The sequence below is a fragment of the Falsiporphyromonas endometrii genome (assembly GCF_042654485.1).
In the GTDB taxonomy this organism is placed as follows: Bacteria; Bacteroidota; Bacteroidia; order Bacteroidales; family Porphyromonadaceae; genus Porphyromonas; species Porphyromonas endometrii.
The window spans coordinates 1-57,671 of the sequence record NZ_JBHSGO010000005.1; the positions used below are offsets into that span (position 1 = coordinate 1).

The 57,671-nt window shown below is 39.4% G+C and carries 59 protein-coding genes and 1 pseudogene; 57 read left to right on the plus strand and 3 right to left on the minus strand.

Going from position 1 to position 57,671, the window contains the following annotated elements; all coding sequences use genetic code 11:
• From ACFO3G_RS00300 to ACFO3G_RS00355, 12 genes are all read left to right on the plus strand, one after another.
• Positions 1-775, plus strand: a 775-nt coding sequence (locus ACFO3G_RS00300; protein ID WP_380076883.1) for a sulfatase-like hydrolase/transferase, incomplete at its 5' end; no start/stop codon positions are given.
• A gap of 322 nt (positions 776-1,097) precedes the next feature.
• Complete coding sequence (locus ACFO3G_RS00305) at positions 1,098-2,441, plus strand: sulfatase-like hydrolase/transferase (RefSeq protein ID WP_380076885.1); 1,344 nt, start codon at positions 1,098-1,100, stop codon at positions 2,439-2,441.
• 401 nt (positions 2,442-2,842) lie between these two features.
• The gene (locus tag ACFO3G_RS00310) at positions 2,843-3,571 is read left to right on the plus strand and encodes a rhomboid family intramembrane serine protease (protein ID WP_380076887.1); all 729 of its coding nucleotides are present in this window, start codon (positions 2,843-2,845) and stop codon (positions 3,569-3,571) included.
• Positions 3,555-4,355: a rhomboid family intramembrane serine protease gene (locus tag ACFO3G_RS00315; protein ID WP_380076888.1), complete on the plus strand. Its 801-nt coding sequence runs from the start codon at positions 3,555-3,557 to the stop codon at positions 4,353-4,355. Before ACFO3G_RS00310 ends, ACFO3G_RS00315 begins: the two co-directional genes overlap by 17 nt.
• Positions 4,352-5,458 carry an endonuclease/exonuclease/phosphatase family protein gene (locus tag ACFO3G_RS00320; RefSeq protein ID WP_380076890.1) on the plus strand — a complete coding sequence of 369 codons (1,107 nt, stop codon included), beginning with the start codon at positions 4,352-4,354 and terminating at the stop codon, positions 5,456-5,458. The genes ACFO3G_RS00315 and ACFO3G_RS00320 overlap by 4 nt, the downstream gene beginning before the upstream one ends.
• A 144-nt stretch (positions 5,459-5,602) precedes the next feature.
• Entirely contained in the window at positions 5,603-7,420 is a 1,818-nt protein-coding gene (locus ACFO3G_RS00325) for a Na/Pi cotransporter family protein (RefSeq protein ID WP_380076892.1), read from the plus strand.
• Positions 7,421-7,446: 26 nt separating this feature from the next.
• Positions 7,447-8,577: a GNAT family N-acetyltransferase gene (locus ACFO3G_RS00330; protein WP_380076894.1), complete on the plus strand. Its 1,131-nt coding sequence runs from the start codon at positions 7,447-7,449 to the stop codon at positions 8,575-8,577.
• Between the two features lie 3 nt (positions 8,578-8,580).
• A complete protein-coding gene (locus ACFO3G_RS00335; protein ID WP_380076896.1) occupies positions 8,581-10,512 on the plus strand; it encodes a DNA topoisomerase IV subunit B in 1,932 nt (643 codons plus the stop codon).
• 62 nt (positions 10,513-10,574) lie between these two features.
• Positions 10,575-11,036, plus strand: a complete 462-nt coding sequence (gene coaD, locus ACFO3G_RS00340) for a pantetheine-phosphate adenylyltransferase (protein ID WP_380076898.1) — start codon at positions 10,575-10,577, stop codon at positions 11,034-11,036.
• Positions 11,037-11,140: 104 nt separating this feature from the next.
• Positions 11,141-12,739, plus strand: coding sequence for a S41 family peptidase (locus ACFO3G_RS00345; protein ID WP_380076900.1), 1,599 nt, complete (start codon positions 11,141-11,143; stop codon positions 12,737-12,739).
• 89 nt (positions 12,740-12,828) lie between these two features.
• Complete coding sequence (locus ACFO3G_RS00350; protein ID WP_380076902.1) at positions 12,829-13,098, plus strand: hypothetical protein; 270 nt, start codon at positions 12,829-12,831, stop codon at positions 13,096-13,098.
• Positions 13,099-14,111: 1,013 nt separating this feature from the next.
• Positions 14,112-16,358, plus strand: coding sequence for a TonB-dependent receptor (locus ACFO3G_RS00355; protein ID WP_380076904.1), 2,247 nt, complete (start codon positions 14,112-14,114; stop codon positions 16,356-16,358).
• A 403-nt stretch (positions 16,359-16,761) separates the two neighbouring features.
• On the opposite strand, the gene ACFO3G_RS00360 is transcribed toward ACFO3G_RS00355, so the two are convergent.
• Positions 16,762-18,912: a hybrid sensor histidine kinase/response regulator transcription factor gene (locus ACFO3G_RS00360; RefSeq protein WP_380076906.1), complete on the minus strand. Its 2,151-nt coding sequence runs from the start codon at positions 18,910-18,912 to the stop codon at positions 16,762-16,764.
• Positions 18,846-19,817, minus strand: a complete 972-nt coding sequence (locus ACFO3G_RS00365; RefSeq protein WP_380076908.1) for a tetratricopeptide repeat protein — start codon at positions 19,815-19,817, stop codon at positions 18,846-18,848. The genes ACFO3G_RS00360 and ACFO3G_RS00365 overlap by 67 nt, the downstream gene beginning before the upstream one ends.
• Positions 19,818-20,511: 694 nt before the next feature.
• On the opposite strand from ACFO3G_RS00365, the gene ACFO3G_RS00370 reads away from it, so the two are divergent.
• The 45 genes and pseudogenes from ACFO3G_RS00370 to ACFO3G_RS00590 all read left to right on the plus strand — a co-directional run bounded on the left by ACFO3G_RS00370 (position 20,512) and on the right by ACFO3G_RS00590 (position 56,746).
• Positions 20,512-21,183, plus strand: a complete 672-nt coding sequence (locus ACFO3G_RS00370; protein WP_380076910.1) for a C40 family peptidase — start codon at positions 20,512-20,514, stop codon at positions 21,181-21,183.
• 468 nt (positions 21,184-21,651) lie between these two features.
• Complete coding sequence (gene panD / locus ACFO3G_RS00375; protein WP_380076912.1) at positions 21,652-22,005, plus strand: aspartate 1-decarboxylase; 354 nt, start codon at positions 21,652-21,654, stop codon at positions 22,003-22,005.
• Positions 22,006-22,044: 39 nt separating this feature from the next.
• A complete protein-coding gene (gene ffh, locus ACFO3G_RS00380; protein ID WP_380076914.1) occupies positions 22,045-23,379 on the plus strand; it encodes a signal recognition particle protein in 1,335 nt (444 codons plus the stop codon).
• A 389-nt stretch (positions 23,380-23,768) separates the two neighbouring features.
• Positions 23,769-24,149: a 30S ribosomal protein S12 gene (rpsL, locus tag ACFO3G_RS00385; protein WP_380076916.1), complete on the plus strand. Its 381-nt coding sequence runs from the start codon at positions 23,769-23,771 to the stop codon at positions 24,147-24,149.
• Between the two features lie 231 nt (positions 24,150-24,380).
• A complete protein-coding gene (rpsG, locus tag ACFO3G_RS00390) occupies positions 24,381-24,857 on the plus strand; it encodes a 30S ribosomal protein S7 (RefSeq protein WP_380076918.1) in 477 nt (158 codons plus the stop codon).
• Between the two features lie 11 nt (positions 24,858-24,868).
• Entirely contained in the window at positions 24,869-26,992 is a 2,124-nt protein-coding gene (gene fusA, locus ACFO3G_RS00395; protein WP_380076920.1) for an elongation factor G, read from the plus strand.
• Between the two features lie 19 nt (positions 26,993-27,011).
• The gene (rpsJ, locus tag ACFO3G_RS00400) at positions 27,012-27,317 is read left to right on the plus strand and encodes a 30S ribosomal protein S10 (protein WP_380076922.1); all 306 of its coding nucleotides are present in this window, start codon (positions 27,012-27,014) and stop codon (positions 27,315-27,317) included.
• 27 nt (positions 27,318-27,344) lie between these two features.
• Positions 27,345-27,962, plus strand: coding sequence for a 50S ribosomal protein L3 (rplC, locus tag ACFO3G_RS00405; RefSeq protein ID WP_380076924.1), 618 nt, complete (start codon positions 27,345-27,347; stop codon positions 27,960-27,962).
• Positions 27,962-28,591 carry a 50S ribosomal protein L4 gene (gene rplD / locus ACFO3G_RS00410; RefSeq protein WP_380076926.1) on the plus strand — a complete coding sequence of 210 codons (630 nt, stop codon included), beginning with the start codon at positions 27,962-27,964 and terminating at the stop codon, positions 28,589-28,591. The genes rplC and rplD overlap by 1 nt, the downstream gene beginning before the upstream one ends.
• Positions 28,592-28,604: 13 nt before the next feature.
• Positions 28,605-28,898, plus strand: coding sequence for a 50S ribosomal protein L23 (gene rplW, locus ACFO3G_RS00415; protein ID WP_380076928.1), 294 nt, complete (start codon positions 28,605-28,607; stop codon positions 28,896-28,898).
• Positions 28,899-28,906: 8 nt separating this feature from the next.
• Positions 28,907-29,731 (plus strand): 50S ribosomal protein L2, encoded by an 825-nt coding sequence (rplB, locus tag ACFO3G_RS00420; RefSeq protein WP_380076930.1) that lies wholly within the window; start codon positions 28,907-28,909, stop codon positions 29,729-29,731.
• A gap of 19 nt (positions 29,732-29,750) precedes the next feature.
• On the plus strand, positions 29,751-30,020 hold the full coding sequence (gene rpsS, locus ACFO3G_RS00425; RefSeq protein ID WP_380076932.1) for a 30S ribosomal protein S19: 270 nt from the start codon (positions 29,751-29,753) through the stop codon (positions 30,018-30,020).
• 56 nt (positions 30,021-30,076) lie between these two features.
• Positions 30,077-30,487 (plus strand): 50S ribosomal protein L22, encoded by a 411-nt coding sequence (rplV, locus tag ACFO3G_RS00430; protein ID WP_380076934.1) that lies wholly within the window; start codon positions 30,077-30,079, stop codon positions 30,485-30,487.
• A 6-nt stretch (positions 30,488-30,493) separates the two neighbouring features.
• The gene (rpsC, locus tag ACFO3G_RS00435; RefSeq protein WP_380076936.1) at positions 30,494-31,231 is read left to right on the plus strand and encodes a 30S ribosomal protein S3; all 738 of its coding nucleotides are present in this window, start codon (positions 30,494-30,496) and stop codon (positions 31,229-31,231) included.
• Positions 31,232-31,252: 21 nt separating this feature from the next.
• Positions 31,253-31,678, plus strand: coding sequence for a 50S ribosomal protein L16 (gene rplP / locus ACFO3G_RS00440; protein ID WP_380076938.1), 426 nt, complete (start codon positions 31,253-31,255; stop codon positions 31,676-31,678).
• A gap of 14 nt (positions 31,679-31,692) precedes the next feature.
• The gene (gene rpmC, locus ACFO3G_RS00445; RefSeq protein WP_380076940.1) at positions 31,693-31,890 is read left to right on the plus strand and encodes a 50S ribosomal protein L29; all 198 of its coding nucleotides are present in this window, start codon (positions 31,693-31,695) and stop codon (positions 31,888-31,890) included.
• Positions 31,891-31,897: 7 nt separating this feature from the next.
• Positions 31,898-32,152 carry a 30S ribosomal protein S17 gene (gene rpsQ / locus ACFO3G_RS00450; protein ID WP_380076942.1) on the plus strand — a complete coding sequence of 85 codons (255 nt, stop codon included), beginning with the start codon at positions 31,898-31,900 and terminating at the stop codon, positions 32,150-32,152.
• The gene (gene rplN, locus ACFO3G_RS00455; RefSeq protein ID WP_380076944.1) at positions 32,152-32,517 is read left to right on the plus strand and encodes a 50S ribosomal protein L14; all 366 of its coding nucleotides are present in this window, start codon (positions 32,152-32,154) and stop codon (positions 32,515-32,517) included. The genes rpsQ and rplN overlap by 1 nt, the downstream gene beginning before the upstream one ends.
• Positions 32,518-32,538: 21 nt before the next feature.
• Complete coding sequence (gene rplX / locus ACFO3G_RS00460) at positions 32,539-32,859, plus strand: 50S ribosomal protein L24 (RefSeq protein ID WP_380076946.1); 321 nt, start codon at positions 32,539-32,541, stop codon at positions 32,857-32,859.
• The gene (gene rplE, locus ACFO3G_RS00465; RefSeq protein WP_380076948.1) at positions 32,859-33,425 is read left to right on the plus strand and encodes a 50S ribosomal protein L5; all 567 of its coding nucleotides are present in this window, start codon (positions 32,859-32,861) and stop codon (positions 33,423-33,425) included. The genes rplX and rplE overlap by 1 nt, the downstream gene beginning before the upstream one ends.
• 1 nt (position 33,426) lies before the next feature.
• Positions 33,427-33,696, plus strand: coding sequence for a 30S ribosomal protein S14 (rpsN, locus tag ACFO3G_RS00470; RefSeq protein ID WP_380076950.1), 270 nt, complete (start codon positions 33,427-33,429; stop codon positions 33,694-33,696).
• Between the two features lie 150 nt (positions 33,697-33,846).
• Positions 33,847-34,245 (plus strand): 30S ribosomal protein S8, encoded by a 399-nt coding sequence (gene rpsH / locus ACFO3G_RS00475; protein ID WP_380076952.1) that lies wholly within the window; start codon positions 33,847-33,849, stop codon positions 34,243-34,245.
• Between the two features lie 13 nt (positions 34,246-34,258).
• Positions 34,259-34,810 (plus strand): 50S ribosomal protein L6, encoded by a 552-nt coding sequence (gene rplF / locus ACFO3G_RS00480; protein WP_380076954.1) that lies wholly within the window; start codon positions 34,259-34,261, stop codon positions 34,808-34,810.
• Between the two features lie 20 nt (positions 34,811-34,830).
• Positions 34,831-35,175 carry a 50S ribosomal protein L18 gene (gene rplR / locus ACFO3G_RS00485; RefSeq protein ID WP_380076956.1) on the plus strand — a complete coding sequence of 115 codons (345 nt, stop codon included), beginning with the start codon at positions 34,831-34,833 and terminating at the stop codon, positions 35,173-35,175.
• Positions 35,176-35,189: 14 nt separating this feature from the next.
• A complete protein-coding gene (gene rpsE, locus ACFO3G_RS00490; protein ID WP_380076958.1) occupies positions 35,190-35,699 on the plus strand; it encodes a 30S ribosomal protein S5 in 510 nt (169 codons plus the stop codon).
• A 14-nt stretch (positions 35,700-35,713) separates the two neighbouring features.
• Positions 35,714-35,896: a 50S ribosomal protein L30 gene (rpmD, locus tag ACFO3G_RS00495; RefSeq protein ID WP_380076960.1), complete on the plus strand. Its 183-nt coding sequence runs from the start codon at positions 35,714-35,716 to the stop codon at positions 35,894-35,896.
• A 15-nt stretch (positions 35,897-35,911) separates the two neighbouring features.
• The gene (rplO, locus tag ACFO3G_RS00500) at positions 35,912-36,358 is read left to right on the plus strand and encodes a 50S ribosomal protein L15 (RefSeq protein ID WP_380076962.1); all 447 of its coding nucleotides are present in this window, start codon (positions 35,912-35,914) and stop codon (positions 36,356-36,358) included.
• A gap of 3 nt (positions 36,359-36,361) precedes the next feature.
• The gene (gene secY, locus ACFO3G_RS00505; protein ID WP_380076964.1) at positions 36,362-37,696 is read left to right on the plus strand and encodes a preprotein translocase subunit SecY; all 1,335 of its coding nucleotides are present in this window, start codon (positions 36,362-36,364) and stop codon (positions 37,694-37,696) included.
• Positions 37,697-37,710: 14 nt separating this feature from the next.
• Complete coding sequence (gene map, locus ACFO3G_RS00510; protein WP_380076966.1) at positions 37,711-38,496, plus strand: type I methionyl aminopeptidase; 786 nt, start codon at positions 37,711-37,713, stop codon at positions 38,494-38,496.
• Positions 38,497-38,499: 3 nt separating this feature from the next.
• Entirely contained in the window at positions 38,500-38,718 is a 219-nt protein-coding gene (infA, locus tag ACFO3G_RS00515; protein ID WP_380076968.1) for a translation initiation factor IF-1, read from the plus strand.
• 14 nt (positions 38,719-38,732) lie between these two features.
• Entirely contained in the window at positions 38,733-38,849 is a 117-nt protein-coding gene (ykgO, locus tag ACFO3G_RS00520) for a type B 50S ribosomal protein L36 (protein ID WP_163628788.1), read from the plus strand.
• A gap of 39 nt (positions 38,850-38,888) precedes the next feature.
• A complete protein-coding gene (gene rpsM, locus ACFO3G_RS00525; RefSeq protein ID WP_380076971.1) occupies positions 38,889-39,269 on the plus strand; it encodes a 30S ribosomal protein S13 in 381 nt (126 codons plus the stop codon).
• Between the two features lie 13 nt (positions 39,270-39,282).
• On the plus strand, positions 39,283-39,669 hold the full coding sequence (rpsK, locus tag ACFO3G_RS00530) for a 30S ribosomal protein S11 (protein WP_380076973.1): 387 nt from the start codon (positions 39,283-39,285) through the stop codon (positions 39,667-39,669).
• A gap of 194 nt (positions 39,670-39,863) precedes the next feature.
• Positions 39,864-40,469, plus strand: coding sequence for a 30S ribosomal protein S4 (gene rpsD, locus ACFO3G_RS00535; RefSeq protein WP_380076975.1), 606 nt, complete (start codon positions 39,864-39,866; stop codon positions 40,467-40,469).
• 12 nt (positions 40,470-40,481) lie between these two features.
• Positions 40,482-41,474: a DNA-directed RNA polymerase subunit alpha gene (locus ACFO3G_RS00540; RefSeq protein WP_380076977.1), complete on the plus strand. Its 993-nt coding sequence runs from the start codon at positions 40,482-40,484 to the stop codon at positions 41,472-41,474.
• A gap of 12 nt (positions 41,475-41,486) precedes the next feature.
• Positions 41,487-41,972 (plus strand): 50S ribosomal protein L17, encoded by a 486-nt coding sequence (rplQ, locus tag ACFO3G_RS00545; protein ID WP_380076979.1) that lies wholly within the window; start codon positions 41,487-41,489, stop codon positions 41,970-41,972.
• Between the two features lie 2,504 nt (positions 41,973-44,476).
• Entirely contained in the window at positions 44,477-46,204 is a 1,728-nt protein-coding gene (locus ACFO3G_RS00550) for a leucine-rich repeat domain-containing protein (protein WP_380076981.1), read from the plus strand.
• Positions 46,205-46,323: 119 nt separating this feature from the next.
• Positions 46,324-47,560: pseudogene (locus tag ACFO3G_RS00555) on the plus strand (IS4 family transposase).
• 531 nt (positions 47,561-48,091) lie between these two features.
• The gene (locus ACFO3G_RS00560) at positions 48,092-48,280 is read left to right on the plus strand and encodes a hypothetical protein (protein WP_380076983.1); all 189 of its coding nucleotides are present in this window, start codon (positions 48,092-48,094) and stop codon (positions 48,278-48,280) included.
• Positions 48,281-48,566: 286 nt separating this feature from the next.
• Positions 48,567-49,388: a DUF3667 domain-containing protein gene (locus ACFO3G_RS00565; RefSeq protein WP_380076985.1), complete on the plus strand. Its 822-nt coding sequence runs from the start codon at positions 48,567-48,569 to the stop codon at positions 49,386-49,388.
• A gap of 944 nt (positions 49,389-50,332) precedes the next feature.
• A complete protein-coding gene (gene nadB, locus ACFO3G_RS00570) occupies positions 50,333-51,892 on the plus strand; it encodes an L-aspartate oxidase (RefSeq protein ID WP_380076987.1) in 1,560 nt (519 codons plus the stop codon).
• A gap of 109 nt (positions 51,893-52,001) precedes the next feature.
• On the plus strand, positions 52,002-52,844 hold the full coding sequence (gene nadC, locus ACFO3G_RS00575; RefSeq protein WP_380076989.1) for a carboxylating nicotinate-nucleotide diphosphorylase: 843 nt from the start codon (positions 52,002-52,004) through the stop codon (positions 52,842-52,844).
• A 2-nt stretch (positions 52,845-52,846) separates the two neighbouring features.
• On the plus strand, positions 52,847-53,770 hold the full coding sequence (gene nadA / locus ACFO3G_RS00580; RefSeq protein WP_380076991.1) for a quinolinate synthase NadA: 924 nt from the start codon (positions 52,847-52,849) through the stop codon (positions 53,768-53,770).
• 308 nt (positions 53,771-54,078) lie between these two features.
• Complete coding sequence (locus ACFO3G_RS00585; RefSeq protein WP_380076993.1) at positions 54,079-55,821, plus strand: IdeS/Mac family cysteine endopeptidase; 1,743 nt, start codon at positions 54,079-54,081, stop codon at positions 55,819-55,821.
• A gap of 70 nt (positions 55,822-55,891) precedes the next feature.
• Positions 55,892-56,746, plus strand: a complete 855-nt coding sequence (locus tag ACFO3G_RS00590; protein WP_380076995.1) for a fimbrillin family protein — start codon at positions 55,892-55,894, stop codon at positions 56,744-56,746.
• Between the two features lie 608 nt (positions 56,747-57,354).
• Here the strand turns inward: ACFO3G_RS00590 and ACFO3G_RS00595 are convergent.
• Positions 57,355-57,579, minus strand: coding sequence for a hypothetical protein (locus tag ACFO3G_RS00595; protein ID WP_380076997.1), 225 nt, complete (start codon positions 57,577-57,579; stop codon positions 57,355-57,357).
• Between the last annotated feature and the right edge of the window lie 92 nt (positions 57,580-57,671).

Consider the following 57,671-nt stretch of genomic DNA (forward strand, 5'->3'; position numbering starts at 1 on the left):
CTCTTCTGCAGGTTATCACACTTATTGGTGTAGTAATCAGGAACAAAAGGGGCATTATGTACATAACCTTTCTGCAATAGCAAAAACATTTCAAGAAGTGTTTTATGTTAATCCTTCCACTGCTAGTGACTCGTATAGCTTATGGAATGGTAAGTCTTCTTATGATGATGAGCTTATTCCTAAATTAAAGGATTATAATGACTTTGGAAGAAGTTTATTCGAAGTAGTGCACCTTATGGGATCTCATCCAACTTTTAGTAATAGATATCCGAGTTCTTATGCTAGTTTTAGCTCTGAAGATATTAAGGAAGATAATTTAGATATTTATGAGAAAGAACTTACAGCTCAATATATGAATAGTGTATTATTTAATGATTATGTCATTAAAGAAATAATAGATAAATACTCTACTTCATCATCTATTATTGTGTATTTCTCCGATCATGGTTTGAGAAGATATGATGATCCGGACGATACAAATATGTTTTCACATGCATGTACAGAAGTTTCTACCCGTATTCCCTTTATGGTTTATATGTCAGAACAATTTGTTAGAGAGAATCCAGATATATATGAAGCTGTAAAAAGGACAATACATAATCCAATTATGACAGATGTTTTATGCAATTCGCTGGTATCCTTAATGGGTATTAAGTCTAATCTGACCGATTCGAAATTTGATATGTGGTCTAATCGTTATGATATAACTAGACCAAGGAAACTTAAAAAGTGGGATGGTGGTATATTGATTGTTTCTCCTAAAAGACGAAGTTAAAGTACTTGTATAATCTATGATTCAGAATTCGACACATTTTTATAACCGAATCAAAAATCTTTGGTGGGTTTTTGTTCTTTATGTTTTAGTACAGTTATTTAGTTATCATACATTGAAAGGCTATTATGAAGCTTGCCATATATCAACACGTATGCTTGCTGACATTTTTGCAACTTCTATGATAGCTTTTTTTATTCCCTCTCTTATTTCTAACAAATGGTTGAGAAGAATAGTTATTACAATTGAAGTGTTAATTCTGTTTTTTCTTTACATGCTCGATTATGTGTTGATTACTAAATATCAAGTTCCATTTAACGATGATATGGCACTACCTCTTTTGGCAACTAATGTGAATGAATCTATTGATTTTATTTCAGAACTTAGTTGCAATATAGGAGTTTATTTACTGCAATTGTCAAAGTTGTTTCTTCTCCTTCTTATCTCCTATTATATACCTTTTGGTTGCTCTTATATAAGGAGACAATATACTAATCATTCTTCTGTAGTTTGTTCTTTTGTAGCTTGTTGGAGGTCCAAATTGATAGCTGCTGGGTTGAGTGTCTTTGTCTTGCTTTTATTTGTTGGAACTTTTTATCAGGTTAGGTCTTTGATAAGGGGATTTAGAAATGATTGGGTCTCTTATGTTGATTTATCTCCATTTGGCAGAGTTGTTGATGCCGCTTTGATGTTGCACAAAGAGAAAGAAGCCTTTGAAGAGTCTTTGAACGGAGCTCCTAAATGTGACGGAACGGTTTCTGTTGATACAAATATGAGAGATGTTGATGTTGTTTTGATGTATTGTCCTCTGATTTATCCAAAGATGATGCATTGTTATGGGGGTGAATTATGTAATACTGATGCTATAGATTCGTTTGAATCAAAAGGTAATTTGGTCCGTTTTGACTCTGCTTATAATGTTGTAGATAATGATAGTCGAATACTTCCAACAATTATGAGAGTGGGGTATGTATCGAATGAAAATGGAAATGTTCCTCTTCTTAGCTCAGTAATGAGAGACGCTGGATATTTTACCTCTTGGATTGACAATTCTCCAAAGTATGATACTGGTTACGATTCACCTCGTTACTTAATGGCCGATTGTGATACATCTTTCTTCACTAATCTTAGAACATATGCAGAGTGTTGGTCTCAGAAAATCCCGGCTGATTCATCTGTTGTATCACAATTTCAGCCTTCTCTTGTAAGCAAACCTTCGTTTAATGTTTTGAGCCTTTATGGTCCTCACCCCTCGGTGTGGTTCAGGGTTCCTTCAGAATATATGTTATATAATAGCTTAGATCTTGTAACAACAGGAAAAGATCTTGATAATTCATCAAAAGAAGAGTTGGCGCAATACTATTGTTATGTAGCTTATCTTGATCATCTTTTGGATATGACAGTAGAGAAGATTAAAAACAAAAAGGTTATTCTCTTTCTGATAGGTTCTGAAGGGGCTTCTGGTGATACATATCCTTATTTGTTATCGTCGTACGATACAAGTGAAAAGAATAGAATCCCGTTTTTTGTTTATTGCACAGAAACGTTGAGGAAGGTACATCCTGAAATTTTATATACATTGCATGAACTCTCTCGCAAGCGTTTTGATAATACACAGATGGCAAACTTGATCTTAGATTTGCTTCATATAAAGTTTATGCCAAAATAATTCTGATTCAGGTAACTTTGTATGCTTTCCTAACTTTGTTTTACTGCAAATACAATATGTATATATACTTTTTGAGTAGATGGCCTTTAACATTCAAAATGTCTATTCTCTTCAGAAAAACTATTACATCATTTGATATTTAAGGGCGTTTTGATGATATTGTTATTTAGTTTGAAGTTGCATGTTAATCGCCAAAAATCAAGTGCTATAAATATTTTTATTAGAAACTGGATAAGCAGTATATTCAAATTCAAATTATATAATTCTATTGGTCCAAATGATTTTATCCTCTTAGCATAAAGATAACTTGAAAACTTTGTCTGAGATTTTCTTAATAATTCAAAACAGCTTCTTAAGCTAATCTGTTTTTGTACATTTGTCTCTACAAATTTGTATATGCTATGTTTGATAATTCGTCTTTGATAAATAGAAATTTTCCTCCGGCTACTAAGCACCTTATCATTATCAATGTAGTGATGTGGGTAGCTTCTATTATTATGCCACGCTTGGGAATTGATCTTATTGACTTGCTTGGACTGCATTATTTTGGAGCTTCTAAGTTTAATGCTGTACAGTTGGTTACCAATATGTTTCTACATGATACATCCGGGTTTGGACATATCTTTTTCAATATGTTTTCATTGTGGATGTTTGGTAGAGTGATTGAGCAGGCATGGGGATCAAAGAGGTATCTTCTTTTTTATATGACTTGTGGACTTACAGCCTCATTTTTGCAGGAGTTGGTTTGGTATTTTCAATGTGCAGATCTACCAAATATGATCAATATCCCGACACAATATGGGTTAGTTGCTTTCCCAAAGGCAGAAGTCTTGAATCAGATTTTGGCTGTAGGAGCTTCCGGAGCTGTCTTTGGTTTGCTCTTGGCTTTTGGTATGATTTTGCCCAATGCAGCTATTTATCTGTTTTTTGTTCCTATCCCCATTAAGGCAAAGTACTTCGTGATTGGCTATGGCTTAATCGAATTGTTTTATGGCGTTTCTTCTACCATGCCGGGGCATGCCGGAATGGATAATGTTGCTCACTTTGCACATTTAGGTGGCATGATAGGTGGGCTTATATTGATATTAATCTGGCGTAAAAAAGGTATTATCGGTGGCCCGTACAATTGATCGGATGATTACAATGACTACAGCTCGCTTTGCTGCCAATGTGGTTATTGTAGTTTCAGTCGTTTTATCTTTTGGTGTGTGGGGGTTGCAACGAGTTTTCCCCATGTCAGGTATTGTCGATTGGTTAGGCTTGTCTCCTGACTATTATAATTTTGTCCGACACATTTGGGCATTGGTGATATATGTGTTTGTTCATAATGATATCTTTCACTTGTCTATCAATATGCTGTTAGTCTATATATTTACAGACAAGTTTTTTCGGGTGGAGCCTTCCAAAATCTTTTTTATGATATTCTTTGTTGGTGGAGTGATGGGTGGTGTTTTTTATGTGCTGGGGTACCAGTTGTTACATGTTTTTGGTATTGTTTGTGCTCCATCCATTCTGTTGGGATCTTCTGCTGCTGCAATATCCTTGTATCTTTATGGAGTCTTTTCTTACAACCCAACCTTGTCTGCCAAGATGACCTTTTATCTTAGAGCATTAGCTGTTGTTTATATTTCCTTTACTGTTTTGTCTCTATTGTATTCTATATGGATTGGAAAACCATCTTTGTCTGACTGCGCCCATCTTGGTGGTGTGCAGGCCGGGCTGATGATAGCCTTTTATGCACGAAAAAATCGAATAAAAGCTTATCATGAGATGAGATTGATTCATTGTCTTGAAAGTAGAACACATATTCTAAATAAACTGACGAGATCCGGTTATGATAGCTTAACGAAAGAAGAGAAAGCCACTTTGTTAACCATGAAGGATTTTCCACACAAAAATGCTAATTTGGAATGAGACGATTGAAATCCAAACATGTTCATAAAGGTTTGAGTAAACTGCTGCAGACAATTCTTTTGATAGTAGCTCTTGTGGTCAATTTGATGTTTGTATTGTCCCTTTTGAGCTCTTATCTTTCGGGACGTATTCTCTTGCCGGCTGTTTTAGGTCTAATCTTTCCGCTTGTGTTTATTTTGGAGGTAATCGTTTTATTGTATTGGACTTTTAGGAAGAAATGGATCTGGGCCGGAATAAACCTTATCCTTCTAATCTTTTCTTTGGATTCTCTTTTTACATATATGCCTATGCATGGACCAAGGGAATCCATTCCGATTACTGATTCTCTGAAAGTGATAAGCTATAATGTCAATGCATTTGATTTTGTCTCACATAAAAAAACGGATCCCAATCCAATCTTGAAGTATTTAAAGAATTCTGATGCTGATATTATCTTTTTGCAAGAAGCACATCTTTTATCTGTAAGTCTGAAGCAGCTGAAAAGTTATCTAAATGAGTATGATTATATTTTTGATGATAATGCGCAACCGGATCGGGGGTCCAGGTTGATGGTAATCTCAAAATGGCCGATCATTAAGACCGAAAGGATTTCATACCCATCACAGTTTAATGGCTCTTATGCATACTGGATAGCTTACAAAGGTCGAGAGATATTGGCTGTGAATAATCATCTGGAGAGTTTTAGACTTACGAGAGAAGATCAGATACAGTACAAAGCTTTGGCGAAGAATGGTGAAGCCAATGAGCTTTGGGGGCAAGCTGCTAAAAAGTTGATACCCGCTTATGCCAAACGAGCTCTACAAGCAGATGAGGTGCATCGGTTTATCAGCAATTCTAATGCGAAATATGTTATTTGCGTGGGAGATTTTAATGACACGCCTATCTCTTATGCAAGGCATCGTATTGCGGATGGTCTGAAAGATGCATTCAAAGAGGCAGGGAAGGGACCGGGCTTTTCGTTCAACTTTCAGTCGAAGTTTGTAAAGGCGAGAATCGATCATATTATGCATTCCAAAAATATACTTGCAAGAAGATGTTATGTGGATAATTCGATCTCAACGAGTGACCATTATCCCATTGTCGCAATATTGGGCTTTCAATAGATATAAAATGTTTATTTTGAGTAATAATATTTAACTTAGCGCTGCTTGTCGCAACAGAATTAAGGATACATTGTCCGTAGGTTTGATAACTTAGATTATCTTTGTAGCGATGGCATAAAAGTCAGTAATATCTAAACAATAAGAATGGAATACAGTTTTCTTGACTTGTTAACCCTTGTAGGATCACTCGGAGTTTTCCTTTATGGAATGAAGATTATGAGTGAAGGGTTGCAGAAAATTGCTGGAGAACGGATGCGTACCATCCTTTCAGTGATGACTTCTAATCGCTTTTTGGGAGTTTTTACGGGAATATTGATTACGGCACTAATTCAGTCCTCAAGTGCAACAACGTTGATGGTTGTTAGTTTTGTCAACGCCGGTTTGCTGTCCCTTGCTCAGTCCATATCCGTTATTATGGGTGCTAATGTTGGTACGACGGTCACGGCATGGATAATCTCGTTGTTTGGATTTAAAGTTGATATTGGCACCTTTGCGTTGCCACTTGTTGCTTTTTGCATTCCACTGTTGTTTTCTAAAAAAAGTACTTGGAAGAATTGGGGTGAATTCATTATGGGTTTCTCCCTTTTGTTTTTAGGCTTGGGCTTTTTAAAAGATTCGATGCCCGATCTTCAAAGTAATCCTCAGATATTAGCTTTCCTTCAAGACTATACAAATATGGGCTACGGCTCCGTATTTTTATTTTTGATGATTGGTACAATTATGACAATAGTAGTCCAGTCTTCAAGTGCTACTGTTGCGATTACATTGATTATGTGTTCCAAAGGTTGGATACCATTTGAGATGGCAACAGCTATGGTTTTGGGTGAGAATATAGGTACTACCATTACAGCCAATCTGGCGGCTTTGGGTGCCAATACCAATGCAAAAAGGGCAGCTTTGGCGCATCTATTGTTTAATATATTTGGTGTAATATGGGTACTCATACTATTCTATCCGTTTAATAGTATGATTGTACATATCTCCGAGTATTTTGGGCAAGGAGACCCCAATGCTTTGTTTAAAGAAGTTGGAAGACTTTCTCAACATTACGATGCAGATACAATGAGTAAGATTGTATCGGGAGCACTTAACAGTCAGCCCCAATTTGCGGCCATCAACGCTCAGTTGACATCTCTTTCTGTAGTTGTCAGTATGGGATTGGCTCTTTTCCATACAATGTTTAATATCTGTAATGTTTTGGTGATGATATGGTTTGTCAAATTTTATGTGATGATTTGCAACAAACTTATCCCGGCCAAGAAAGGAAGTAAAGATGAAGATCCTCATTTGCAGTTTGTCTCTTTTGGTATGCTCTCCACTTCCGAGTTGAATCTTCTACAGGTAAGACAGGAGGTTAGAACTTATGGAGTGCGTGTTGCACGAATGCTCAGTATGGACGAACAACTCTTGGTAGAAAAGAATAAGGAGCAGTTTACTTCTGTTTTTAACAGGATAGAGAAGTATGAGAATATTTGTGACCGAATGGAAGTTGAGATAGCCAAATACCTCAATAAGCTTTCTGAGGGACGTCTAAGTTCGGAGGCAAAAGAGGAAGTTCGTGTCTACCTAAGAGTTATTTCAGAGATTGAAAGTATTGGAGATGCTTGTTTTAATATCGCAAGAGGTATCCGAAGAAGAAATGAAGGAAAATCAGTCTTCTCAAAAGAATTAAATGACCAGATCAAAGCCATGTTTGCACTCTGTTATCGTGCTATTGATCGAATGAATGAGGTCCTCGAGTTGAATGAGTTTTCAACAGAAGATGCCAGAATCTCCTATGATATAGAGAATGAAATCAATAATCTTCGAGATCGTTTAAAGCTGAAGAACATGGAGGATATGCAGAACAAGCTTTATGAATATCAGGATGCGGTCTATTATATGGATATTGTTGATGAATGCGAAAAGTTTGGTGACTATGTTTTGAATGTGGTGCAAGCTTTGGTGGAGAAAAAGATTTAAGTAAGAATATTTAAGTATATATAGATATGAGCGTGGAAATAAGACAAGTAACTACAAAGTCAGATTTGAAAAAGTTTGTGACTTTTAATCTTGAATTGTACAAAGGCAATCCTTATCATGTGCCAGGTCTCATTGATGATGAAATCATGACTTTGAGTGAAGATAAGAATCCTGCGTTCGAATTTTGTGAATCAGTTTATTTCCTTGCTTATAAAGATGATAAGATTGTAGGGCGAATTGCCGGTATAATCAATCACAAAGCCAATGATATCTGGAATCAGAAACATGCACGTTTTGGATTCTTAGACTTTATAAATGACAATGAGGTTGTAAATAAGCTTTTTGCTGCTGTAGAAAACTGGGCTAAAGAGAAGGGTATGGATATGTTACATGGACCTATGGGCTTCTCGGATATGGACCATGAGGGCCTTTTGATTGAAGGTTTTGATCAAGTCGGTACCATGGCTACTATTTACAACTATGCATATTATCCACGACAATTGGAGAGATTGGGCTTTGTGAAGGATCAGGATTGGAAAGAATATAAGATATATGTGCCGGAAGAGATCCCGGAAAAGCATCTTAGAATTTCGAAAATTGTGCGTGAGAAGTACGGGCTTAAGACGCTGAAGTTTAAGTCCAGAGAGGAGATTATGAAGTATAGGCATCAGATTTTTGATACGATCAATAAGGCTTATGCTCACCTCTATGGTTATTCAGAATTATCAGAAGCTCAAATAGAGTATTATTCTAAGATTTATCTTCCAATGTTGAGATTGGAATTTGTCACGGCTATAGTCAAAGAGCAAGACGACGAGGTTGTCGGTATTGCTATTACACTTCCTAATCTTAGTCGAGCACTTCAGAAGGCAAAAGGAAGTCTTTGGCCATTTGGATTTATTCATCTTCTAAGAGGTCTTAGATGCAAGTCCAAAATTATTGATCTTTATTTGGTCGGTGTCTTGCCGGAGTATCAGAATAAAGGAATCAATGCATTGTTATTTGATGACCTTATTCCAATCTTTAAGAAGAATGGTATTGTTTATGCAGAAAGTAATCCTGAGTTGGAAACCAATATGGCTGTCCAACTTCAGTGGAATTACTTTGAGCGTAAACATCATAAAACTCGCCGCGCATATATCAAACGAATTGATTGATATATGGAAGAAAATAAAAAGGTTGTCTCCTATAGTGAAGACGATTTTACCACTCTCAGTTGGGACGAGCATATTAGACGCCGCCCGGGTATGTATATTGGTAAATTGGGGGATGGTACATATCAAGATGATGGTATCTACGTCCTTTTGAAGGAGGTTATTGACAACTCTATTGATGAGTTTGTCATGGGTGCCGGAAAGAGAATAGAACTTACTATCGACGAAGGAGTTGTTACTGTAAGGGATTATGGTAGAGGTATTCCGATGGGTAAGTTGGTCGATGCTACCAGTAAGATGAATACAGGTGCCAAGATTGATTCAGATGCTTTCAAAAAGTCGGTAGGTCTCAATGGTGTTGGTATTAAAGCAGTAAATGCGTTATCTGTTGATTTTGAGGTGACTGTGTGGCGTGAGAAGTCTACCAAGAAGGTGACATACTCCAGAGCCAAGCTTTTGGAAGAGACAGACATTACACCTTCAGATGAGAAGTCAGGTACGAGAGTCAGGTTCAGACCGGACAGCGGTCTCTTTAAGCATTATAAATATAGGGATGAGTATGTGGTTGAGATGGTTAAGAACTATATCTATCTCAATACGGGTCTTACTATTGTTTACAATGGCACTTCTTATTCATCCAAGGAGGGGCTGGCCGATCTATTAAAGGATAATATGACCGGCGATCCTCTTTATCCAATTATTCATTTTAAGGACACCGACATTGAGGTCGTAATTACCCACACCAATCAATATGGAGAGGAGTTTTACAGTTTTGTAAATGGTCAGAATACTACACAAGGAGGTACTCACCTCAGTGCGTTTAGAGAGGCTGTAGCAAGGACTATAAAAGAGTTCTATTCTACAAGGAATTTCGATTATTCGGACATTAGATCGGGGATGAGTGCCGCGATCAGTATCAAGGTTATTGAGCCGGTATTCGAGAGTCAGACTAAGACCAAGCTTGGTTCACGGGATATGGGTCCCAACGGGCCTACTGTGCAAAAGTTTGTAGGTGATTTTCTGAAGAAAGAACTGGACGATTATCTTCATATACATGGAGAGATAAGTGAAGTCATGCTTCAGAAGATTCAATCCAGCGAACGAGAGCGTAAGGCCATGAGCGGTGTGACCAAGTTGGCCCGAGAGAGATCTAAGAAATCCAGTTTACATAATAAAAAACTTAGAGATTGCACTGTTCATTTCAACGATCCCAAGGCAAAGGATCCTGACAGGACCTCTATTTTCATTACTGAGGGTAGATCGGCAAGTGGTTCGATTACCTCTTCAAGAGACCCTGCCTATCAAGCTGTCTTTAGCTTGCTCGGTAAACCATTGAATAGTTTTGGTCTTACCAAGAAGGTGGTCTATGAGAATGAAGAGTTTAATCTTTTGCAAGCTGCTCTTAATATTGAAGATGGTATCGAAGGACTTAGGTACAATCGGGTCATAATTGCGACTGATGCCGATGACGATGGAATGCATATAAGATTGTTGTTGATTACTTTCTTCCTTCAGTTCTTCCCGGATCTTGTAAGAAAGGGACATGTCTTTGTGCTTGAGACACCATTGTTTAAGGTAGTTGCACCTAAAGAGTCCATTAAGAATAAAGGCTTTTCTTCTACTCGTAGGTCAAAGAAAAAGTCAAAGAATGAGGATGACCTTCCGACTACTATATATTGCTATTCTGAATCTGAGAAGCAGGAAGCTATTAAAGCACTTGGCAAGAAGTCTCATATAACTCGTTTCAAGGGTCTTGGTGAGATTTCAGCTCCCGAATTTAAGGAGTTAATAACTGAGGAAAACATAAAGTTGGAGCCGGTAAGGATGCGTCGCGAGGATAATGTGTCCGATTTATTAGAGTTTTATATGGGTAAGAATACCCCTTCAAGACAGGATTTCATCATTGATAACCTTACTGTTGACGAGGAGATGCTTTAATCTTTTCGTTAGTTACTTATTATGAATAGTTCATATTATGTGGACTTCAAAAAACAATTGAAATGGAGAAAGTTGCTCTGTATGCAGGGTCTTTTGACCCTTTTACTCGTGGTCATGACGATATTGTGAGACGTTCTTTAAATTTATTTGACCGAGTGATCGTAGCCATAGGCATCAACGCTACCAAGCATTGTCTTTATACGCCTGATCAAAGAGAGCGTCAAATATCATTGTATTATGAAGATGAGCCACGGGTCAAGGTGGTAAAGTATGATATTCTCACGGTTGACCTTGCCAAGCAGTACGGAGCTTCTGTGTTGGTACGGGGTGTACGTTCCGGTGCAGACATGGAGTTGGAGAGAAGTTTGGCAGACCTTAATCGAGTTATAGCAGGAATGGAAACTGTAATCTTGCCGGCTTCACAACAGCTTTCGCACATTTCATCTACTGTAGTCAGAGAGTTGATGAGCTATGGTAAGGATGTAGACTCTTTCTTACCTGACGGCTTCGACCTGATAGAATAATCGTTTGATATATACCTTTATTGTACAATCTTAATGTCATCTTTGGAATTTCCTATTCCAATCTTTGCTACCTTTATACTTAGTTGTTAGAAATTTTAGAAATTATGATGAAGAGAAAGTCATTTACTGTTATGTTTATGCTTACTATTCTGATGGTAAGCTCATCTTTGAAAGCCCAGTTTTTGCCACCTAATTATAAAGAAGCCATTGATAAAGTTGCTCATTCAATAGCTGCTATCAGTCAGTTGTATGTAGATACTGTCAATACAAATAAACTGGCCGAAGATGCTATTCGTGGCGTCTTATCTGAATTGGATCCTCATTCTGTCTATATCAATGCTGATGATAACAAAGAGGAGATGAACGAACTTGAAGGAAAGTTCAGTGGGGTAGGGATCCAGTTTAATATGTTGACGGATACCCTTTATGTAGTGCAAGTGATTCCGGGTGGACCATGCGAAAAAGCCGGGTTGCTTGCCGGTGATCGTATAATGAAGGTTAATGGCGAAAACATAGCGGGACTGAAGGTAAAAAATTCCAAGATAATGAAGCTTTTGCGAGGGCCCAAAGGCACCCAAGTAACATTATCTGTTTTACGGGGTAAGCGTCAATTTGATTACGTCGTTACAAGGGGTGAAATTCCTATTCACAGCAGAGATGCTTGTTATATCATACCTGATACGAAGATTGGTTATATGCGCTTCAACCGATTTAGTATGACTACGTACGATGAGTTCGAAAAGGGTGCTAAGAAGTTGCTCGAAGAGGGTATGGACAAACTTATTATAGATCTTCGTTTTAATGGTGGAGGAATATTGGATGCTGCTCAAAATATGGCAGGTGCATTCTTACCAAAGGGAGCCAAAGTCTTGACCGTAAAGAATAATAGACCACCTTATTTCTCTCAAGATTTGCTTGTTGAGTCAGCCTCTTTACCTGCGCTAAAGAAGATACCCCTTATCATACTTATCAATGAGTTTTCAGCTTCTGCCAGTGAAATCTTGACCGGTGCTATCCAAGATTGGGACCGTGGCCTTGTTATTGGGCGAAGAAGTTTTGGTAAGGGTCTTGTTCAAAGACCTATTCCCTTGCCTGATGGTTCGGTTATTAGACTTACGATAGCTCGTTATTATACCCCTTCCGGCAGATGTATTCAGAAGCCATATGTCAAAGGTGATTCACGCTCTTATGAAGAGGATATCCTAAATAGATTTAAGCATGGGGAGCTATTGCATTCCGATTCGATTGCATTCCCGGACTCTCTAAAGTATAAAACCCTATCAAAGGGGCGTACTGTGTATGGAGGTGGGGGCATTATGCCGGATATATTTATTCCTTTAGATACTACGAAGCAAAATGATTTGGAGAAAGCTTTGCTTATGACTGCATCACTTGTCAGGGTGCTCCCTCATTATATGGATAAAGAGCGCAAGCCTTTGCTTAAGAAATATCCTATTGCGTCAGAGTTCGAAGCTTCCTATCATGTGCCCAACTCTTTGTTTAATGAAGTCAAGAAGGTTGCTCTCGAGAATGATGTCAAATGGGATGATAAGCTTTTTGCGGAGGCTAAGAGTAAGTTGGCTTTCCTATTAAAGTGTTATATAGCAAGGGATTTGTATGGCGAAGATGTGTTTTATTCGATGATTAATACATTGGATAAGGAATATAATGAGGCTATAAAGATCTTCTCAGAAAAATCTTGAGAGACTTTTTTATTGATGACCGTAAAAGAATGCTTTTATAGGTCATCAATTTTTTTTAGTATCTTAGTCGTTGATAAAGAATAAGATCCATGGAGATAAACATATTATTAACCATACTTTTGATTATCATCTCACTTGGCGGATTACTCCTCCAAGGGTGTGGGGTATCTCTTATTAAGTTGGATCAAATGGGTGTCTCTCCATTCACCAAATGCAATCTTATAAGTGGTCTTCATGAGTGGGCTGTGAAGCTCGAAAGAAGAGGCTCTTATCTGTTAAATACTGTTATCTTTACTAATGCTCAAAAAGCGACTCAAACAACACTGATTCAACTTCAAAATCACAACTTCCGGGGTTAGGGTCACCTGACCTTCCTAACGACTTTGTCTGTTTTATAGTACGAAACAGGCTTTCTTTATGCGCTATTTTAACAAATAAGCTCGCGCAAGAAGCAATCTATTCTCGCGCGACTTTCGATCTGTTGTCGCGCGACCTTGACATGCGAAGTCGCGCTACTTCAGGTGCAACCTCGCGCGAGGTTAGGTTCAAGGTAGCGCGAGAGTGGATTGCAAGTCGCGCGACCCTCCTAAAAAAGCAGCCTGAAAGCTATTTTTAAGTCGCTGAAAGAGAAATTAGAAAACCTCTTTATGTATTTTAACACATTCCCATCACAATTATTTTCTTCTCCGCGACTCTTTTGTCTTAAAAATAGCATTTCTAAGTTTAAAGTATGGCCTTTTTTAGACATAAATCGAGACAATGATATTTACATATTTTATATAATAAGATGCGTTTTAATGAAGAAATAGTATTACATACAGTCTCAAATCACTTGTTAAATCAAAAGTGTATTCCGGCATTGCTTCTCAGAAATACGTTATTGTCAGTCTGTTTAAGACTGTTATAAAAGTGTACTGAAGATCTTTTGAGAGAATATCTTTTCTTTCTTTGATATGTGATATGACCTAAACTTGTTATTGTTTATTGGTTAGGTTGGGTGAAAATTGTTCCATAACTTTAATTATTGATACTCATAAAGTTGTAAATATTAAATCAACTAATCTACCGATATTCAATACATTAATACCTCATATAAGATAATTTTTCAATTAGATTTAAACAGCTTCTAAATGATGATGTGAGGGAATATAAGTGCACAACGATAGATAATTTAGGGGAACTCTTTAAGGGTGTCTTGATTATAAATCATAGAAGTAATATAGATGAGGATTTATTTATGATCTATTTTAATAAAAGATAGCTATTTTGTTAAATATCTGATTTATCTTTGTTGTAATATTTAATATTCCTAAATGAAATAAGGTTATTAGATAAAAATTATTTGCCGAGTAATTTATAATTCATAATGCATATGAGTAAGTTTATTGTTTTTCTTAGCATTATGCTACTCATCTCGCTAAGTGCTAATGCGCAGTTTACATTAAGAGGAAAGATAACTGATGAGAAGGGTGCTCCCATCAACGGAGCCTATGTTTATCTTTATCACAAAGGTGATATGGCAGCATTGACCAATTCCTCTTCCAAAGGCGAATACACCCTGACGAAAGTACCGAAGGGTACTTATGATATGGTCGTAAGCTTTGTCGGTTATAAGCAAAAGGACAAAACCATCACTGTGGATAGGGACCTTACCTTGAACTTCATTTTGGAAACGGACAATGTCATGCTTGAGAAGGTGGTCGTCGAAGGGAAGAGGATCCAGACTACTTCCAAGGGGCATGTATTCTATCTTTCGGAAAAGGCTAAGGAGAGCAAGAATCCCTATAAGGCCCTTCAAGAGATCCCACTTATATTCAGTGATCCTGTCAACGAGACCGTGCGTTCAGTCGACGGAGAGTCTATGGCCATCCTTATTGACGGCATGAGAGTCAATTCGGGCATCTCTCCCATTGATCCGGCGCGTATCAAGTCTGTGGAGATTGTCGATGTTGTGGGAGCCAGGTATATGAGACAAGGCATCAAGAAGGTGATGAACATCAAGCTTAAGAAGTCTATGGATCTCTATACTTATGCACAGCTGCAAGGCCAAGCATACTATCCTCGTCAGGATTATTACTTTGGGCCCAAATTTGAGATCGGCAATAGTCGCTTCTCCGTATATGGGAGTGCGAGTGGAGACTTTTCTAAGACGAAGACGTCTCATGGTTACGATCTTTCTTCTTCAGGATTAAGTAGGAATTATTCGGGGGAGAGCACTGGAAAGGACAAGGATTTCTACTTTTCTTTTATGAGCAAGTGGAGGATTACAGAAAAGGACTATCTGGCCGCCTATGTGCAGGGCGACTTTGACAAGGCAAAGGATGACAATAAGTCTTTCGGTAGTCAGGAAGGTAAGGACATGGTGAGAACGGCCCGAACCGACTACAAATCAGACATCTTTTCTGCCACGGCCTATTTCAAGCACCTCTTTTCAGAAGATCAGGAATTAGAGGCTTATGCTGTATATTCAGACAACAGGGCAGACAATACTAACAAACTTTCGGAAGAGATCGGCGGCAATGACGGACTCAATATTCAAAAATATATCAATGACATGAAGTCGGTAAAAGGTACTCTGAACTATTCTCAAGACTTCGAGAACGGAGGCAGCCTCGAATTGGGAGACGAGACCGAATACTTGTACGACAAGATTGATAATACGGGGATTAGCAGCTATCTCTACAGGCATCACCGCCTCAATGAATATTTCTATGCAGGATATAGCGGCCGCATTGGGCGCAAGCTGACCTATAACACAACGGCGGGGATGGAGTATGTATCCATGAGGTCGGATACGATCAGGCACAGCTATTTCAAACCCAGGGTGTCGCTGGGGTTATACTATAATATCTTGGAAGAACTGAGGACGAGTATCAATTACAGCTATAGGAATTCGGCTCCGTCTGTGGAAATGCTTAATCCTTACAATACGTCTGCCGACACCTTGCTGGTGAGACACGGAAATCCGCACCTTTTACCTTCCCAAACGCACGCTTTCACGTGGAATGCCGGCTATATGAAGAGCGGATTATATCTCGAACCCGGCGTATCGTACAGCATTTCCAGCGACATCGTCAAGCCGGTCAGCATAGCTCAGGACAACGGGGTGCTGCTTACAACTTACAGGAACGAGGGCCGTTTCCGCGCCCTGGCTTTGCAGCTGCAGGTCTTGTGGAGGAAGAAAGGGTATTTCTTCATTTTGAATACGTCTCACAACGTCAGCTATTATACTGAGTCGGGTGCAAAGAAATACTTCAATGGAATGATGTTCTTGAGCAAGGATTGGGGAAAGTTTAATGCGAGGATTTCTTTGACCTATCAGAATTACGAGTATACGGAATATTCCAGAACGAAGAACGACAGGCCTTCAAGTACGCTGGTCCTGACATACAGCTTCACACCGGACCTCGTACTCTCTTTGGGTTGCGACAACATTTTCGGCAACGTGAAGAAAGAGACCATGATTGCGACGGGGCGGTATAGGAGCGTTTCCTTTACGACTGAAAAGACATTCACTCCCTGGATACAGCTAAGATGGAGTATGAGGAAGAATGAAAGCAAGAAGATTGATCTCGACAATGACATCATCAAAGATCCTGAAGAAAGGATCAAGCTTTGAAGTCTGTTTCTTACTGGATTGATTTGTTGTAGCAGGACAAATTTCAAAAGTGTCTATTAAAAGTGATATGTAAGAAATAAAAAGATTTATGGCTTTTTGCCATTCAAATACAAAGCAAGCGGCACTTGATTTTCAGGTGTCGCTTGCTTTATGGACTGTCCCAAAGGGGTATTCCCGTACTTGAACCATGTAGATACACCGGAAGATAGGGTGATATTCCTCTGCTTAGCAATCTCTCTTATCCTTGAGGTAAAACAACCCTAAACTCTGTGACCATATATGGAAGAAAAACTATATTGTCCAAGCCTTAAGGAAAAGCTCATCTCTTTGACTTTCGACTAAAAGGATGCCGGCATGTCGATTGTTTTGAGTGAGCCAAGATATTACACAGATACATTCCTCTCTATTGTATATCTATTTGATTGTCATGTCCCTGTTTTTGCGATTGGCTTGGAAGATATCCCATCTCGGATTTGAATGCTCTCAAGAAAGATTGGTAATCTCTAAATCCAAGTTCATACGCTACATCCGTAATTGTTTTTGTAGTTCCTCTTAGTAGTTCTTCAGCACAAGAGATCCTAATTTTTCTAATGTATGCTGAAGGTGATTGTCCGGTCAAAGATTTTACTTTTCTACTAAGTTGAGACAAGCTAATATTGAGAGCTGATGCCATCTCGTTTCGGTCAAAGTCCGGATCAGATATATTGTCCGAGATGCATTTGGATAGATTTTCAAAAAATTCCTTGTCATATCCTTCTAATTTGTCCGGGTTGGTAATTTTTTCTGACTCTTCAAAAGTATTTTTTTCTTCTTCAATTTGATTGGTTAAATCCTCTTTATTAGGTTCTTCTTCTGAGTCCTTATTATTACCAAATTCCTTTTCTCCGGCAGCAATTACATTTTCTTTTGTTTTTAGTGTATATGACTTTTCTATACTGTTTCTTAGACCGTGACATAGCTTGAGAATGTTCCCTATACTGTTGATAAGATCCTCTTCAAGGAATGGTTTCATTAGATAAGCATCTGCTCCACCTCTTAAACTTTGATTTTGTTCATCAAACTTTCCTGTCGATGTTAGCATAATTACGGGTATGTAGCTTGTCTTTTTGTCTCCCTTGATTATCTTGCAAGTTTCTGTTCCACTCATACCTTTTAGCACACGATTGAGTACTATAAGATCCGGGTAGTATTCATTTGTCTTTTCAATGGCTTCTTCTCCGGAGTGGGCAATAATAACTTGGTACTGATCACTTAGAATCCTTCTAATATATTTTGCTATCTCTTTGTTATCTTCAACAACGAGTATTAGATCTCGAGTGTCCTCTTCATCCAGATCTATTTGATGCTCGTCAATCTCTTGCTCCTCTATTATATCGCTTTTCTTCTTGTTGGACTCAATAATAGTATTGACAACCTTCATGGCAGCATTTGCAATGTCCGTTTTATTCAAACCTTTAACCTTTGTTTCAATAGGATTACTGCTGTATTTGCGTGGAAGGATAATTTTGAAGGTGGTAATATTGCCGTTTTGGACAATCTCAATTTTCCCATTGATAATGTTAATCAATTGTCTTACATAAGAAAGGTCTATTCTAAAGCCCATGTCTGTTTCTTTAGAGTCAGAAGATATTCCTTTCGCTTCAAAGGTTGTAAGCAGTTTTTCGGCATTCATTTCGGAGCTTTTGGTGCTTATTGCTATCGAATATCTCTCTTTGGGCTCCTTATTGATGCTAATGTCTATGGTTGCATCTTTGTCGCTTCTTGCTATGGCATATATAAATAGGTGGTTCAGAATCTGATCTAAGAGGTAGGGTACGAAGCTTACCTCCATGTCCCAGTCAATGGTGTTAAATGAGAGTTTATTATTTTCATCTTCTGCAAGATCCGAGAAGTTTTCTGTTATCATCTGTACAAAAAGAGAAATGTTTCCTTCTATCCATTGATTGCAGTGACTATCACCTTTGACTTTGTCCACAGTAAGCATTTGGTTTGCCAAATTGATCAGTTCAAGGGTCTTATTCTCAACTATTTCAAGCATTCTAATAAGTTCGTCCGGATCAATATCTTTGCTTTTGTGCTTGATATATTCACTGTACCCCATAATTATTGTCAAAGGGCTTCTAAAGTCTTTTACCAAATTTCCGTAGAGATTAGCTTTAGATTGCATCAATTCTCTAATCTGCTTGCTGTGCTTATACTTAAGTTTTAGCAAGTAATATGTAACAATGGATGTGACAACAATGATTATGACAAGAAGGATAAGAAGGATATTGATAACGTCACGTTGGTTGACTTCTCGATCTTTCTCTTTAGTGATTTTCTGAATCTCTTCCTTGTTCTTATTTTGGATGTAGTTAAGTTCGACCTGGTTCAAAGTTTCTGTCTTTTTTTCTTTTTTCAGGATCTCATCGAGTTTGTCTGCTTCCGTATCCACTTTAATAGCATTGCGCAAATCTCCTTTTCTCACATAGTAGTCCCGCAGATGTCTCAACATAAATATTCGATCCTCTGTAAAATCATACTTTTTGGCCAATGCCAAGCCTTCCAGGCACACTTTTTATATGCTTGCTCATATTTGTTGATACTGTTTAAGCTAATAATCAAATTTTTAAGTGCAGCAAACTGTTCAAACTTACCATCCACTCCTTGTATAGCATTAAAACCGGCTTCATACAGTTCGATTGCTTGTTGTATGTCTCCTTTTTCTTTGAAGACATTACCAAGGTGTAAATAACAAAAGCTTACACCTAATGGATGGTTCTCAAACATATAATGCATAAGAGCAAGATTGAAGTAGTATCCGGCAGAATCAAGCAGATTCTCTTTCTCGTATGTTTCTCCTATAACAGCTTCATATCTTGATGCTTCGACAATATCGTTCATCAATCTGCTATGGGTCAATGCTATATGGAATTGTTTTCTTGCTTTGTTATATTGTCCCATTTCCATATATGCATGTCCAAGTCTGCGCAATGAGTAGATGCTTGCTCCAATGGCGTGTTTGTTTTTGGGATTGTTTTTGAGAATAGTATTGCTCAAGCCAATCGCTTTATCTGCATATTCTTTGGCTGCTTTGCTGAATTCTGCTCTGAGATAGTCGTATGAAAGTTCGTTTAGAGCATTTATTATTAGTATGGTATCGTTGGTAATTTTTGATTCGGCAATAGATTTTTCATGCCAACTTATGGCGTCGGATATTCTGTTGCTGTCGCAGTAACGCTTTCCGAGCTCATATGAATAAATGGCATCATAGTGAGGATCAGGGCTTTTCCCTTTCTTAAAAAAGAGCTCCAAATCCTTGGTAGACACTTTATCCAAGTTCTTTATCAGAGAATCCCTTAGCGGCTGATCCTTCCAATTCGTACCGCATCCTCCTTTTCGACAAGAGTAAAATAGGGATACCAGAAGAAATAGTAGAATCAGATATTTTGAGTATAAATTGCAGACTGAATGTTTCATCACAAACAAGATGATAATGTCTAAGTGTAGATTTTATTATCGTTATTAATGTCATAGAAACTGTAGTGAATGGATTTCAACATTGTATGAAAGAGAATTTAGTTGTTGTAAGCTGTATGTTGAAGCGAATAACGGGATATTTGTAATTTGTTTTGCTTAACTAATGTCCGGAAATGGCTTCAAATAAAACAAGGAGCTTGAATCCTAAGCTACTATATCATCTTTTCTGTAAATTCAAAACAGCCTCTTAGTCTGAGTATTCTATTGGTCAATAGAAATGCTTAAACATATGCATACATGGGGCCAAAACAACGAAAAGTGCAATGATCCAACTGCTTATGCTGTACAAATGTAGTGAATAGTTGTTGTTATTTCAAAGGGTGAATAGTTAGATCTTGTTATATAATTACAAAAGTTTTTCTTCATATTAATTATTCAGTTTGGAGAAAGACTATTGTACTCTTTTTAGGATATCGTTTTGATCTCAAATGATTCAAAATGAAGTGAAAAATATTAATCATAACCTTATGAGAAATGTTTTACAATAGTATATCTTACTGATACATTTTGTCTGCAATTTGCATATAGTCCCTGCGTTTTAAAATAAAAATTCTATATTTGCGGAGATTAGTGCAATAAATGAATTGCTTATTCGTTTATTGTATGTTTAATTAATAATACAAGTGTAAATCGAATGAGATCAAGAAAGATCGCCCTGCTGCTAATCTCGGTTTGCGGCTCAGCGACAGTGATGTTTGGTGTTCCCAAACATGCTAACATCTATCGCAGCGGCGAGAAGATGGCTTCTTCTTATTCAAGATCCCGCACATTCGTAGGAGAGAAGCCCGTCAAAGGACTTGTTTCTAAGATTATTGACGAAGGAAAAAAGTTTTTGGGAAGGCCCTATTTGTCAAAGTCTCCTGCAGGAGGTCGCTTTGATTGTTCAGGTTTTGTAAGTTACATTTTTTCGTGCTTTGACATTGATTTGCCACGTTCTTCACGCGCTATGTACTCACAATCTCAGAGAGTGAAGAATGCACAACCTGGCGATTTGCTTTTTTTCAAGGGAAGTAATCGAAGATCTTCTCGAGTTGGTCACGTTGCACTCGTTGTAGATGTTGATGGAAATCAAATTACGATGATGCATAGTTGCAATCGTGGTATTGTGGTGGAAAAATTGAATGGTAAGAAGTATTATGAGAGCCGATTATTAGGTATCGGTAGGGTAGGAGAACTTCAGAAAAGAATTAAGAAGTCAGACAATGAGCAGTTTAGAGGTGTTCCTATGAACGTGCAAGCTGTTTTAAGACATTTGGATGATTCTAAGATTTCCGATCCCGGAGACTATGACGAGGCCGGTGAGTAATCATGGTCTTGAGAGTTTTACTTCAATTGATTGTTAAAATCAAGTTCTGGCAGTACACAAAAAGAGACTTTCAATGTTAGGTTGAGAGTCTCTTTTTGTGTTTGTACAGATAAACTGACCTGATTTTAGAAGAATTGGAAAGTTGCTTTTTTTATAGAAGGATTATTATCACACTTATGAAATGAGGGAGATGGCTTTGGTCCCCTTTTGACTTTGTTATAACGATTAGTCGGGGAGATGTGTTTTGGAAGGATATTGTACGTAACCATTTTATCGTCAACATAATCAGTAACTTTATTGTTCCTTTGGCTTTTGTCTCTTTTCGGTCAAGATATTTCAAAGTTGTGACCACTATGTTTGGGGTAGGTTTTAGACTTTAATACTCAAACTCCTTAAAATCTCTTGTTCATATTTGTATTAATAGTCAAATGCTTACCTTTGCAAACCGAATCTATTAGTTGTACTAACATGTACTTGGAAATTTTAAAATCTAAAATACACAGGGCTGTCGTTACGGAAGCCAACTTGTCATACGTTGGTAGTATTACCATTGATGTAGCATTGATGGAGGCAGCTAATATACTTCCCGGCGAAAAGGTCCAGATTGTTGATAATAACAATGGAGCTCGTTTAGAAACATATGTTATTCCCGGAGAGAGGAATAGCGGTGTGATTTGCTTAAATGGAGCTGCAGCGAGATTGGTCCAACCCGGAGATGTTGTGATTATCATGGCTTATGCGTGGATGACTGCAGAGGAAGCTGCTGACTTTAAGCCATCTGTTGTTTTTCCATTGGAGGGAACAAATAAGCTGATAAGCTAACAGCCGGTGTAGTTTAACTGATAATATACTTAGCATAATATGTTTGAAAATCTTAGTGAAAGACTGGAGAGGTCCTTTAAGATATTGAAGGGACAAGGCTCTATTACAGAGCTTAATGTGGCAGAAACTCTTAAGGATGTTCGTCGTGCACTTTTGGATGCCGACGTCAATTATAATGTTGCGAAGCGCTTTACAGATGACGTAAAGAAAAAAGCCATTGGTCGTAATGTCCTTACTGCAGTCAAACCAAATGAATTGATGGTTAAGATTGTAAGAGACGAATTAGCCGAACTAATGGGAGGGACAGCTGCAGAATTTAAGATTGATGGTAATCCTGCTGTAATCTTAATGTCTGGTCTTCAAGGTTCCGGTAAAACAACTTTCTCGGCAAAACTTGCAAATCTTCTTAAGTCTAAGAATGGCAAAAAGCCCATGATGGTGGCTTGTGACGTTTATAGACCGGCAGCTATTGAGCAGCTCAAAGTCTTGGCCAATCAGCTCGGAGTACCTGTTTACAGTGAAGAGGGAAGTAAGGATCCCGTTTCTATTGCTAAGCATGCTATAAATGAAGCAAAGAATCAAGGCTGTGATGTAGTAATAGTCGATACAGCCGGTCGTCTCGCCATAGATGAAGAGATGATGACGGAGATTGCAGCGATCAAAAAGGCTATAAATCCTACCGAAACTCTTTTCGTCGTTGACTCCATGACGGGACAAGACGCAGTCAATACAGCTAAGGAATTTAATGAAAGGCTTGATTTTGACGGAGTCGTTTTGACTAAGTTGGATGGTGATACCCGCGGAGGTGCAGCATTGTCAATTCGTAAAGTTGTTGATAAGCCCATCAAGTTTGTAGGAACCGGTGAGAAGGTTGATGCTTTGGACCTTTTCCATCCGGATCGTATGGCTGATCGAATCCTTGGTATGGGTGATATTATTTCTCTTGTAGAGAGAGCCCAACAACAATATGATGAGGAGGAAGCGAAAAAACTGGAAGCTAAGATTGCGAAAAATCAATTTGATTTTAATGACTTCCTTTCTCAAATACAGCAAGTGAAGAGGATGGGTAACCTCAAAGATCTTGTTAGTATGATTCCCGGGGTGGGTAAAATGGTGAAGGATATGGATATCAGTGACGATGCTTTCAAAGGAATTGAGGCTATCATCTATTCTATGACACCTGAAGAACGGAAACACCCCTCGCTCTTGGATGGAAGAAGAAGAAAGAGACTCGCAATGGGTAGCGGAACATCTATTCAAGAGGTCAATCGCTTAATTACTCAGTTTGACCAAATACGAAAAGTGATGAAGCAACTGCAAGGTGGTAAAGCTGCAAAAATGGCGAAGATGGCAAGCAGACTTAGAAGACGGTGATTTTAAATTGTTTGGAAAATAGAGTTCACAATTCTGTTTTCAGTATTGAAGCAATAGAATAAGTATTGCAAAAATAGAAATACGAAGGAAGGGCTGTGTCTGCTTAGACATGGCCTTTCTTATTTACCTTAAAATCTTCAGATAAACTTTATAGGCGGAAAATGATTCGATTTTTATCCCCTATTGAATAGGAAAGGGATGAAAATAATTCATTGAGAACGACGGAGTTTTAGACAGAAAATCAATCATTTAGTTTGGCTGTTAAGAAAAAGTTCTTACCTTTGCACGGTTGATTGCAGTGTTATTAAGTCTGTGAAGCTTGAAAGAATGCTGTAATTGCTTATATAAGAATTTGTTATATAGTTAATTGAAATAAGAGTTAAGTAAAAATGCCTACAATTCAACAATTGGTTAGAAAAGGCCGTACAACGTTTGAGGAAAAGGGTAAGAGCCCGGCTCTTGATGCTTGTCCACAACGTCGCGGTGTTTGCGTTCGTGTTTATACGACTACGCCGAAAAAACCGAACTCTGCTATGCGTAAGGTAGCCCGTGTGCGTTTGACTAACGGTAAGGAAGTCAATGCTTATATCCCGGGTGAAGGTCATAATCTTCAAGAGCACAGCATCGTATTGGTTAGAGGTGGTCGTGTGAAAGACTTGCCTGGTGTGCGTTATCACATCGTTCGTGGTACATTAGATACAGCAGGTGTAAATGGTCGTACGCAAAGACGTTCTAAGTACGGAGCAAAAAAACCAAAAGCTGCGAAGTGATTAACTGACAGCTTTCAGAACGGCTGAGAGGTACCAATAGGTCGGCCGGCTTCTTTGTAAGTGAAAACTTCTGATAATAATACCGCATAGGCTTTTTAGCCAAGCGAAAGTAACGAACCAGTTTTGTGTTCAATTGGAAGGCTATTTAAGCGGTTGAGTAAATGTCCCGGCGGGGACGTTGAAGACGTAAACAAGGCAACCCAATCGACAGAAACGATTTTTTAAGTAACAATGAGAAAAGCTAAACCAAAAAGGCGTCAGATACTTCCTGATCCAGTGTTCGGTGACGTTAAGGTGACTAAGTTCGTTAATCACCTGATGTATGACGGCAAAAAAAACATCGCCTTTAGAATCTTTTACACTGCTTTGGACATTGTAAAAGGTAAAATGGCAAATGAAGAGAAGTCTCCTCTCGAAATCTGGAGAGCAGCTCTCGATAATGTAACTCCACAAGTGGAGGTTAAGTCCCGCCGTATAGGTGGTGCTACCTTCCAAGTCCCTACAGAGGTTAGATCAGACCGTAAGGAGTCAATCTCTATGAAGAATCTTATACTTTATGCTCGTAAACGTGGTGGCAAGACCATGGCTGATAAGTTGGCATCTGAAATTATGGATGCATTTAACAGTCAAGGTGGTGCCTTTAAGCGTAAAGAGGATATTCATCGTATGGCAGAAGCTAACCGTGCATTTGCACACTTTAGATTTTAAGGGGTAGGACAATGAGTGGAAAATCACAATTAAATTTGACAAGAAATATCGGTATCATGGCACACATTGATGCCGGTAAGACAACAACCAGTGAGCGTATCCTTTTCTACACCGGGTTGACTCATAAAATTGGTGAGGTACACGATGGTGCAGCTACAATGGACTGGATGGCGCAGGAGCAAGAAAGAGGTATTACTATTACTTCTGCAGCTACTACTACATTCTGGAATTACGCTGGACATAAATTCAAAATCAACTTGATTGACACTCCGGGACACGTTGACTTTACTGTAGAGGTAGAGCGTTCATTGCGTATCTTGGACGGTGCTGTAGCTGCTTTCTGTGCTGTAGGTGGAGTAGAGCCTCAGTCAGAAACTGTATGGCGTCAGGCTGATAAATACAAGGTGCCAAGAATTGCTTATGTAAATAAGATGGACCGTTCTGGTGCAAACTTCTTTGAAGTAGAGCGTCAGATTCGCGAAGTTCTTGGGGCTCACCCTTGTCCACTTCAAATTCCTATCGGTGCTGAAGAAAGCTTCAAAGGGGTCGTAGACCTTATCAATATGAAGGCTATCTTGTGGCATGACGAAACTATGGGTGCTGAATACGAAGTAGACGAAATACCTGCAGAACTCGTAGATGAAGCAAAGACATGGAGAGATAAGATGCTCGAAACGCTTGCTGAATGTGACGATGTTTTGATGGAGAAGTATTTCGATAATCCTGATTCAATTTCAGTTGATGAAATTAAGGCGGCTATTCGTAAGGGAACTCTTAATATGCAGATCAATCCGATGCTCTGCGGTTCTTCATTTAAGAACAAGGGTGTGCAAACTTTGCTTGATGCAATTTGTGCCTACCTTCCAAGCCCTCAGGATACTCCTACTATCGAAGGTCATGATATCAATGATCCGGATAAGGTTATTGTTCGTAAAACAGTTCCTGAAGAGCCATTGACAGCTCTTGCATTTAAGATTGCTACTGACCCGTATGTAGGTCGTTTGTGCTTCTTCCGTGTTTATTCCGGTGAGTTGCCGGCAGGATCATATGTTTACAATGCAAGAAGTGGAAAGAAAGAACGTATCTCTCGTCTTTTCCAGATGCACTCAAACAAGCAGAATCCTAAGGATGTAATCGAGTGTGGAGATATTGGTGCCGGTGTAGGTTTCAAGGATATCCGTACAGGTGATACTCTTTGTGCAGAAGATGCTCCTATCTCTCTTGAATCTATAGACTTCCCGGATCCTGTGATCGGTGTAGCTGTTGAGCCTAAGACTCAGAAAGACTTGGATAAACTTGGAGTAGGTCTTGCTAAACTTGCCGAGGAAGATCCAACTTTCCGTGTAGAAACAAATGAGGAGACAGGACAAACTGTAATTAGCGGTATGGGTGAACTTCACCTTGAAATTATTGTTGACCGTCTTAGACGCGAATTTAAGGTTGAATGTAACCAAGGTCGTCCTCAAGTTTCTTATAAAGAAGCTATTTCTAAGTCTGTTCAACTTAGAGAAACTTATAAAAAGCAGACAGGTGGACGTGGTAAGTTTGCCGATATTATCGTAAGACTTGAACCTGCTGATGAAGGATTCGAAGGTACATTGCAATTCGTGGACGAAGTAAAAGGTGGTAATGTTCCAAAGGAATTTATCCCATCTGTACAAAAAGGTTTCGAGAAAGCAATGCAAAATGGTGTCCTTGCAGGATATCCACTTGATCAAATGAAGGTTACCCTCGTGGATGGTTCATTCCACCCGGTTGACTCTGACCAGCTTTCATTCGAGATTTGTGCTATCCAAGCATTTAAGAATGCTGCAGCGCAAGCAGGACCACAACTTCTTGAACCTATCATGAAGCTTGAAGTGGTAACTCCGGAAGAAAGTATGGGTGACGTTATTGGTGACTTGAATAAGCGCCGTGGTAATGTTGAAGGTATGGAATCAAGCCGTACCGGTGCACGTATCGTCAAAGCTAAGGTGCCTTTGGCTGAAATGTTTGGTTATGTAACAGCGTTGCGTACAATCACTTCAGGTCGTGCTACTTCAACAATGTCATTCTCTCACTACGAACCGGTTTCTGCAAATATTGCACGTGAAGTGCTTGCCGAAGTGAATGGCCGTGTCGATTTGATTAAGTAAATACAATACATATCTTATAATGAGCCAAAAGATTAGAATTAAACTACAGTCTTATGATCATATGCTTGTAGACAAGTCTGCAGAAAAGATCGTAAAGACAGTGAAGACTTCTGGTGCGGTGGTAAGTGGTCCAATACCTCTTCCAACTCATAGAAGAATTTTCACAGTAAATCGCTCTACTTTCGTGAACAAAAAATCTCGCGAACAGTTTGAGCTCTCTTCTTACAAGAGATTGATTGATATCTACAACTCTACAGCCAAAACTGTGGATGCACTAATGAAGCTCGAGCTTCCAAGTGGTGTAGAAGTAGAAATCAAAGTGTGATAATTAAAACCTAAACCAATTAAAGAAATGCCAGGTTTATTAGGAAAGAAAATCGGAATGACATCCGTGTTCAGTGCCGATGGAAAAAATCTTCCATGCACTGTTATCGAAGTAGGTCCTTGTGTGGTGACCCAAGTAAAGACCCTGGAAAATGATGGTTACAAAGCTGTGCAGGTAGCTTTCGAAGAAAAGAAAGAAAAGCATACCAACAAGCCAATGGCCGGACTTTTCAAAAAGGTCAATACTACCCCCAAGAGACACTTGGCCGAGTTCAAGGATTTTAAGGAAATGCCGAATCTTGGTGATGAGCTGAGAGTGGAGCTGTTTGAAGGTACACAGTACGTTGATGTTGCTGGTATCTCAAAAGGTAAAGGTTTCCAGGGTGTTGTAAAAAGACATGGTTTTGGTGGTGTTGGTCAGACAACTCACGGCCAGCACAACAGACTTCGTGCACCAGGTGCAATCGGAGCTTGTTCTTATCCAGCCAAAGTCTTTAAGGGTATGAGAATGGCAGGTCAGACAGGAAACAGAAGAGTTACTGTCCAAAACCTAGAAGTGATCAAAATCATGCCGGAGCATAACTTACTTCTTCTTAAAGGAAGTGTGCCAGGCGCTAAAGGTGCAATCCTCAAAATTGAAAAGTAATGGAATTAAGTGTATTTAATATCAAGGGTGAGGATACCGGACGTAAAGTACAACTCGAGGACTCTGTTTTCGCAGTTCAACCAAATGATCATGCTATCTATCTTGATGTAAAGCAGTTTTTGGCAAACCAGCGTCAAGGTACCCACAAGACTAAGGAACGTTCTGAACTATCAGGTAGTACTCGTAAGCTAATCCGCCAAAAAGGTGGTGGAGGAGCACGCCGTGGTGATATCAATTCACCTGTACTTGTTGGTGGTGCTCGAGTGTTCGGTCCGAGACCAAGAAACTACGGTTTCAAACTAAACAAAAAGCTTAAGAGCCTAGCTCGTAAGTCAGCTCTTACTTATAAGGCTAATAAGAACGAGATTATCGTACTTGAAAATTTTGATATGGCTCAGCCAAAAACAAAAGATTTCAAGAATATTCTTGCAGCGTTGAAGTTGGATAATGTTAAGTCACTTATCGTAATGGATGACGTTAGCGAAAATACATATCTCTCTGCTCGCAATATACCAAACGTAAGCCTTATGCGTGCTGCTCAATTGAGTACTTATGCGGTTCTTAACAATGCTAAGTTGGTTCTTACTGAGCAATCAGTTGAACTTATCAATCAACAATTTAAAGGCTAAAGGAGAATAGAAAATGGGTATCATTGTAAAGCCAATTATAAGCGAAAAAATGACAGATATCACGGACAAAATGCCTAATAGATATGCATTCCGTGTCTCTCTTACAGCTAATAAGATTGAAATTGCTAATGCAATTGAGAAAATGTATAATGTTAAGGTCGTTAGTGTAAATACTATGAGATATGATGGCAAGAGATCCAGCCGTTATACTCGTGGTGGTCTGATCAAGGGTAGCAAGCCGGCTTTCAAAAAAGCAGTTGTGACTTTGAAAGAAGATCAAATCATCGACTTTTTCGGTAATATCTAACAAACGCAATGGGAATACGTAAATTAAAGCCCACTACACCGGGGCAAAGACATAAGATTATTGGAGCATTCGACAAAGTCACGAAGACAACTCCAGAAAAGTCCCTTGTTAGAGGACACAACAAAACTGGTGGCCGTAACAATACCGGTAAAATGACCATGCGTCATATCGGTGGAGGACACAAGAAACGTTATCGTTTTATTGACTTTAAAAGAACAAAAGACGGTATCCCTGCTACTGTTAAAGCTATCGAGTATGATCCAAATAGATCTGCGCGAATCGCTCTTCTATATTATGTAGATGGAGAAAAGGCTTACATCGTAGCTCCTGATGGACTTGAAGTAGGTATGACAGTTATGTCAGGCGAAAATGCAGCACCTGAAGTAGGTAATGCTCTTCCCTTGGCTAAAATACCAGTAGGTACAATTGTTCATAACATTGAACTTCGTCCGGGACAAGGTGGCAAAATGGTACGCTCAGCAGGTGTGTTTGCTCAATTGACTTCTCGTGAGGCTAAATACGTCGTTGTACGTATGCCGTCAGGTGAAACTAGAAGAATACTTGGAGCTTGTAAGGCTACAATCGGCAGCGTTGGTAATTCTGACCACGCACTCGAAAGATCTGGTAAGGCAGGTCGTACGAGATGGCTCGGCCGTAAGCCTAGAGTGAGAGGTGTTGCTATGAACCCGGTAGATCACCCAATGGGTGGTGGTGAAGGTAGAGCGTCCGGAGGACACCCACGTTCACGCAAGGGTCTATATTCTAAGGGTCTGAAGACAAGAGCTCCTAAGAAGCAGTCTTCTAAGTATATCATCGAAAGAAGAAAGAAGTAAAGTTTAAATCACACGAATTATGAGTCGTTCACTAAAGAAAGGCCCGTACATTAACCTAAAGCTCGAAAAGAAAGTTCTCGATATGAATGAGAGCGGTAAGAAGGCAGTGGTTAAAACTTGGGCAAGAGCATCGATGATATCTCCTGATTTTGTAGGACATACTATCGCGGTGCATAATGGAAATAAATTTATTCCTGTTTTTATAACCGAAAATATGGTAGGACATAAACTCGGAGAGTTCGCCCCAACGCGTACATTCCGTGGTCATGCCGGTAATAAGAAGAAGTAATTCTTCGGTTGAGATTAAACACTTCAGGAAACTGATATAAAAAATTATTTAGAACAATGGGTGCTAGAAAAAGAAAATCAGCCGAAGCTAGAAAGGAAGCCCTAAAAACAACATACTTCGCACAGCTTAAAAACGTGCCAACCTCACCTCGTAAGATGCGCTATGTAGCAGATATGATTAGAGGTATGGAATGTGATCGTGCACTCGGAGTATTGCGTTTTTCTCAGAAAGAGGCTGCTTCTCGACTAGAGAAGCTTCTACGTTCGGCAATAGCAAACTGGGAAGCAAAGAATGAGCGTAAAGCCGAAGAAGGCGAGCTATATATCTCTCGAATCATGGTTGATGGCGGAATGATGCTAAAACGTCTCCGTCCTGCTCCACAAGGTAGAGGATATCGTATCCGCAAAAGATCTAACCATGTTACTCTTTTTGTGGATTCAGTTAACAAGAATGAAACCAATATTTAATTCAGGATGGGACAAAAAACAAATCCGATAAGCAATCGTTTGGGGATTATTCGCGGATGGGACTCCAACTGGTTCGGTGGCCGTAACTACGGCGAAACGCTCCTTGAGGATAGCAAAATCCGCAGATATCTAAACGCTCGTCTCGCTAAAGCTAGCGTTTCTAGAGTCGTTATTGAAAGAGCCCTTAAGCTTGTTACAATTACTATTTGTACTGCTCGTCCGGGACTTATTATTGGTAAGGGCGGACAAGAAGTTGATAAGTTGAGAGAAGAGCTCAAGAGCCTTACAAAAAAGGATGTTCAAATTAACATCTTTGAAATTCGTAAGCCAGAACTTGATGCTGAAATCGTTGCAAGTAACATTGCACGTCAGCTTGAAGGTAAAATTAACTACCGCCGCGCAATCAAAATGGCTATCGCTTCATCTATGAGAATGGGTGCTGAAGGTATCAAGGTACAAGTTTCAGGACGTCTCAATGGTGCTGAAATGGCTCGATCTGAAATGTTTAAAGAAGGACGTACTCCTCTTCATACACTACGTGCTGATATTGATTACGCTCAAGCAGAAGCGCTCACAAAAGTGGGATTGTTAGGAGTGAAGGTATGGATATGCAAAGGTGAGGTTTATGAAAAACGTGACCTTGCACCTTCATTCAATGTGGGTAAGAATGCCGATCGTCGTGGAGGTCGCGATGATAGAGGCCGTGGTCGCAGACGCTCAAGAAGAGGCGGTAATAATCGATAACATTAGAAGTATCTTACAGAAATGTTACAACCTAAAAAAACAAAATTTAGAAGAGCTCAGAAAGGCCGTATGAAGGGTAATGCTCAACGTGGTAATCAGTTGGCATTTGGATCTTTCGGTATCAAGGCTCTCCAGAGTAAGTGGATTACAGGACGCCAAATAGAAGCTGCGCGTATCGCTGTAACCAGATATATGCAACGTCAAGGTCAGGTGTGGGTGCGTATCTTTCCGGATAAGCCGATCACAAAGAAACCTGCTGAGGTGCGTATGGGTAAAGGTAAGGGTTCACCCGAAGGCTTCGTTGCTCCTGTAACACCGGGAAGAATGCTCTTCGAAGTAGAAGGTGTTAGTTATGAAGTTGCCAAAGAAGCTCTTCGTTTGGCTGCTCAAAAGTTGCCGGTTACAACAAAATTTGTTGTCCGTCGTGACTATGATTTTACTAAATAAAAACGAAATTTAGTATGAAGATTGCAGAAATCAAGGAGTTGACTACAGGTGAGTTGCAAGAACGTCTTGTTGCCCTTATGGCAGAATATGATCAAAAGAGAATAGATCATTCAGTTTCATCTCTAGAAAACCCTTCGGAGTTGAAGAATTTGCGTCGTACAATTGCCAGAATCAATACGATTTTGGCTCAACGCTCCATAAACAACGATTGATCGTACAATGGATAGAAATCTTAGAAAAGAACGTGTGGGTGTTGTATCCAGCAATAAAATGGATAAGACTATCACTGTGTCAGTGAAGTGGAAAGAGAAGCACCCTATATATGGTAAGTTCGTAAATAAGACGAAGAAGTACCATGTACATGACGAGAAGAATGAGTGTAATATAGGCGATACCGTACGTATTATGGAAACTCGTCCTCTAAGCCGCTCTAAGCGCTGGAGACTAATTAATATTATCGAAAGGGCTAAGTAATGATACAACAAGAATCACGACTATCAGTTGCTGACAACAGTGGTGCAAGAGAAGTACTTTGCATTCGCGTGTTGGGTGGTACAAGGAGACGTTATGCCTCTGTAGGTGATACAATCGTTGTGTCAGTGAAGAGTGTCATTCCGTCAAGTGATGTTAAGAAAGGTGCCGTTTCAAAGGCAATCATTGTCCGTACCAAAAAAGAGGTACGCCGTCCGGATGGATCTTATATCCGTTTTGATGACAATGCATGTGTTCTTCTTACGGCATCAGGTGAAATGAGAGGTAGCCGTATCTTTGGTCCGGTTGCACGCGAGCTTCGTGCCAAAAACATGAAGATTGTTTCTCTTGCTCCTGAAGTACTTTAACACATTAAATTGAAAGCAAGAATGAGTAAGTTGCATATAAAGAAAGGCGACACTGTAATGGTACTTGCCGGCGAAGATAAAGGACGCAAAGGACGTGTGCTCCAAGTCCTCGTTGACAAAAACAAAGCCATTGTTGAAGGCCTTAACATGATCTCAAAACATGTAAAGCCCAATGCCGCTAATCCACAAGGGGGCGTAGAAAAGAAGGAAGCTCCTATTCATATATCAAATCTGAACGTTGTCGATCCCAAGAGTGGCAAAGCTACTCGTATCGGACGCAGATTGAACAGTGAAGGTAAACTCGTACGTTATTCAAAAAAGTCCGGGGAGGAGATTAAGTAATGAGCGAAGTATTGACTGCAAACCTCAAGAAGGTATATAATGAGAAGATTGTTCCTGCTTTGACAGAACAATTTGGCTACACATCAAAGATGCAGGTGCCCGTTCTCAAAAAGATTGTAATCAATCAGGGCCTTGGTATGGCTACAGCTGATAAGAAAATCATCGATATTGCTATCAATGAACTTACAGCTATTACAGGTCAGAAGGCCGTAGCTACTTTTTCTAAGAAAGACATCTCAAACTTCAAATTGAGAAAGCATATGCCAATCGGTGTAATGGTTACTCTAAGAAGAGAAAAGATGTATGAATTCTTGGAAAGACTGATTAGAATTGCTCTTCCTCGTATTAGAGACTTTAAGGGAATCCAATCTAAGCTGGACGGTAGAGGAAACTATACTTTAGGTGTAAATGAACAAATCATTTTCCCTGAAATTAACCTTGACTCAGTAAGTAAGATTATGGGTATGAACATCACTTTCGTAACCTCTGCTAACACAGACGAAGAAGGTTATGCTCTCCTTAAAGAGTTTGGTCTCCCATTTAAAAACATAAAAAAGGAGAATTGATATGGCTAAAGAATCAATGAAGGCACGTGAAGTAAAGCGTGCAAGACTCGTAGCGAAGTATGCTAAAAAGCGTGCTCAGCTAAAGGCTGAAGGTCGTTACGAGGAGCTTCAATTACTTCCGAAGAACGCATCTCCTGTACGTTTGCACAACAGATGCTCTATGACAGGAAGACCAAAAGGTTATATGCGCCAATTCGGTATTTCCAGAATCCAGTTCCGCGAAATGGCTTCTAAAGGCTTGATCCCGGGAGTTAAGAAAGCTAGCTGGTAAAGGAAATCTTATATTTTTTGAATTTTCGAGATGAACATTGCGCAAAAGTTTGTACTTTTGCAACGGCTTATGTTATTAAGCTAATGTTCGTCTCGAACATTCTATGTTAAATATTGTCTGGCATCGTACAGATCAATTTAAATTTTTAAAATGACAGATCCTATTGCAGATTATCTGACGCGGTTGCGTAACGCAATAAGAGCAGGCCACAGAGTGGTTGATGTTCCGGCGTCGAATCTTAAGAAAGAGATCACAAAGATTCTCTTTGACAAGGGCTACATTCTAAACTATAAGTTTATGGATGAGCAAGGTCCACAGGGTACTATTAAAGTTGCCCTTAAGTATGACCTCCGTAGTAAGGACAATGCCATCAAATGTCTAAAAAGGGTATCTCGCCCGGGTCTTAGACGTTATGTTGGTTACAGAGACCTTCCACGTGTGTTGAATGGTTTAGGTATAGCTATCCTTTCTACATCCAGAGGTGTGATGACAAATAAAGAAGCTGCTGACCTGAAGGTTGGTGGCGAAGTGCTGTGTTACATTTATTAATTAGGAGAAAATTATGTCACGTATAGGTAAGTTACCAATTCATGTACCTGCAGGAGTCTCCGTATCACAGCAAGGTGATTTAGTTACCGTTAAAGGTCCTAAAGGAGAACTCTCTCAGAAGATCGATTCTCGTATTAAAATGACCGTTGAAGAGGGAGAAATCGTATTCTCTCGTGCTTCAGAAGAACGTGAAGATCGTGCGCTTCATGGCTTATATCGTTCTCTGGTTAACAATATGGTTGTTGGTGTTAGTGAAGGATACTCTAAGACACTCGAACTTGTAGGTGTCGGCTATCGTGTATCTAACGATGGTCAAGTTCTTGAACTTTCACTAGGTTATACTCACGCGATCTATCTAAAACTTGCTAAGGAAATCCAAGTTGAAACTAAGAGCGAAAGAAACAAAAATCCACTTATTATCCTAAACAGCTGCGATAAACAGCTTCTTGGACAAGTATGTAGTAAGATTCGTTCTTTCCGTATGCCTGAGCCATACAAGGGTAAAGGTATTAAGTTTATTGGCGAAGAGATCCGTAGAAAGTCAGGTAAGGTTGCCGGTAAGTAATTTTAAAAGCATTAGTTAACATGGTAACGAAAAAAGCTAGAAGACTTAAAATAAAAACTCGCATTCGTTCGAGAATAAGTGGTACTGCTGAGCGTCCACGCCTTTCTGTTTTCAGAAGTAATAAACAAATTTATGCTCAGGTAATAGATGATCAAACCGGTAAAACATTGGCTAGTGCATCTTCTTTGAAACTTGATCTTAAGGGAACAAAGAAAGAAATTGCTGCCAAGGTTGGTGAGAATGTAGCCAAAGCTGCAAATGAAGCTGGTATCAAAACTGTTGTGTTTGACCGCTCTGGCTACCTATTTCATGGTAGAATTAAGGAATTGGCCGACGCTGCGCGTAAAGCCGGCCTAAACTTTTAATGTAATAGGCAGGTATGATAAATCGTGTAAAGTCAACCAATGACTTAGAACTTAAAGATAGACTCGTTGCTATCAATCGTGTGACCAAGGTAACAAAGGGTGGACGTACTTTTACATTCGCTGCCATTGTTGTCGTTGGTAATGAAGATGGTGTTATCGGTTACGGTCTTGGTAAAGCAGGTGAAGTTGCAACAGCGATCGCTAAGGGCGTTGAGGCAGCTAAAAAGAACCTAATAAGAGTACCGGTATATAATGGAACAATCCCCCACGAACAAGCTGCTCGTTTTGGTGGTGCAAGAATCATTCTTCGTCCGGCATCTGAAGGTACCGGTGTAAAAGCCGGTGGTGCTATGCGTGCCGTTTTAGAGAGTGTGGGTATCACAGACGTTTTGGCAAAGAGTAATGGTTCTTCCAATGCTCACAACCTCGTAAAAGCTACTATCTCTGCTTTGTCTGAGATGAGAAGCCCACTTCAGGTTGCTCAAAGCCGTGGTATCTCAGTAGAAAGAGTGTTTAAGGGATAATTGAGAATCAGAAAATGGACAAGAAGATTAAAATTCAACAAGTGAAGAGTCGTATTGGGGCTCCACTTCGTCAAAAGCGTACACTTGACGCTCTTGGATTACATAAGAATAATCAGATTGTAGAGCATGCTGCTTCTCCTTACATTCTTGGAATGGTTGATAAGGTTAAGCACCTAGTTCGTATTATTGAAGAATAAGAAAAATCAAATAGAATGGATTTATCTAGTTTGAAACCGGCAGAGGGTTCTGTTAAGACTCGTAAGCGTATCGGACGTGGTCCGGGCTCAGGTTTGGGAGGAACATCTACTCGTGGACACAAAGGTCAAAAGAGCCGTTCCGGATATAAGAAAAAACTTGGTTTTGAGGGTGGTCAGATGCCTATTCAAAGACGCCTTCCAAAATTTGGTTTTAATAATATCAATAGGGTTGAATATCAAGCTGTGAATCTGGATTCTCTTCAAGCTCTTGCTGAAAAGCAGAATCTGACAAAAATTACAGTTGAAGATATGGTTGCTGCAGGTCTTGCTAAAAAGAATGACCTGGTGAAAGTATTGGGTAACGGTGAACTCAAAACTAAGGTTGATGTCGTTGCCAACGCATTTAGTAAAACAGCTGAAGAGGCCATCACAAAGTTGGGTGGTACAGCAGAAAAGTGCTAAATCATGCGTGTAGTTGAGACAATAAAAAATATATGGCGTATAGAGGATTTGCGAAAGCGTATCCTCACGACCATATTTTTCGTATTGGTCTACCGCTTGGGTTCTTTTGTGGTGATTCCGGGTATTGACCCATCATCACTTGGAAAGCTCCAAAGTCAGACCTCTGAAGGGCTGTTGGCCCTCCTTGATATGTTCTCCGGAGGAGCATTCTCCCATGCCTCAATTTTTGCATTGGGGATCATGCCTTATATTTCTGCGTCAATTGTGATGCAACTTGCTGCTATAGCAATTCCATCAATGCAGAAATTGCAGCGTGAAGGTGAGAGTGGTCGTCGTAAGATTAATCAGTGGACTCGTTATTTGACAGTCCTCATTCTACTCCTCCAGGCTCCTACATACCTCATTAATCTTAGTGTACAGTTGACTGCTGCCAATGCGGCTATGCCTTCCGGCTTTTGGTTCCAGCTTTATGCAACCATCATTTTGGCGGCTGGCAGTATGTTCGTACTCTGGTTAGGTGAGCGTATTACAGACAAGGGTATCGGTAATGGTGTGTCTTTCATTATCTTGATTGGTATCATCGCCCGCTTGCCTCATGCTTTGTTTGCTGAATTTACTTCTCGACTTAGCAATCAGGCCGGTGGTTTGGTCGGTTTCCTATTTGAAATTGTTTTCCTTCTCTTTGTGATTGCAGGTGCAATCTTGCTTGTGCAAGGTACTCGCAAGGTTCCTGTTCAATATGCAAAGCGTGTTGTTGGTAATAAACAATATGGTGGAGCGCGTCAATACATTCCACTAAAGGTAAATGCTGCCAATGTGATGCCTATCATCTTCGCTCAAGCTATCATGTTTATCCCAATCTCAATTATGGGATTTGCGAAGAAAGATGCAGGATTTATGCATGCATTCACAGACAATACCGGTTTCTGGTATAATTTTGTGTTTGCTCTTCTGATTATTCTTTTCACATACTTCTATACAGCTATCACGATCAATCCGACACAGATGGCTGATGATCTGAAGCGTAACAATGGTTTTGTCCCGGGTATCAAGCCCGGTAAGGCAACTAAAGATTATCTTGATAACATCATGGATAGAATTACGTTGCCGGGAGCTTTGTTCCTTGCTATTGTTGCAATACTTCCTGCATTTGCCCAAATCTTTGGTGTAAGCAGCCAGTTTGCTCAGTTTTTTGGAGGTACGTCTCTTTTGATTCTCGTTGGTGTTGTACTTGATACGCTCCAGCAAATTGAAAGTCATTTGTTGATGAGACATTATGATGGTCTCCTCAAGAGTGGCCGTATCAAAGGTCGTACCGGTTCAGTATCTGCATATTGATGTAGAATGTTAATATGATTACACTCAAAACACAGGAAGAGATAGAGCTGATGTATGCAGCTAATCAGTTGGTTGGTATGACGCTGGCTGAAGTTGCTAAATTCATTAAGCCAGGTGTCTCTACCAAAGAGTTGGATAAAGTAGCGCATGATTTCATTTTCGATCATGGAGCTACCCCGGCTTTCTTGGGTTATGAAGGATTTCCGGCAAGCATATGTGCTTCAGTCAATGAGCATGTCGTGCATGGTATTCCTTCGTCAAAGCAAATCCTTAAAGAGGGTGATATTATTTCGGTAGACTGTGGAACCAAGTTGAATGGTTTTACGGGTGATTCGGCCTATACATTTGCTGTAGGTGAGATCTCTCCCGAAGTAAGAAGGCTGTTGGAAACAACAAAGCAATCTCTCTATATAGGAATAGAAAATGCTATCGCAGGTAATCGTACAGGCGATATAGGTAATGCTGTACAAACTTACTGCCAGTCTAAAGGATATGGCGTGGTTCGTGAGCTTGTCGGCCATGGTATTGGTACTCATATGCATGAAGCACCCGAAGTTCCCAACTATGGTGCAAAGCATTCCGGAGCTCTTCTCAGACCCGGTATGTGTATATGCATCGAACCAATGATTACCATGGGTAAAAAGAATATTACTTTCTCTACAGACGGATGGACTGTCAAAACAAGAGATCGTAAGCCTGCTGCTCATTTTGAACATTGTATGGCAATTACGGAAGGAGCACCAAGGATCCTTTCCTCGTTTGAGTTTATCAAAGAAGTTTTAGGTGATAAAGAATTTTGAAATATGTCTAAACAACCCGCAATAGAACAAGATGGAGTAATTCTCGAAGCGCTTTCAAATGCTATGTTCAGAGTTCAACTCGAAAATGGACACGAGATCACAGCGCATATCTCCGGTAAGATGCGTATGCACTTCATCAAAATTTTGCCCGGAGATAGAGTAAAAGTAGAGATGAGCCCATATGATCTATCTAAGGGTCGTATCTCATTCAGATACAAATAATATAGAAACTCGATATGAAAGTAAGAGCATCAATTAAGAAGCGCTCAGAAGACTGCAAGATCGTGCGTCGCAAGGGCCGCTTGTATGTCATCAATAAGAAGAATCCTAAGTTCAAGCAACGTCAGGGATAATTCTTACTTCCAAGTCAATTATAAATATCTAGAAATAGTATGGCTATAAGAATTGTTGGCGTTGACTTGCCACAAAACAAACAGGGCGCGATTGCCCTAACTTACATCTACGGTATTGGACGTAGTCGTGCCGCAAAGATCCTGAAAGAAGTAGATGTAGATCCAACCATTAAGGTTCAAGATTGGACCGATGAGCAAGCTGCGGCAGTGCGTGAATATATCGGTCGTGAATTTAAGGTAGAAGGTGATCTTCGTTCTGAAGTGCAGCTTAATATCAAGCGTTTGATGGATATTGGTTGCTACAGAGGTATCAGACACCGTATCGGTCTCCCACTTCGTGGACAAAAAACTAAGAATAACTCTCGTACTCGTAAGGGTAAGAAGAAGACAGTTGCGAACAAGAAGAAGGCTACCAAATAATCTATAGGTTGATATGGCAAAAAAAACAGTAGCAAAAAAGAGGTCAGTAAAAGTAGAAGCAATGGGCCAAGCTCATATCTCATCCTCTTTTAACAACATTATCATCTCTTTGGCAAACTCTGATGGTCAAGTTATTAGCTGGTCATCTGCCGGAAAGATGGGATTCCGTTCTTCAAAAAAGAATACTCCTTATGCAGCACAAATGGCTGCTCAAGACTGTGGTAAGGTTGCTTACGACCTCGGAATGCGTAAAGTAAAAGTTTATGTGAAAGGTCCGGGTAACGGTCGTGAATCAGCTATTCGTACACTCCATGGTTTGGGTATCGAAGTAGTTGAAATCGTTGACGTGACTCCTATGCCTCACAATGGTTGTAGACCTCCTAAGAAGAGAAGAGTTTGATCTAATCTGGAGTGATCTCTGATATTGAGTAACTTTTAGAGCAGATGTAAGTAAAGCCTTTGTCAGGATAGCTTGTGGTGAAATAGACTGTCTAAGCCAACAAATACTATCTCTCGATATAGACAGACGCGGCTGCACCGAGAGCAATCCCGACAAAGAAACTTATTTGCAGATGTTCATAAATCAAGAAAATAATGGCAAGATATATAGGACCTAAGAGTAAAATAGCTCGTAGATTCGGTGCTCCAATCTTTGGACCCGATCGTGTTCTTTCTAAAAAGAATTATCCACCGGGACAGCACGGTAATAATCGCCGTCGCAAGACATCTGAGTATGGACTTCAGCTTCGTGAAAAGCAAAAGGCAAAATATACTTATGGTGTACTTGAACGTCAGTTCCGTAACCTTTTCTTTAAAGCTCAACGCTCTAAAGGTGTTACCGGTGAAGTGTTGCTCCAACTTCTTGAGCAACGCCTTGACAATGTTGTGTACCGTTTGGGTATCGCACCTACTCGTGCAGCAGCTCGTCAGCTTGTAACTCACAAGCACATCGTTTTGGATGGCCGTGTGATGAATGTACCGTCTTATCAAGTTAAGCCCGGTCAAATTGTTGGCGTAAGAGAACGTTCAAAGAATATGGAAGTAGTCCTTGATTCTTTGGCAGGTGTGAATCATAGTAAATATCCTTGGTTGGAATGGGACGAAAACTCTAAGAGTGGCAAGTTCCTCCACATACCGGAAAGACAAGATATTCCGGAAGATATTCGTGAACAGCTCATTGTAGAATTGTATTCTAAATAATCCCTAACTCCCATGGCAATATTAGCATTTCAGAAACCCGAGAACGTATTGATGATGGAGTCTACTGATTCATACGCTGAGTTTGAATTTAGACCCCTAGAACCCGGCTACGGTATTACAATTGGTAATGCCTTGCGTCGTATCCTGCTCTCTTCATTAGAAGGCTTTGCAATTACATCGATCAAGATCGAGGGCGTTGATCATGAATTTGCTACTATTCCGGGTGTGTTGGAAGACGTTACCAATATTATCCTCAATCTTAAGCAAGTTCGCTTTAAGCAACTGCAACCGGATGTAAATGAGGAAACTATCCGCTTGGTAATTGAGAAAAAGCAGGTGTTTACAGCAGAAGAGATGAATGCTCAACTTACAGCATTCGAAGTACTAAATCCTGAACTTGAGATTTGCCATCTCGATCCGTCTGCAACTATGACGATTGAGTTGCGTATCAACAAAGGACGTGGATATGTGCCTGCTGATGAAAATAGAAGACCGGATGACGATGTACATACTATCGCTATCGACTCTATTTATACACCTATTCGTAATGTGAAGTTTGCTGTTGAAAACTTTCGTGTTGAGCAGAAAACTGACTACGAAAAGCTTTTGCTTGATATTACTACTGACGGAAGTATCCACCCAAAGGAAGCTCTTCGTGAAGCTGCCAATATCCTGATTGAGCATTTCTGCTTATTCTCTACTGATTATTTCTCTGTTGATGATCTTATCAAGAGAGATAAGAATGAGTTTGGCAAAGAGGCCCAAGAAATGCGCGAATTGTTGCGCACTCCATTGGACGAATTGGACCTATCTGTAAGAGCACTTAATTGCCTCCGTGCAGGTAATGTGGAAATATTGGGAGATTTGGTAAAATTGCATAAGGAAGATCTTCTAAGCTTTAGAAACTTTGGTAAGAAGTCTCTCGAAGAATTGGAGGAACTCTTTGCAAGTCTAAATCTTACATTTGGGATGGATGTTAGCAAATATAAATTAGACAAAGAATAAAACTCACAGACAATGAGACATAATAAGAAGGTACGCCACCTAGGCAGAACTAAGAGCCATAGAGAAGCCCTCTTGAGCAATATGGCTAATTCTCTGCTGCTTCATAAGCGCATTTTCACTACAGTTGCAAAAGCTAAGGCTTTGCGTATGTATGTTGAACCAATTATTACGAAGGCAAAAACAGATACAACACACTCTCGTCGTAACGTTTTTGCTCTATTGAGAAACAAATATGCTGTGCAAGAACTATTCGGCCCGGTAGCTGATAAAACAGCTAACCGCCCCGGTGGTTATACAAGAATCATCAAGACTGGTTTCCGTCAAGGTGATGCTGCAGCTGTTTGCTTTATTGAATTGGTTGACTTCAATGAAAATATGATGAGTACTCCGGCTGACAAACAGCCTGTTAAGAAGACTCGTCGTTCAAGAGGCAAGAAATCTGCTGCTAAAGCTCAAGAGTCTACAGCAGAAGAAGCTAAGACAGAAGCTGCAGAATGAGAAAGTAGATAAAACTTTCAAGTTAAATACAAAAGCTGCATCAAGACATGTTCTTGAATGCAGCTTTTTTTATCTCCATCATGTACTTAATCTTAGTGGTTGGATGTCCACTATGCCTGCTTGTATGTGCTAAAGATGCCATCCGTAGGGTAGTATGGTAGTATCCCAAAAAGTGTGTAAAGGAGGTTTATCTTTGAGTCAAAATTAATCATTTCAATTCATTGTTTTGTTCATCCGTCAGGCGGGCATGAAAAACACCGGGGGGATTGGCGTCCGCCCGGGGGCTNTCCGAAGAGGTAGGTACGAAAGTTGAGAATTTTGTTGTTGGTAGAGGGATTAACCATCGTCATTTTTTTGTACACTATCGCTTTATTTATGAGATTGAGTTCTTCTTTTTGATAGGTAATCCCTATTTGAAAGTGAAACTGATTTCTGTTAAAATGTTAACATTTGATACTATCAGGAGTATCTGCTAAGAGTAGAAAATTTCTGTGAGAAAGCGTTTATTGATTTTCATCTTGAAGGTCTTTTTGACCTAATCTGTTTTAATCAGAATCTGTTTTATTCAGAATATGTTGCATTGTAGTAGATATCTAATGATATACATAATAAATATTATCTCGCTTAATCCTTTATATGTCTCTTTATTCTCTTAGACACAGTTGTTAACCCAAAAATGTCGATAGAACATGGGAGTGTCACATACATTCAAATATTCAAAGCTCTTTTCCCTTTATCACATCGCACCTAAATGAGAAATTTAGCTGACAAGAATCATTTATAAGATTGTAAAACGATGATTTATAATGTGTTAAGAGTAATGATTTCTAATGATTGTCATTAGAATTTGCCTTGTAATGACAAATCTACTTTAAATCCTAAATCATATACCACTATTTTGTATGTAGTTATAATAGTTCAAATTGGTTGGAATATTTAAATCTACATGGTGTACAACAAACATTATCAACAAATTTGACATAATAATCCTTGCTGATGTTTAATGTTGTTGTCTTAAGCGAAGTGTTTAATTGCTAATCAACGGAGGTGAATACTATTTTGATTTCTTGCTGTTTGACAACGGTAGATAAGGACATATTGAACTCAAAAATGTCGATAGAACATGGGAGTGTCACATACATTCAAATATTCAGGGCCCTTTTTCCCTTTATCACATCGCACCTAAATGGTGGATAAATTTAGTAGTAAAGAATCATTTTGTACGATTATAAAACGATGATATATAATGTATTAAGAATAATAATTTCTGATGACGGTATTAGAATCTGCTGTCTAACTACAAATCAGGGTTGAAGTCTCCCAAACACCTTACTTATATGGATGAGTATTTCAATTTTGAAAGATAAGTCTCCTTTGATTTCTAAAGTCAGCTGTCCGATAAAAATACCTGCAAAATTGAGTCGTTAATCAGCATTTGATCCAAGCGAATGCTTTGTTGGGCAAATGTTTTGCCTATATGGACGGTTTATCTTTTTTTTGAATGTATTGAAAGTCAGACTGTCCGGCAAAACTAAGCATGATTTACACGCTAATGCCTCGAATAAGTAATATCGTTTGGTTAAATAGCAAATGAGAGAGCAGTTTATATGAAATCTATGTTTGCCGGGTTGCCAAAACTTTTATCAGCAATAGTAACTTTTAGCAGACGCTGATAATTTGGAATTATAAAATATAATTCTGAACTTTGAAGTACCAAAGGTATTTAAATGGGATTGAACATTTTTATCTTGGTCTTAGCGTTTGTATGGTTGACATACTTGTTCAGTAATAAGCTTAACGCAGTAGTATTTTTCTTATATACGTGTATCTGTGTTGACATGATAGATCATCTTCTGATTTATTTCTTTTTATTTAAATTGTATAGTTGAACATTAATAATTCAAGATTAGGGATCTTTAAATATAAAACTGATTATTTGCAAGTTTTATTCAATATAATTACAAAACACCCACTGAAATAGGTTGCGCTTTTAATAAGATATTCAGCTAATCAGTTGTATGTACTATTTAAGGATTGACTATTTAATAAGATTTTATTGATAATCAATATAAAGTAGAGTTTCTCGTCTCCTGATCCGCTGAAAGAACGGCTATCCGACAATAACTAAGCATATGGACAAGCTAAGTGGCCGAAACAGATGACAGCAAATGTTTAGAGAAGAATTTAGAAGGTGGTTTTTATGAAATTCATGATTGGTATTGCTCTGGTAGTTTTATCGGACACCAATAATTAAGACAAAATTACATATTAGTATTTTTGTAGATTATGAAAAAGAATTTAATTTGTATTTAGAACTATATCAGTTTAATGGTATCCTAAACTTTTTTTGTGCAAATAAAAAGAAAAGGGAAGGTTTATAAAGGTTTATAAAAGAAAAAACTGCAGTTCTCTGAGCTGAAACAAACAACTTTTTTATATGCCAAATATGCACTATTAGCACAAATTATTCGCTTACTGAAGTTTAACTAATAAATAGTATGAAAATGAAAACTACTTCAAATTTTAAACAACTTTTTAGAAATGTCAGAGGACTGTTCACGGTCTTGTCTGTAGTTCTTTTTTTCTCATTTGGATATGATTTAAGAGCAGAAAACGTTCCGGTCGGTGTTGTAAAAATGAAAACGAAAGCTGCCATTGGATCAAAGGTTGATGTAAATATTGCAACAATTGACGAAAGTATTCCCACTCTTGAAGGTCTAAAAGGGGAATACAAAAAGGGATATGTAACTTATGAGGTTACGAACCAAGATATAACCATTACTGGGAAGATTTCTGAACTGACAGTCTCTTTTATGCAGCTAGAATCGTTGGACCTCTCTGAAATTACTACCCTCAACTCATTGGACTGTTCTGTTAATGAGTTAAAGGACCTAGATGTGTCTGCAAATAAAGATCTCGAGTTTTTCGATTGTTTCTATAACAAATTGACAAATCTTGATTTGAGACAAAATAAAAATCTTAAGTACTTATCATGTTCCCTTAATCAACTGACTCAAATCAATCTCGATGAATGTAAGAACCTTTCCGAGGTTTCATGTTTTTTGAACAAGTTAAGTAAGGATGAGGTTTCAAAGCTTATCTCATCTCTTCCTGATTTGTCTGATCTTGAAGAGGCATCTATGGATGACGAAACTATCGAACCAGGAAGACTAACGATTATCAATTCGTCTAATCCAAATATAGAGGAGGAAAATGTCTGTTTGAATACGGATGTTGCGAAAGCACATAGCAAGTTCTGGCAGGTTTATGATTACAATAGCAATAACGTAATAGAATATGATGGTGAAGGTGGTCCGATAGCTGATGAAAACTTTGTTTTGAAATTAAAGACAAATTTAAAACCTGGAGAAAAGCTCATATTAGAAATGACTCCCTATTTCAATGCGAGGATAGAAGGGGTAGAAGGAGATTTCGTAGATGGATATCATGAATACAAGGTTGCAAAAAATGAGGTGACAGTCTATGGTAAACTTAAAGAATTCATCTCTTACAGTGGCGAACAGATTTCTGAGATTGACTTTTCAAAATCAAATGCGTTGAAGTCTGTTTGGCTTGCCGGATCTACAAAAAAGGAAAATGTGCTTAAATCTTTGTCATTCACTGATATGCCGAGACTTAAGACACTAGTCTTGAATAATAATAACAAACTGGATTTGCTAAAAGTCGAAAATTGTAAGAGACTAAACAATCTCCATTTTTCCAATTGCAAATTGAGCAATGTGAAATTTAGCAACGTTCCTGTTTTATCATTCATAGAGTGTTTCCAGAATCAGATGAAAGGTGCTATTATGTCGGACTATCTAAATGCTCTTCCAGATCTTTCAGATATGACAAAGGGTAAGATATTCATCATCAATACGAAGAGCAATTCTGAAGGAAACGAATGCAATGCCGAGGATTTAAAATCTTTGAGATCTAAGAATTGGAGCGTGCTTGACTTCAAAGGAGGAGCCAATAATAAAGAAGGTGTTGACTATTACCCAACTTCAACTGAAGAAGTGCTGTCTTCAAATATAAAGGTTGGAAGAGACGGATCGTTTGCCATAATATCAGGGCTTACTGAAGATCTTGTTTCCATTTATGATATGAATGGCGCTATATTATTCCAGGGTATCGCTAATCTCGGAGAAATAAGAGTTCCTATTCATCTTCTTACAAACGGAATGTTCGTTATTAAGGCTGGTAAGAAAACTTTCAAACTGTCTTTATGAAAATAATTATTGCTGTCCAATAAAAATATCACGAAACAAAAAAATAAGGGGCTGAACTTTCTTCACAGAAATCAGCCCCTATTGTCTTTTCTTTATCACAGCAACTAACAAGAAAGACAATGCATGAAGGTCTTCATTTTCTCGGACAGCCACTCTTTAGTAAGGTCATCAATCTACTAAAGAAAGAAAAGATTCTTCAAATAAGCCGTAGGCAGAACGGCGAATGTTACATCAAACGTTTTGATGCATGGATACAACTCGTGGTGATGCTCTATGACGTCATGATGCGATTTGACTCCTTACGGGAAATAACTGCGGCCTTATAGGTAGAAGCCAGAAAATTACAGCATCTCGGCATCTTTATGATGACTTCCCGAAGTACACTTTCCAACGCCAATAGACGACGTCAGGGGGATTTTCGAGACGATATACCATGATTTGTATGCTGCTTATCACGATCAATTATTATCGGACAGACGACCGAATGGCGGTAAAGAGCCGGTCCGGATGAGAAGATTGAGAATTATAGACTCCACCACAATCTCTTTGTTTTCCAACCTGATTTTCAAGGGAGTAGGACGTCATCCGAAGAATGGTAAGAAGAAGGGTGGAATAAAGTTACATGCGGTAATACAGGCTAATGAGAGGGTCCCCTCCGATATCGGATTTACATCTGCTGCCACGAATGACTCCTTTATGCTCAAGCCCTCCTCCTTGAGAAAAGGAGACATTATCGCCATGAATAGAACCTATATAAATTATGAAAAGTTTGAGCAGATGACTCAAAAAGAGATCATGTATGTGACTAAGATGAAGAAGAATCTGAAGTATCATATACTGAAAGACACCATGATACAGACAGAAGATGGTGTAGCAGAACTGCGCATCCAAACAGTCTCATTTACAAAAGATTTAAAAGGCGAACAAGGGGCTATTATCCATCATGCACGCATCATCACCTACGTGGATGTTAAAAAGCGTCGGCTTATCCCTCTATTGACCAATGATATGGATATGGATCCGAGAGAAATCATAGAGATTTATCGCAAGAGATGGGAAATAGAGCTTCTTTTCAAGCAGCTCAAACAGAACTTTCCGCTTAAATATTTCTATGGGGAGAATGCCAATGCCATCAAAATACAAATTTGGGTAACGCTCATTGCCAATCTTCTCTTGACAATCATGAAGAAAAGACTTACCCGCTCTTGGAGCTTTTCAGGATTGGCAACCATGGTAAGAATAACCCTGATGTATTACGTAGACTTCTATAGTTTGTTCAATCATCCCGAAAAAGACCGGGAAATACTCCTAAAAGCTCGGGCAGATGCTCCTCCAATACCCTCACTTTTTGATTAGGGGGGGCTTATCTTTAAAAAATGAAATGCTCAACCGCATGTATTCGGCGATTGAGCATCCTTAATATGTCATTTCCAACTTTTATCGGACAGCACTGATTAAGAGTAATGATTTCTAATGATGGTCATCAGAATCTGCCATCAATGACAAATCCGGGACAAACAGCTCTCTCGATTGCTCTCTAAACAAACGGTATTACCTATTTTGTGGCATTAGCCTGTAAGTCATGCTTAGTTTTATTGGACAGCTTACTTTTCAATACATTCAAAAAAGAAAAACCGTCCATTTAGGTAAAGCCTTTGTCCCATAAGGCATTCGCTTGGATCGAATGCTGATTTATGACTCAATCTTGCAGGTGTTTTTGTCGGACATCCGACTTTAGAGTCCAAAAGGGTGAGGCTTATATTTCAAAATTGAAATGCTCATCCGCATAAATAAGGTGTCGTGAGACTCCAATATGCCCTTATTTACTTTAATCGGTCAGCAATAATCCTCTTTTAGTATCCTTGGTCGCTGATAAATAAAATAACTATGGAGATAAGCATACTTCTTACCATATTTTTGATTGTCGTTTGGTTTGACGGACCATTCTTACTCGGCGGTAAGGGATGTCTTATGATTAAGGTGCAGATCAATGACTTTGTAACAATCAAATATAATCCTAAGAATGGCTTTTATATAGGGGCTGTGAAGCTCACTACAGAAGACTTTATTCGTTAAATATGTTGCTTTGCTTTGATATTCAAAAGCTACTCAAACAACCTTGAGTCAATCCCAAGATCTCAAACTTGGAGGTTAGGGTCATCTGACCTTCCTATTGACTTTGCTCGTTTTTATAGTACGAACCCGGTTTGTGGCTCTTCAAAATATTGTAATGTTATTTTTGAGCTTATCTTTGTCGTCTATTGTCTATTTAATATTATAGTTGATGAACTTTTTTGAGAGGGTCTTTAGGTGTTTCGTTCGTGCTTGTCGTTTGTTCCGTTGTTGGCAAATTCGTGGGTCTTTGAGAAGTTATCCGTCTTCTGATACCTATTCCGTATGTCTTAATTGTGGCAATCGTTTTGTTGGTAATTATTGCAATCGTTGTGGTCAAGAATCTTTTGTTGATGATCCTAAAGGCCGTGATTTGGTTACACGAGATTTGGTAAGTGCAAGTACCAATTTTGATCCGAAGTTTTTTTCTACGGTCGTTAATTTGCTTTTTCGTCCCGGATATATGATTGGTGATTATTTGAATGGCAAGCGGGTTCGTTATACCAATCCCTTTCTTTTCCTGTTTATTCTTTCTGCCATCTACGTTTTTATGGAGACGCTTAGTGGTCATCATTTGTCAGTTGGAAGTCTATTATTGCCTTTTGTTGATATCAGCATTCCAAGAACTCCCGACAATAACTGGATATATTCTATTTCGGAAGCTCCCATCTTGAAGTTTATTCTTCAGAACAAGGCCTTTTTTGTTTTACTCTCTCTTCCGGTCTGGATCCCTTCTTTGTTGATCTCTTTTCGCTCTAAGCGGTTGAAACCTCACCTTGTGGCATTTGAATGGGCCGTTGTTCAAACCTATATCTCCGGATTGGTTCTAATGATTTTGATTTTACTTCAGATCAGCTCTATGGTTCCTTATTTTCGTGAATTATTTAGTTCTATACCTTATATTGTCGTATTCCTGCTGCACTTTTACGCTATCAATCAGCTTCTTGATGGTCCTTTTGTCACAAAGTTGTTTAGGCTTCTTTTGGCTTATATCATCTATGTTATATCTTTCGTAGGAGTGTTGGTGGCCCTTTATTTTATTTCGATTGTGTTTTATGCTTTGCTTGGGTGAGATACTTTTTGTTTGAGGCAGCTTTTAGCAAGGGTGTTATTTTGCTCCATAGGCTGTAGTCATATAGCTTGCCGTGTGACTGCGACTGAATGTTAAATTGAATTTGGTTGTGGATAATGCAATCTGCTTAACCGAAGACCTGAAATCTCTTGAACTCGGATTTATCGTTAGATGGCAGGTGCTAATGACTGTCATTAGAAATCATTTTTCTTAATACATTATATATCATTGCTTTATAATCTTATAAAATGATTGTCGTCTTCTTAATTTTCCCCCACCATTTTAGAGTGATGTTATAAAGATACCAATGGATTTGTGTGTTTGAATGTATATGATACTCCGATGTTATATCGACATTTTGGGGGTTGTAATGTGTTGAATTATAGCATTATAAAGTGAAGGTCTTTGGTGTGAAATAAAAGAAATTGTATTGCCAATAAAAAGCCCCATTGTTTAGTTTTGTCTTGGTCTTGTATTTTGCATACATTTGTTGTTGAATGAACTCAAAAATGTCATTAGACCATGTAGAGAACAATCTTAAAACGTCTTTATGGATTGTTCGGATTCCATGATTTATATTTTGGTTTGTCTGTGCTCTTTTTAGTTAATGTCCTTGTTTATGCAAGCAGGCCAACCTCTTTGGATATTATTAAGATCTGCCCAATCTAACTTTATTTATCTGAGGCTTATTCTAATGATATGGTAGTCATAAATGTTGTTTTGTATTTTGAAGATTAAACCGGAGGAGTTTGGTATTTTATGCCCTAAACTTCTTCGCGTTGTTGCGAATCAGCATTTGGTATTACGAGTTTGATTGGATGGTATAAGGCTTGGTTGTTTATACAAAAGACAGCTCATTCAGAGGAAGTTAATTTTGTCTGTGTAACTATAATTGTTCCGTTATGTTGTTTGTGTATTTTTCACAAGCTTACTAATCTATAACAATGGAAGATAATCATTTTGATTGTGTGGTAGTAGGGAGTGGCCTTGCCGGTCTTTATACTGCCTATCTTGCTTCAAAACACTTTCGTCGTATTGCCCTTGTGACTAAGCAAGATTTGGATGTTAGCAATTCTTATCATGCTCAAGGGGGTATCGCAGCCGTAACCGAGTCTTCTGATTCGTCGGATCTGCATTTTCTTGATACGATTGAAGCCGGTAGGGGGCTATGTGAGGAGGAGTCTGTGCGGGTTTTGACTCGTGAAGCTCCAAAGCGTATTCGTGATATTGTGTCATTGGGTATGAAGTTTGATTTGGATGATGATGGCCATTTCAGCTTGGGTATTGAGGGTGGTCATCATCATAAGCGCATTCTGCATGCCGGTGGTGATTCTACGGGTAGAGGTGTTACTCGTTTTATGATTTCTAAGGTCTCTTCCTCTTCCCGAATTACTATTTGCACAATGTGTCAGGCCCTGAAGCTGCTATGTGATGAAGATGGATGCTATGGAGTCGTTGCTTGGAATTGGTCTAAGAATCGAGAGGAACATTTCTTGGGAAAGCATATCATTATGGCAAGCGGTGGTTCGGCAGCTATCTATCATCCCACAACCAACCCCCGTGAAACGGTAGGCGACGGTATCTCTATCTGCTATCGGGCAGGATGTAAGATTAGGGATATGGAGTTTGTGCAGTTTCATCCAACCTCTTTATATACACCTGATGGAGAGGCTTTTCTTATTAGTGAGGCTGTAAGGGGTGAAGGTGCATATCTCTTTAATGACAAAGGAGAGCGATTTATGCTTGGCCGCCATGAGCTGGCCGAATTGGCTCCTCGCGATATTGTTGCCCGTGAGATCTTTATGCAGATCAAATCTTCTGATCAACCTTATGTGAAGCTTTCTTTGGCACATCTCAAAGATAAAGCTGCTTTGTTGGATCGGTTTCCTACGATTGCCAGACATTGTGCAGCCAAGGGATACAACTTTACTGATTGGATCCCGGTAGCTCCGGCAGCGCATTATACTGTGGGAGGGGTCTCTACCAATCTGTATGGACAAACTTCTATAGCCAATCTTTATGCCGTAGGCGAATTGGCAAGCACCGGTCTAATGGGAGCCAATCGCTTGGCATCCAACTCTTTGATCGAGTGTCTGGTCTTTGGCCATCGGGTAGTGCAGAGGGCATGCTCTTCGATGGGGCATTGCTTGATGGATAGTCGGGAGCCATATCGTTTGAGTTGTTCGGACAAATCGACAGAAGATTTGTATTTGCAGATTAGAAAGGAGGTTGCTTCTTTGATGATCAGCCATGTCGGAATTGTTCGCAACCACATTGAACTTCATGAGGCTTTGACCTCTTTGGAATCTCTTGCCAAGTCTCATCCATTGAGAGATGATGATGTCTATAGTATTCTGACTCATCAGTTGCTTGATGTTTCTCGTCTTATCGTCAAGGGTGCAATAGATAGGTGCGAGAGTCGGGGAGGGCATTATCGTGAAGATTATCCGACAACATCGGACGCTTTTCGTCGTCATATTGAGCGAGATATTTTTTCAAGTTGATTGTATTCAAGGCAGCTTGGACTATCATTTAATAGAATGAATTTGCTAAATAAATAAACATCTAAACTTGGTATCGATTTGTTCGCGACCAATTAATCCATAATAATTTATGAACATTGATTCACTTTTGATCGATCGTATCATCGCCTTGGCTTTCGAGGAAGATATTCAGACCGGTGATATTACCACCAATTCGATTATTCCCGAGGAGCAGCAATATATGGCCTCTTTGACGATGAAGGCAGATGGCGTGATATCCGGTCTTTCTGTAGCCAAGAAAGTTTTTGAATATCTTGGCAAGCCTGTTGAGTGGCAGGCCTATTTCAAAGATGGTGATAAGGTAAAAAGGGGAGACCTTATTGCGGAGGTAAAGGCTGACTATAGGGTCTTGCTCCAGATGGAGAGAACGGCACTAAACTTTTTGCAGCGCATGAGTGGTATTGCTACGGCAACATCGAAGTTTGTAGAGGCTGTGAAGGGGACGAAGACTCGGATATTGGATACTCGCAAGACAGCTCCGGGTTTGCGAGTGTTGGACAAGATGGCTGTTCACCATGGTGGTGGCCTCAACCATCGTATGGGTCTTTTTGATATGGTTATGCTCAAGGATAATCATATTAAGGCGGCCGGTGGCATTACTGAAGCCGTTGCATCTGTCAGAGAAAATCTTCCTCTCTCTATTCGTATCGAGGTCGAGACGTCCAATTTGGATCAGGTCAGAGAGGCTTTGGCATCCAATGTCGATATTATTATGCTCGACAATATGGACAATCAGACTATGTCGGAGGCTGTCCGCTTGATAGGCCATCGTGCCAAAACAGAGGCTTCGGGTAACATGACTATTGACCGGGTTGCAGAGGTGGCCGCTGTCGGGGTCGATTACATCAGTGTTGGAGCTTTGACCCATAGTGTCAAGGCTCTTGATATCAGTATGAACTTTAAGAATATATAGAGATGACTAACCAACAATTAATATCAAAGATAGAACAACTCAAAAGGGATAAGAATGTGGTAATCCTTGCTCATTATTATGCACGTCCCGAAGTGCAGGACATAGCAGACTTTATTGGAGACTCTCTTCAATTGGCAAGGCAGGCAGCTACAACTCAAGCAGATATTATACTTTTTTGTGGAGTGCATTTTATGGCAGAGACTGCGGCTATCTTGAGTCCGACGAAAAAGGTGCTGAGTCCTACTCCTTATGCAGGTTGTTCTTTGGCTGAAGGGGTGACTGCAGAAGATTTGCGCAAGTGGAAGTCTGACCATCCGGGAGGGCTTGTCGTGAGCTATGTCAATACAACTGCTGAGGTGAAGAGCGAGACTGACTATTGTGTCACTTCATCCAATGCGCTTGAAGTGGTGGAGCGCCTTCCTAAGGATAAACCAATCCTATTTGGTCCGGACAAAAATCTCGGTACTTATATTGCTCGCAAACTTCATAGAGATATGGATATTTGGAAGGCATGTTGTTTTGTCCACGATAGAATAGACGCAGACAGTCTGCTTGATATGGCAGAGCAATATCCTGATGCTGATATTTTGATTCATCCGGAAAGTTTGGGAGCTACGAGTGATAAGGTCCTCAATCATCCAAGATGCTTTATGTACAGCACATCCGGTATCTTGTCTCATGCAGCCAAGTCGAATAAGAAACGCTTTGTGATCGCTACGGAGCCGGGTGTGATGCACTTGCTAAGGAAGAATAGTCCGGAGAAAGAGTTTATCCCTGTGCAACCGAGCAACCTCTGCTATCACATGAAAGAGGCGGGCCTTTTTGAGGTGTATGAGGCTCTTAACAAAGAACAATATGTGGTAACAGTGCCGGAGGATATTCGAAAGAAAGCAGAGCTTCCGCTTAATCGTATGCTCAAAGGCTGATCGGAATTTGTCTATATGTGACATTTACTTACGCCCACTACTCTGATATCAAATGATTTATGGAGGAGTGGGCTTTTTGTTGGCTTTCCCTGTGTATGGATATAAGATACAAGGCATCTATCATCTTATAGGATATGTCAATGGGTTGAGGGGCATTTGCATATTTGTATTTCATGGCTTTTAGGATACCTTTGGAACGCTATCCCCGTTTGTCGAGTTTTATCAAAATTAGTGATGGGGAATATGAGCAATAATTGTACTATTGAAATATGAACTTATATCGGATTTATACAGCCATTTGCCTCTTCATGATGGGAATCCTTCTTGCATTGTCTTCTTGTACCAAAGACCTTGGCTTGGAGCATCAGGAAGTGTCGGTGTCATTTGAATTGAGCAGTCTGAGAGGAGAAGCATCCATATCCAATGTTTCTAAGCAATCTTTTGTTGAAGGGGATCGTGTTGCCTTGTTTGTAGGCTCTACCGCTTCACATCCTATTGTACTCACATGCCAGCGAGATGGCAGTTGGCTTCCTAAACTCAAACAAGAGCAACTTGTGAATGTCGATAAGCTGACAGCTTGCTATCCGGCTGTCGACAATTTTGAGGCAAGCCAAGGATCACTTACCCTCTCTCTGCCTACCAATCAGAGTGAGCGAGGATTGTTTGACAATGGCGATATTCTTCTATCTCAGATAGCCGTCAGTCGCATAGACAAAGATCTTCGGATGACATTTGCCCATGCGATGCATTGTCTCCGGATACATCTCGAATCTTCCGATCAAGAAGCTCTACCCGAGGATCTAAAGGTCAAAGTGAGAAGCTCTATTCAAGGCAATTTGTCTTTGTCTTCGGGGGAAGTGCAAAATGTCGATGATATGAGTTGGATAGAAACTTATTCGATAGGGAATAGTACATATCTTGCATTTGTTTATCCTCAGGCTCTGAGCAAATTAAAGGGGGCTGAAGGGTGGATCAAACTCTACTCAAAAGGTAAAGAATCCGTATTTGAAGCGCCTTCCACCATCCATGACAATGGGTATCTTTTGGCAGGGCACAGCAGTGTGGTTAATCTTAAGGTAAGACAAGGCAATCCTGCTACCCCTTCTTCACCGGAAGAAAAAGATTGGCGCAATGTCAAACAATGGATATATGGTATCAATTCTCCGGTCTTTGACGAAAAGACTGCCCAAGAGTTACCTATGGCGAGCACTCGATATCAGCCCGGTCAGTGGATCAATTATTACTTCGGAGAACCTAAAGAATATATGGCAAGATTGCCTTGGTATGAAGGATGTGGCTGGTACGATTGCAATAAGACATATTGGCGTGACCATGATAAAGATGGACGAATGTGTTGGGCCGCATCTTCCTCCAATATCTTACATTGGTGGCTTCGTATGAATGCTCCTTACGTCAAAGCCTATGATCAGAAATACCGCAATACGAGCTATTTCAATAAGTTTGCAAGACCCGATGCTTCTTTTTCGACCAAGTTTAAGAGTCATATCTTCCAAATGTTTGTCGACAACTTTACCGATCGTGGTGCATGGGAAGGGGTCAGCTGGTTTATTGCCGGACAGTGGGGCGGTACTTCGGGTTGTACCAACAAAGAGTTTCGAGAGCAGTTTAGAGGCTATTTCAAAGAGGTATTTGATCCGGATAATATTGGCGGCATGGTAACTAACTATAAGACTCTTAATCGTGAAAACTTCAATCGTGCCATCAAAGATGCTTTGCTTCATAAGAAAGCTGTCAGCATAACTATCAACAACAACCATGCAATGACTTTGTGGGGAGCTGAGTTTGATCAGAATGGAGAAGTGTCATACATATATTATGTCGACAACAACTATGGCGATCAGGATGAAGATTTTCAAGGGGGAGGTTCATGTATTCGTACACAAATTGTCTATAAAAACAATCCCGGCACAGGGCTAAGAGAGCAAGCCTATATGAGTGGTGGTAAGATACCTATCACTGCAGCCACTGTGTTTGACCTTCGGCGTAAGGTATGGGAAAAGGCTTTTCCAAATGTTGTGTTGTCTGAATGAAACACGTGCGAGGATAGATTTATTAACTCTGAGGAACCTTACGGCTACCCTCACATAAAACAATATTAAAATGAAGAAATTATTTTTGGTCTCAGCAGCCTTAATACTATTGACCGCATGCTCAAAAGATGAGAAAAGTATTTGGTCTAAAGATGATGGCCGCCTCAACATTGTGACAAACATCAATCCCATGAGGGTATCTTCTGATGAATCCGGCAATGAAAGATTTACCAATGGAGATAAAATCCTTATTACGATGAGAGATGAAGCTTCGAATGTTTTGTATGCAGATTACGTAAAAGGTGAAAGTAACTACTATTGGTCTGACTTTGCTTTTGGAGAATCGGTGCGCAAAGTAAGTTTTGCAGGGTGCTATCCCAAGCCCGAGAATCATGTTACATCTTTTGTCTTTGATGTTACTTCTGCGTCCACCAAAGACCTTCTATTGGCTCCGGAAACTTCTTATGACAAAGGCAACAGCTTTGTTCAACTCATCTTTAGACATGCCATGTCTAAATTGGTTGTCAACTATTCAGTAGGAAGTGGTGTAAATGAAGAAGACTTGCCAAGCGTAAAGACAGAACTGACGGCTAAGCCATCTTGTAATGTTGATATTATCGCATCGACAGTCGTTGCAGATAATAAACCGGCTGTCAAATTTGAAGAGATTGGTAAGAATGTGTCTTTTATGATTCCTCCTCAAAAAGTACAGGGAATGAACTTGAGGATTATGTTTAAGGGGAAAGAAAAGATATTCAACTTGAAGGAGCTGTTTACAGAAAATAATATGCAAGATGATAGTCTGATCGGGGGAAAGAAGATGGTTGTCAACTTGGCTGTTACAAAAGATGATGTGCTGTTTGTAAGCACTAATATTCTTCCTTGGGAGGAACAAGGGAGGGTGAATGGTACAGTCTCCCTCTAAAAAACAAAGGCTAATGGGAAATCTTGTCGTTGGCTTCAGGTAAGAAAATCTTATCATGTACACGGGTACACTCAAAGTTTTCTTCCTTTGCTGCCTAAATCTTTCCTCATTAGCCTTTGTTTTTCTCTGAGTAAGTTGGAAAACTTTTCGTTGGCATCGGGTAAGAAAATCTTATCATGTACACGGGTACACTCAAAGTTTTCTTCCTTTCTCAATTGATTTGGTAGACTTTGCAGAATGGATGAGATACAAGGCGCTGAGGTTGAGTTTGAAGGGATCGTACTTTTGTACGTGACCGATAGCGAATATCGAAAGCAACGCAGTAGTTCGCCATTATGCAACAGTCTGTGTTAGCCTTTGTTTTTCTCTTCATGAGTTGGAAATCTTGTCGTTGGCTTCAGGTAAGAAAAGCTTATCATGTACACGGGTACACTCAAAGTTTTCTTCCTTTCTCAATTGATTTGGTAGACTTTGCAAAATGGATGAGATACAAGGCGCTGAGGTTGAGTTTGAAGGGATTGCACTTTTGTACGTGACGGATAGCGAATACCGAAAGCAACGCTGTAGTTCGCCATTATGCAACAGTCTGTTAGCCTTTGTTTTTCTTTTCATAAGTTGGAAATCTTGTCGTTGGCATCGGGTAAGAAAATCTTATCATGTACACGGGTACACTCAAAGTTTTCTTCCTTTCTCAATTGATTTGGTAGACTATTGATGTTCGATAAAGCTATTGGAATAGTATCAATCCTGGATTTTATAAAAATAATATTAGCAATTGCATTCTGAGCATTTACTGTCATCTGTTCTGTCCGGTTAGCTTGTTCTTTGCGCATGGTTTTTATCAGACAGTGAATTTGGTATTCCAAAGGGAGAGACCAGCTTTTAAAAAGGAAGTAATAGCAAAATAATGCGATTGAGTACGCTA

What these genes read in the sequence shown, in the direction of transcription:
- ACFO3G_RS00305 (WP_380076885.1), top strand. Translation starts at nt 1,098, where the DNA reads ATGGCACTACCTCTTTTGGCAACTAATGTGAATGAATCTATTGATTTT.
- ACFO3G_RS00310 (WP_380076887.1), top strand. Translation starts at nt 2,843, where the DNA reads ATGTTTGATAATTCGTCTTTGATAAATAGAAATTTTCCTCCGGCTACT.
- ACFO3G_RS00320 (WP_380076890.1), top strand. Translation starts at nt 4,352, where the DNA reads ATGAGACGATTGAAATCCAAACATGTTCATAAAGGTTTGAGTAAACTG.
- ACFO3G_RS00325 (WP_380076892.1), top strand. Translation starts at nt 5,603, where the DNA reads ATGGAATACAGTTTTCTTGACTTGTTAACCCTTGTAGGATCACTCGGA.
- ACFO3G_RS00330 (WP_380076894.1), top strand. Translation starts at nt 7,447, where the DNA reads ATGAGCGTGGAAATAAGACAAGTAACTACAAAGTCAGATTTGAAAAAG.
- ACFO3G_RS00335 (WP_380076896.1), top strand. Translation starts at nt 8,581, where the DNA reads ATGGAAGAAAATAAAAAGGTTGTCTCCTATAGTGAAGACGATTTTACC.
- coaD (WP_380076898.1), top strand. Translation starts at nt 10,575, where the DNA reads ATGGAGAAAGTTGCTCTGTATGCAGGGTCTTTTGACCCTTTTACTCGT.
- ACFO3G_RS00345 (WP_380076900.1), top strand. Translation starts at nt 11,141, where the DNA reads ATGATGAAGAGAAAGTCATTTACTGTTATGTTTATGCTTACTATTCTG.
- ACFO3G_RS00350 (WP_380076902.1), top strand. Translation starts at nt 12,829, where the DNA reads ATGGAGATAAACATATTATTAACCATACTTTTGATTATCATCTCACTT.
- ACFO3G_RS00355 (WP_380076904.1), top strand. Translation starts at nt 14,112, where the DNA reads ATGAGTAAGTTTATTGTTTTTCTTAGCATTATGCTACTCATCTCGCTA.
- ACFO3G_RS00365 (WP_380076908.1), bottom strand. Translation starts at nt 19,817, where the DNA reads ATGAAACATTCAGTCTGCAATTTATACTCAAAATATCTGATTCTACTA.
- ACFO3G_RS00370 (WP_380076910.1), top strand. Translation starts at nt 20,512, where the DNA reads ATGAGATCAAGAAAGATCGCCCTGCTGCTAATCTCGGTTTGCGGCTCA.
- panD (WP_380076912.1), top strand. Translation starts at nt 21,652, where the DNA reads ATGTACTTGGAAATTTTAAAATCTAAAATACACAGGGCTGTCGTTACG.
- ffh (WP_380076914.1), top strand. Translation starts at nt 22,045, where the DNA reads ATGTTTGAAAATCTTAGTGAAAGACTGGAGAGGTCCTTTAAGATATTG.
- rpsL (WP_380076916.1), top strand. Translation starts at nt 23,769, where the DNA reads ATGCCTACAATTCAACAATTGGTTAGAAAAGGCCGTACAACGTTTGAG.
- rpsG (WP_380076918.1), top strand. Translation starts at nt 24,381, where the DNA reads ATGAGAAAAGCTAAACCAAAAAGGCGTCAGATACTTCCTGATCCAGTG.
- fusA (WP_380076920.1), top strand. Translation starts at nt 24,869, where the DNA reads ATGAGTGGAAAATCACAATTAAATTTGACAAGAAATATCGGTATCATG.
- rpsJ (WP_380076922.1), top strand. Translation starts at nt 27,012, where the DNA reads ATGAGCCAAAAGATTAGAATTAAACTACAGTCTTATGATCATATGCTT.
- rplC (WP_380076924.1), top strand. Translation starts at nt 27,345, where the DNA reads ATGCCAGGTTTATTAGGAAAGAAAATCGGAATGACATCCGTGTTCAGT.
- rplD (WP_380076926.1), top strand. Translation starts at nt 27,962, where the DNA reads ATGGAATTAAGTGTATTTAATATCAAGGGTGAGGATACCGGACGTAAA.
- rplW (WP_380076928.1), top strand. Translation starts at nt 28,605, where the DNA reads ATGGGTATCATTGTAAAGCCAATTATAAGCGAAAAAATGACAGATATC.
- rplB (WP_380076930.1), top strand. Translation starts at nt 28,907, where the DNA reads ATGGGAATACGTAAATTAAAGCCCACTACACCGGGGCAAAGACATAAG.
- rpsS (WP_380076932.1), top strand. Translation starts at nt 29,751, where the DNA reads ATGAGTCGTTCACTAAAGAAAGGCCCGTACATTAACCTAAAGCTCGAA.
- rplV (WP_380076934.1), top strand. Translation starts at nt 30,077, where the DNA reads ATGGGTGCTAGAAAAAGAAAATCAGCCGAAGCTAGAAAGGAAGCCCTA.
- rpsC (WP_380076936.1), top strand. Translation starts at nt 30,494, where the DNA reads ATGGGACAAAAAACAAATCCGATAAGCAATCGTTTGGGGATTATTCGC.
- rplP (WP_380076938.1), top strand. Translation starts at nt 31,253, where the DNA reads ATGTTACAACCTAAAAAAACAAAATTTAGAAGAGCTCAGAAAGGCCGT.
- rpmC (WP_380076940.1), top strand. Translation starts at nt 31,693, where the DNA reads ATGAAGATTGCAGAAATCAAGGAGTTGACTACAGGTGAGTTGCAAGAA.
- rpsQ (WP_380076942.1), top strand. Translation starts at nt 31,898, where the DNA reads ATGGATAGAAATCTTAGAAAAGAACGTGTGGGTGTTGTATCCAGCAAT.
- rplN (WP_380076944.1), top strand. Translation starts at nt 32,152, where the DNA reads ATGATACAACAAGAATCACGACTATCAGTTGCTGACAACAGTGGTGCA.
- rplX (WP_380076946.1), top strand. Translation starts at nt 32,539, where the DNA reads ATGAGTAAGTTGCATATAAAGAAAGGCGACACTGTAATGGTACTTGCC.
- rplE (WP_380076948.1), top strand. Translation starts at nt 32,859, where the DNA reads ATGAGCGAAGTATTGACTGCAAACCTCAAGAAGGTATATAATGAGAAG.
- rpsN (WP_380076950.1), top strand. Translation starts at nt 33,427, where the DNA reads ATGGCTAAAGAATCAATGAAGGCACGTGAAGTAAAGCGTGCAAGACTC.
- rpsH (WP_380076952.1), top strand. Translation starts at nt 33,847, where the DNA reads ATGACAGATCCTATTGCAGATTATCTGACGCGGTTGCGTAACGCAATA.
- rplF (WP_380076954.1), top strand. Translation starts at nt 34,259, where the DNA reads ATGTCACGTATAGGTAAGTTACCAATTCATGTACCTGCAGGAGTCTCC.
- rplR (WP_380076956.1), top strand. Translation starts at nt 34,831, where the DNA reads ATGGTAACGAAAAAAGCTAGAAGACTTAAAATAAAAACTCGCATTCGT.
- rpsE (WP_380076958.1), top strand. Translation starts at nt 35,190, where the DNA reads ATGATAAATCGTGTAAAGTCAACCAATGACTTAGAACTTAAAGATAGA.
- rpmD (WP_380076960.1), top strand. Translation starts at nt 35,714, where the DNA reads ATGGACAAGAAGATTAAAATTCAACAAGTGAAGAGTCGTATTGGGGCT.
- rplO (WP_380076962.1), top strand. Translation starts at nt 35,912, where the DNA reads ATGGATTTATCTAGTTTGAAACCGGCAGAGGGTTCTGTTAAGACTCGT.
- secY (WP_380076964.1), top strand. Translation starts at nt 36,362, where the DNA reads ATGCGTGTAGTTGAGACAATAAAAAATATATGGCGTATAGAGGATTTG.
- map (WP_380076966.1), top strand. Translation starts at nt 37,711, where the DNA reads ATGATTACACTCAAAACACAGGAAGAGATAGAGCTGATGTATGCAGCT.
- infA (WP_380076968.1), top strand. Translation starts at nt 38,500, where the DNA reads ATGTCTAAACAACCCGCAATAGAACAAGATGGAGTAATTCTCGAAGCG.
- ykgO (WP_163628788.1), top strand. Translation starts at nt 38,733, where the DNA reads ATGAAAGTAAGAGCATCAATTAAGAAGCGCTCAGAAGACTGCAAGATC.
- rpsM (WP_380076971.1), top strand. Translation starts at nt 38,889, where the DNA reads ATGGCTATAAGAATTGTTGGCGTTGACTTGCCACAAAACAAACAGGGC.
- rpsK (WP_380076973.1), top strand. Translation starts at nt 39,283, where the DNA reads ATGGCAAAAAAAACAGTAGCAAAAAAGAGGTCAGTAAAAGTAGAAGCA.
- rpsD (WP_380076975.1), top strand. Translation starts at nt 39,864, where the DNA reads ATGGCAAGATATATAGGACCTAAGAGTAAAATAGCTCGTAGATTCGGT.
- ACFO3G_RS00540 (WP_380076977.1), top strand. Translation starts at nt 40,482, where the DNA reads ATGGCAATATTAGCATTTCAGAAACCCGAGAACGTATTGATGATGGAG.
- rplQ (WP_380076979.1), top strand. Translation starts at nt 41,487, where the DNA reads ATGAGACATAATAAGAAGGTACGCCACCTAGGCAGAACTAAGAGCCAT.
- ACFO3G_RS00550 (WP_380076981.1), top strand. Translation starts at nt 44,477, where the DNA reads ATGAAAACTACTTCAAATTTTAAACAACTTTTTAGAAATGTCAGAGGA.
- ACFO3G_RS00560 (WP_380076983.1), top strand. Translation starts at nt 48,092, where the DNA reads ATGGAGATAAGCATACTTCTTACCATATTTTTGATTGTCGTTTGGTTT.
- nadB (WP_380076987.1), top strand. Translation starts at nt 50,333, where the DNA reads ATGGAAGATAATCATTTTGATTGTGTGGTAGTAGGGAGTGGCCTTGCC.
- nadC (WP_380076989.1), top strand. Translation starts at nt 52,002, where the DNA reads ATGAACATTGATTCACTTTTGATCGATCGTATCATCGCCTTGGCTTTC.
- nadA (WP_380076991.1), top strand. Translation starts at nt 52,847, where the DNA reads ATGACTAACCAACAATTAATATCAAAGATAGAACAACTCAAAAGGGAT.
- ACFO3G_RS00585 (WP_380076993.1), top strand. Translation starts at nt 54,079, where the DNA reads ATGATGGGAATCCTTCTTGCATTGTCTTCTTGTACCAAAGACCTTGGC.
- ACFO3G_RS00590 (WP_380076995.1), top strand. Translation starts at nt 55,892, where the DNA reads ATGAAGAAATTATTTTTGGTCTCAGCAGCCTTAATACTATTGACCGCA.
- ACFO3G_RS00595 (WP_380076997.1), bottom strand. Translation starts at nt 57,579, where the DNA reads ATGCGCAAAGAACAAGCTAACCGGACAGAACAGATGACAGTAAATGCT.